General features: G+C 71.6%; 59 protein-coding genes (2 of these 59 cut by a window edge). 36 read left to right on the top strand and 23 right to left on the bottom strand.

From position 1 onward, the window contains the following. From FHU34_RS17890 to FHU34_RS17880, 3 genes are all read right to left on the bottom strand, one after another. Positions 1-1792: the 5' portion of a glycosyl hydrolase gene (locus FHU34_RS17890; RefSeq protein ID WP_145781970.1), read on the bottom strand. The gene continues 1055 nt to the left of window position 1, outside the view; the window shows 1792 of its 2847 coding nt (coding positions 1-1792); its start codon is at positions 1790-1792; the stop codon falls past the left edge of the window. Between the two features lie 155 nt (positions 1793-1947). Further along, a complete protein-coding gene (locus FHU34_RS17885; protein ID WP_145781969.1) occupies positions 1948-2322 on the bottom strand; it encodes an MmcQ/YjbR family DNA-binding protein in 375 nt (124 codons plus the stop codon). Between the two features lie 40 nt (positions 2323-2362). Beyond that, positions 2363-3058, bottom strand: coding sequence for a DUF1223 domain-containing protein (locus tag FHU34_RS17880; protein ID WP_145781968.1), 696 nt, complete (start codon positions 3056-3058; stop codon positions 2363-2365). 129 nt (positions 3059-3187) lie between these two features. Between FHU34_RS17880 and FHU34_RS17875 the strand changes: the two genes are divergently transcribed. Further along, positions 3188-3490: a GNAT family N-acetyltransferase gene (locus FHU34_RS17875; protein ID WP_145781966.1), complete on the top strand. Its 303-nt coding sequence runs from the start codon at positions 3188-3190 to the stop codon at positions 3488-3490. 48 nt (positions 3491-3538) lie between these two features. Further along, a complete protein-coding gene (locus tag FHU34_RS17870) occupies positions 3539-4255 on the top strand; it encodes an isocitrate lyase/PEP mutase family protein (RefSeq protein ID WP_145781964.1) in 717 nt (238 codons plus the stop codon). A gap of 67 nt (positions 4256-4322) precedes the next feature. Here the strand turns inward: FHU34_RS17870 and FHU34_RS17865 are convergent, their stop codons facing one another. Further along, entirely contained in the window at positions 4323-5249 is a 927-nt protein-coding gene (locus FHU34_RS17865) for a 5'-3' exonuclease (protein WP_145781962.1), read from the bottom strand. A 59-nt stretch (positions 5250-5308) separates the two neighbouring features. Further along, the gene (locus tag FHU34_RS17860; RefSeq protein WP_145781960.1) at positions 5309-5536 is read right to left on the bottom strand and encodes a hypothetical protein; all 228 of its coding nucleotides are present in this window, start codon (positions 5534-5536) and stop codon (positions 5309-5311) included. A gap of 120 nt (positions 5537-5656) precedes the next feature. On the opposite strand from FHU34_RS17860, the gene FHU34_RS17855 reads away from it, so the two are divergent. Beyond that, on the top strand, positions 5657-6724 hold the full coding sequence (locus FHU34_RS17855) for a DUF4037 domain-containing protein (RefSeq protein WP_145781958.1): 1068 nt from the start codon (positions 5657-5659) through the stop codon (positions 6722-6724). Between the two features lie 12 nt (positions 6725-6736). Here FHU34_RS17855 and FHU34_RS17850 read toward each other — a convergent pair whose 3' ends face one another. Next, on the bottom strand, positions 6737-8014 hold the full coding sequence (locus FHU34_RS17850) for an MFS transporter (protein ID WP_145781956.1): 1278 nt from the start codon (positions 8012-8014) through the stop codon (positions 6737-6739). 82 nt (positions 8015-8096) lie between these two features. On the opposite strand from FHU34_RS17850, the gene FHU34_RS17845 reads away from it, so the two are divergent. Then, on the top strand, positions 8097-8984 hold the full coding sequence (locus FHU34_RS17845; RefSeq protein WP_145781954.1) for a winged helix-turn-helix transcriptional regulator: 888 nt from the start codon (positions 8097-8099) through the stop codon (positions 8982-8984). 38 nt (positions 8985-9022) lie between these two features. Here the strand turns inward: FHU34_RS17845 and FHU34_RS17840 are convergent, their stop codons facing one another. Beyond that, a complete protein-coding gene (locus FHU34_RS17840) occupies positions 9023-10390 on the bottom strand; it encodes a glycosyl hydrolase family 18 protein (protein WP_145781952.1) in 1368 nt (455 codons plus the stop codon). Positions 10391-10594: 204 nt separating this feature from the next. Between FHU34_RS17840 and FHU34_RS17835 the strand changes: the two genes are divergently transcribed. The 3 genes from FHU34_RS17835 to FHU34_RS17825 all read left to right on the top strand — a co-directional run bounded on the left by FHU34_RS17835 (position 10595) and on the right by FHU34_RS17825 (position 13440). Further along, the gene (locus FHU34_RS17835) at positions 10595-11710 is read left to right on the top strand and encodes a M24 family metallopeptidase (protein ID WP_145781949.1); all 1116 of its coding nucleotides are present in this window, start codon (positions 10595-10597) and stop codon (positions 11708-11710) included. Continuing rightward, entirely contained in the window at positions 11707-12849 is a 1143-nt protein-coding gene (locus FHU34_RS17830; protein WP_145781947.1) for an acyl-CoA dehydrogenase family protein, read from the top strand. Before FHU34_RS17835 ends, FHU34_RS17830 begins: the two co-directional genes overlap by 4 nt. 84 nt (positions 12850-12933) lie before the next feature. Continuing rightward, entirely contained in the window at positions 12934-13440 is a 507-nt protein-coding gene (locus FHU34_RS17825; RefSeq protein ID WP_145781945.1) for an Lrp/AsnC family transcriptional regulator, read from the top strand. Here the strand turns inward: FHU34_RS17825 and FHU34_RS17820 are convergent. Next, complete coding sequence (locus FHU34_RS17820) at positions 13370-13981, bottom strand: histidine phosphatase family protein (RefSeq protein ID WP_145781943.1); 612 nt, start codon at positions 13979-13981, stop codon at positions 13370-13372. The genes FHU34_RS17825 and FHU34_RS17820 overlap by 71 nt on opposite strands. Positions 13982-14137: 156 nt before the next feature. Between FHU34_RS17820 and FHU34_RS17815 the strand changes: the two genes are divergently transcribed. The 5 genes from FHU34_RS17815 (at position 14138) to FHU34_RS17795 (ending at position 17454) form a co-directional block, all read left to right on the top strand. Beyond that, entirely contained in the window at positions 14138-14332 is a 195-nt protein-coding gene (locus FHU34_RS17815) for a CsbD family protein (protein ID WP_088989634.1), read from the top strand. 73 nt (positions 14333-14405) lie between these two features. Further along, entirely contained in the window at positions 14406-14747 is a 342-nt protein-coding gene (locus FHU34_RS17810; RefSeq protein WP_145781941.1) for a YnfA family protein, read from the top strand. Between the two features lie 76 nt (positions 14748-14823). Next, positions 14824-15762, top strand: coding sequence for a polysaccharide deacetylase family protein (locus FHU34_RS33745; protein WP_244311717.1), 939 nt, complete (start codon positions 14824-14826; stop codon positions 15760-15762). Positions 15763-15847: 85 nt separating this feature from the next. Further along, complete coding sequence (locus FHU34_RS17800; RefSeq protein ID WP_145781938.1) at positions 15848-16411, top strand: RNA polymerase sigma factor; 564 nt, start codon at positions 15848-15850, stop codon at positions 16409-16411. Then, positions 16411-17454 (top strand): hypothetical protein, encoded by a 1044-nt coding sequence (locus FHU34_RS17795; RefSeq protein WP_145781936.1) that lies wholly within the window; start codon positions 16411-16413, stop codon positions 17452-17454. The genes FHU34_RS17800 and FHU34_RS17795 overlap by 1 nt, the downstream gene beginning before the upstream one ends. Positions 17455-17502: 48 nt before the next feature. Here FHU34_RS17795 and FHU34_RS17790 read toward each other — a convergent pair whose 3' ends face one another. After that, positions 17503-18894 carry a KamA family radical SAM protein gene (locus tag FHU34_RS17790; RefSeq protein WP_145781934.1) on the bottom strand — a complete coding sequence of 464 codons (1392 nt, stop codon included), beginning with the start codon at positions 18892-18894 and terminating at the stop codon, positions 17503-17505. A gap of 140 nt (positions 18895-19034) precedes the next feature. Between FHU34_RS17790 and kdd the strand changes: the two genes are divergently transcribed. From kdd to FHU34_RS17745, 9 genes are all read left to right on the top strand, one after another. Continuing rightward, a complete protein-coding gene (kdd, locus tag FHU34_RS17785) occupies positions 19035-20096 on the top strand; it encodes an L-erythro-3,5-diaminohexanoate dehydrogenase (RefSeq protein ID WP_145781931.1) in 1062 nt (353 codons plus the stop codon). A 4-nt stretch (positions 20097-20100) separates the two neighbouring features. Beyond that, positions 20101-21666, top strand: coding sequence for an amidohydrolase (locus FHU34_RS17780; RefSeq protein WP_145781929.1), 1566 nt, complete (start codon positions 20101-20103; stop codon positions 21664-21666). Continuing rightward, a complete protein-coding gene (gene kamD / locus FHU34_RS17775; RefSeq protein ID WP_145781927.1) occupies positions 21663-23222 on the top strand; it encodes a lysine 5,6-aminomutase subunit alpha in 1560 nt (519 codons plus the stop codon). The genes FHU34_RS17780 and kamD overlap by 4 nt, the downstream gene beginning before the upstream one ends. Further along, a complete protein-coding gene (gene kamE / locus FHU34_RS17770; RefSeq protein ID WP_145781925.1) occupies positions 23219-23968 on the top strand; it encodes a lysine 5,6-aminomutase subunit beta in 750 nt (249 codons plus the stop codon). The genes kamD and kamE overlap by 4 nt, the downstream gene beginning before the upstream one ends. Positions 23969-23981: 13 nt before the next feature. Continuing rightward, positions 23982-24374 carry a 3-aminobutyryl-CoA ammonia lyase gene (gene kal, locus FHU34_RS17765; RefSeq protein WP_145781922.1) on the top strand — a complete coding sequence of 131 codons (393 nt, stop codon included), beginning with the start codon at positions 23982-23984 and terminating at the stop codon, positions 24372-24374. Further along, on the top strand, positions 24371-25708 hold the full coding sequence (locus FHU34_RS17760) for a glutamate mutase L (protein WP_145781920.1): 1338 nt from the start codon (positions 24371-24373) through the stop codon (positions 25706-25708). Before kal ends, FHU34_RS17760 begins: the two co-directional genes overlap by 4 nt. Positions 25709-26220: 512 nt before the next feature. Beyond that, positions 26221-27927, top strand: a complete 1707-nt coding sequence (gene lnt / locus FHU34_RS17755; protein ID WP_145781918.1) for an apolipoprotein N-acyltransferase — start codon at positions 26221-26223, stop codon at positions 27925-27927. Between the two features lie 34 nt (positions 27928-27961). After that, complete coding sequence (locus FHU34_RS17750; RefSeq protein WP_244311716.1) at positions 27962-28771, top strand: polyprenol monophosphomannose synthase; 810 nt, start codon at positions 27962-27964, stop codon at positions 28769-28771. A gap of 67 nt (positions 28772-28838) precedes the next feature. Then, positions 28839-29357, top strand: a complete 519-nt coding sequence (locus FHU34_RS17745) for an FxsA family protein (protein ID WP_145781916.1) — start codon at positions 28839-28841, stop codon at positions 29355-29357. A gap of 63 nt (positions 29358-29420) precedes the next feature. On the opposite strand, the gene FHU34_RS17740 is transcribed toward FHU34_RS17745, so the two are convergent. From FHU34_RS17740 to FHU34_RS17730, 3 genes are all read right to left on the bottom strand, one after another. Further along, complete coding sequence (locus tag FHU34_RS17740; RefSeq protein ID WP_091398247.1) at positions 29421-29762, bottom strand: RNA polymerase-binding protein RbpA; 342 nt, start codon at positions 29760-29762, stop codon at positions 29421-29423. Positions 29763-29992: 230 nt separating this feature from the next. After that, positions 29993-31150 carry a coiled-coil domain-containing protein gene (locus tag FHU34_RS17735; RefSeq protein WP_145781914.1) on the bottom strand — a complete coding sequence of 386 codons (1158 nt, stop codon included), beginning with the start codon at positions 31148-31150 and terminating at the stop codon, positions 29993-29995. A 26-nt stretch (positions 31151-31176) separates the two neighbouring features. Beyond that, positions 31177-32529, bottom strand: a complete 1353-nt coding sequence (locus tag FHU34_RS17730) for an MFS transporter (RefSeq protein ID WP_145781912.1) — start codon at positions 32527-32529, stop codon at positions 31177-31179. A 57-nt stretch (positions 32530-32586) separates the two neighbouring features. Between FHU34_RS17730 and FHU34_RS17725 the strand changes: the two genes are divergently transcribed. The 3 genes from FHU34_RS17725 to FHU34_RS17715 are packed head-to-tail and all read left to right on the top strand — an operon-like array spanning position 32587 to position 35435. After that, positions 32587-33234, top strand: a complete 648-nt coding sequence (locus FHU34_RS17725; protein ID WP_244311715.1) for a TetR/AcrR family transcriptional regulator — start codon at positions 32587-32589, stop codon at positions 33232-33234. Positions 33235-33291: 57 nt separating this feature from the next. Further along, positions 33292-34614: a flavin-containing monooxygenase gene (locus tag FHU34_RS17720; protein WP_145781909.1), complete on the top strand. Its 1323-nt coding sequence runs from the start codon at positions 33292-33294 to the stop codon at positions 34612-34614. Next, positions 34611-35435 carry an SDR family NAD(P)-dependent oxidoreductase gene (locus FHU34_RS17715; RefSeq protein ID WP_145781907.1) on the top strand — a complete coding sequence of 275 codons (825 nt, stop codon included), beginning with the start codon at positions 34611-34613 and terminating at the stop codon, positions 35433-35435. The genes FHU34_RS17720 and FHU34_RS17715 overlap by 4 nt, the downstream gene beginning before the upstream one ends. An 8-nt stretch (positions 35436-35443) precedes the next feature. On the opposite strand, the gene FHU34_RS17710 is transcribed toward FHU34_RS17715, so the two are convergent. Further along, positions 35444-36094: a LysE family translocator gene (locus FHU34_RS17710; protein ID WP_145781904.1), complete on the bottom strand. Its 651-nt coding sequence runs from the start codon at positions 36092-36094 to the stop codon at positions 35444-35446. Between the two features lie 207 nt (positions 36095-36301). Here FHU34_RS17710 and FHU34_RS17705 point away from each other — a divergent pair, with 207 nt between their 5' ends. Further along, positions 36302-36793 carry a DnaJ family domain-containing protein gene (locus FHU34_RS17705; protein ID WP_145781902.1) on the top strand — a complete coding sequence of 164 codons (492 nt, stop codon included), beginning with the start codon at positions 36302-36304 and terminating at the stop codon, positions 36791-36793. A 41-nt stretch (positions 36794-36834) separates the two neighbouring features. Next, the gene (locus FHU34_RS17700) at positions 36835-37392 is read left to right on the top strand and encodes a GNAT family N-acetyltransferase (RefSeq protein ID WP_145781899.1); all 558 of its coding nucleotides are present in this window, start codon (positions 36835-36837) and stop codon (positions 37390-37392) included. A 16-nt stretch (positions 37393-37408) separates the two neighbouring features. On the opposite strand, the gene FHU34_RS17695 is transcribed toward FHU34_RS17700, so the two are convergent. Next, positions 37409-37984, bottom strand: a complete 576-nt coding sequence (locus tag FHU34_RS17695; protein ID WP_208745026.1) for a maleylpyruvate isomerase N-terminal domain-containing protein — start codon at positions 37982-37984, stop codon at positions 37409-37411. A gap of 126 nt (positions 37985-38110) precedes the next feature. On the opposite strand from FHU34_RS17695, the gene FHU34_RS17690 reads away from it, so the two are divergent. From FHU34_RS17690 to FHU34_RS17680, 3 genes are read left to right on the top strand one after another with little or no spacing between them, the layout of a single operon-like run. Continuing rightward, positions 38111-39079, top strand: a complete 969-nt coding sequence (locus tag FHU34_RS17690; protein ID WP_145781897.1) for an ABC transporter ATP-binding protein — start codon at positions 38111-38113, stop codon at positions 39077-39079. Between the two features lie 14 nt (positions 39080-39093). Then, positions 39094-39852, top strand: a complete 759-nt coding sequence (locus FHU34_RS17685; RefSeq protein WP_208745025.1) for an ABC transporter permease — start codon at positions 39094-39096, stop codon at positions 39850-39852. 31 nt (positions 39853-39883) lie between these two features. Further along, on the top strand, positions 39884-40666 hold the full coding sequence (locus FHU34_RS17680; protein ID WP_145781895.1) for an ABC transporter permease: 783 nt from the start codon (positions 39884-39886) through the stop codon (positions 40664-40666). Between the two features lie 3 nt (positions 40667-40669). Here FHU34_RS17680 and FHU34_RS17675 read toward each other — a convergent pair whose 3' ends face one another. After that, positions 40670-41587, bottom strand: a complete 918-nt coding sequence (locus tag FHU34_RS17675; protein ID WP_145781893.1) for a LysR family transcriptional regulator — start codon at positions 41585-41587, stop codon at positions 40670-40672. 72 nt (positions 41588-41659) lie between these two features. On the opposite strand from FHU34_RS17675, the gene FHU34_RS17670 reads away from it, so the two are divergent. Further along, positions 41660-42595, top strand: coding sequence for a DMT family transporter (locus tag FHU34_RS17670; protein WP_145781890.1), 936 nt, complete (start codon positions 41660-41662; stop codon positions 42593-42595). Positions 42596-42618: 23 nt separating this feature from the next. Here FHU34_RS17670 and FHU34_RS17665 read toward each other — a convergent pair whose 3' ends face one another. Genes FHU34_RS17665 through FHU34_RS17655 form a run of 3 tightly spaced genes read right to left on the bottom strand, consistent with a single transcriptional unit; the run spans position 42619 to position 44680 of the window. After that, positions 42619-43125, bottom strand: coding sequence for a hypothetical protein (locus FHU34_RS17665; protein WP_145781888.1), 507 nt, complete (start codon positions 43123-43125; stop codon positions 42619-42621). Between the two features lie 53 nt (positions 43126-43178). After that, on the bottom strand, positions 43179-44111 hold the full coding sequence (locus FHU34_RS17660) for a CU044_5270 family protein (RefSeq protein WP_145781886.1): 933 nt from the start codon (positions 44109-44111) through the stop codon (positions 43179-43181). Next, a complete protein-coding gene (locus FHU34_RS17655; protein ID WP_145781883.1) occupies positions 44108-44680 on the bottom strand; it encodes an RNA polymerase sigma factor in 573 nt (190 codons plus the stop codon). The genes FHU34_RS17660 and FHU34_RS17655 overlap by 4 nt, the downstream gene beginning before the upstream one ends. A gap of 113 nt (positions 44681-44793) precedes the next feature. On the opposite strand from FHU34_RS17655, the gene FHU34_RS17650 reads away from it, so the two are divergent. Further along, positions 44794-46695, top strand: a complete 1902-nt coding sequence (locus FHU34_RS17650) for a S9 family peptidase (RefSeq protein WP_145781881.1) — start codon at positions 44794-44796, stop codon at positions 46693-46695. A 143-nt stretch (positions 46696-46838) separates the two neighbouring features. On the opposite strand, the gene FHU34_RS17645 is transcribed toward FHU34_RS17650, so the two are convergent. The 3 genes from FHU34_RS17645 to FHU34_RS17635 form a co-directional block, all read right to left on the bottom strand. Further along, positions 46839-47042 (bottom strand): hypothetical protein, encoded by a 204-nt coding sequence (locus FHU34_RS17645; RefSeq protein ID WP_145781878.1) that lies wholly within the window; start codon positions 47040-47042, stop codon positions 46839-46841. A gap of 73 nt (positions 47043-47115) precedes the next feature. Then, positions 47116-48090 (bottom strand): prolyl aminopeptidase, encoded by a 975-nt coding sequence (gene pip, locus FHU34_RS17640; protein ID WP_244311714.1) that lies wholly within the window; start codon positions 48088-48090, stop codon positions 47116-47118. Positions 48091-48226: 136 nt separating this feature from the next. Then, on the bottom strand, positions 48227-49066 hold the full coding sequence (locus FHU34_RS17635; protein WP_145781875.1) for a helix-turn-helix transcriptional regulator: 840 nt from the start codon (positions 49064-49066) through the stop codon (positions 48227-48229). A 199-nt stretch (positions 49067-49265) separates the two neighbouring features. Between FHU34_RS17635 and FHU34_RS17630 the strand changes: the two genes are divergently transcribed. Next, complete coding sequence (locus tag FHU34_RS17630; RefSeq protein WP_145781873.1) at positions 49266-50045, top strand: SDR family NAD(P)-dependent oxidoreductase; 780 nt, start codon at positions 49266-49268, stop codon at positions 50043-50045. Between the two features lie 364 nt (positions 50046-50409). Here FHU34_RS17630 and FHU34_RS17625 read toward each other — a convergent pair whose 3' ends face one another. After that, positions 50410-50877, bottom strand: a complete 468-nt coding sequence (locus FHU34_RS17625) for an HNH endonuclease (RefSeq protein ID WP_145781870.1) — start codon at positions 50875-50877, stop codon at positions 50410-50412. A gap of 308 nt (positions 50878-51185) precedes the next feature. Here FHU34_RS17625 and rox point away from each other — a divergent pair, with 308 nt between their 5' ends. Beyond that, positions 51186-52610, top strand: a complete 1425-nt coding sequence (gene rox / locus FHU34_RS17620; RefSeq protein ID WP_208745171.1) for a rifampin monooxygenase — start codon at positions 51186-51188, stop codon at positions 52608-52610. Between the two features lie 60 nt (positions 52611-52670). On the opposite strand, the gene hemC is transcribed toward rox, so the two are convergent. Beyond that, positions 52671-53612, bottom strand: coding sequence for a hydroxymethylbilane synthase (gene hemC, locus FHU34_RS17615; RefSeq protein WP_145781866.1), 942 nt, complete (start codon positions 53610-53612; stop codon positions 52671-52673). Between the two features lie 89 nt (positions 53613-53701). Between hemC and FHU34_RS17610 the strand changes: the two genes are divergently transcribed. The 3 genes from FHU34_RS17610 to FHU34_RS17600 form a co-directional block, all read left to right on the top strand. Next, on the top strand, positions 53702-54157 hold the full coding sequence (locus FHU34_RS17610; RefSeq protein WP_145781864.1) for a GNAT family N-acetyltransferase: 456 nt from the start codon (positions 53702-53704) through the stop codon (positions 54155-54157). Between the two features lie 39 nt (positions 54158-54196). Then, positions 54197-54670: an SUKH-4 family immunity protein gene (locus tag FHU34_RS17605; protein WP_145781862.1), complete on the top strand. Its 474-nt coding sequence runs from the start codon at positions 54197-54199 to the stop codon at positions 54668-54670. 205 nt (positions 54671-54875) lie between these two features. Beyond that, positions 54876-55573, top strand: partial view of a hypothetical protein gene (locus tag FHU34_RS17600; RefSeq protein WP_145781859.1) — the 5' end (the start) only. 1222 nt of this gene lie beyond the right edge of the window; 698 of the gene's 1920 nt are visible here — the first part of the coding sequence; the start codon lies at positions 54876-54878; its stop codon lies beyond the right edge, outside the window.

Here is a 55573-nt window from a genome sequence, read left to right as displayed (position 1 = left end):
GGAAGTTCTGGTCGCTGACGTCGAACCAGTACTCCTGGATCGCCGCGGCCTGGGTGGTGTAGAGGAAGACGCCGGCGTCGCGGACGGCGGTGTCACCAGTCGTCTGCCCCCACTGGATCAGGGCGCTGGCGAAGTTCATCCCCTCCGACGAGGACTCCTGATTGTTGCCGGAGCCGAAGGAGCCGTGCCCGGACGCCCAGTCGTGGCCGGCGTAGATGTCGAAGTCCCGCAGGTACGGGAAGCGGGTGTCGTCGCGGCGGTAGTTGTTGGCGTCGCGGATCAGCAGGTCGACCATGCCGCCGTAGCGGCTGGTGGCCGCCCAGGTCGGGTCGAACTTGGCCAGGGTCGCCGCGGCGGCGATGTAGTAGCCGTAGTGGAAGTGGTGGTCGTTGAGCTCCTGGTCGGACCCGTACGACGCGGGGTAGCCGATCAGGGTGCCCCAGTTGTTGTCGTAGTAGAAGACCCGGCTGGTCTTGCCGCTGGACGCGGTGAACCAGTCGGTGAGGGTGCTGCGGATCGCGTTCAACGCGCTGTCGCGCGTCGCGGTGTCGTTGACCTGGTCGGCGATCTCGGCGATCCGGGCGGCCCGACCGAGCCCCTTGCCGGTCCAGTAGGTGTCGTTGCCGCGTTGGTCCATCGGGTTGCCGCGAACGGCCGCCAGTTGGCTGGTGAGCGTCGCCAGGTCACTCCCGCTGCCGTCGCCGACGGCCGGCAACTCCGGCAGGATGCCCTGGAACTTCATCGCGGTGCGGAACTGGTTGACGCCGGTCAGCACCTTCATCCGGCCGCGCGCCGACGGGTAGGTCGGGGTGATCGCGGTGGATCCGCTGAGCGACTTCCACTGGTGCGGGTAGAGGCTGACCACGGTCTGCGTGGCGGTGCCCTCCCGGGCGGTGGTGGTGAACGCGTACGTGGTGGTGAGACCACTCGTCGCCGGGTTGTACGAGTACGAGACCTGGGTGCCGGTCACGTGGGCGTGCGCGTACTGGCCGTAGGTCGCGGCCAGGCTGGCGCGTTCCGATGCGCTCGACGTCGGCGGCAGGAGGGCGATGGAGAAGTAACCCCGACCGGCCAACGTGGACGAGATCCGGCCGGATGCGACCGTCCAGCTCGCGCCGCTCGGGGCGTACCCGACGTAGTCGTGGCCGTTGACCCGGAAGCCGATGGTGGCGCCGCTGTTGGACCAGACGTCCGGGGTGCCGGCGGTGCTGATCGACGCGTCGCCGCCGGTGGCCTGGAAGTACGCGAAGGGCAGACCGTGGCCGATGGTGGCGCGCAGGGTGCGGGTGCCGTCGCTCCAGTGCGGGCTGACCGTCCAGTCCGTCCAGCCGTCCACCTTGACCTGCGGTGCGGCGAGTCCGGCGACGCCGACCCGGATGTCCTGCACGTACGGGTAGTGGAACTCCCCGACGCCGGTCGCGGTGCCGCTGATGGCGGGTGTGGAGTTCGCGGAGAAGCCCAACCCGTCGGTGAAGGTGTCGTACGAGATCGGGTGGGCGTGCAGGGGCTCGCTGAAGGAGCAGTCGGTGCGCTTCCACAGCAGCGAGGACCACCAGTCGTTGGTGGGTATCGGGCCGGTGGGCGCGTTGGCGGTGGCGAACTGACGGGGGTTGCTGGACATCGCGCCGCACCCGCTCGGGAGCGGGCCGACCGGTGTGGTGGTGTAGCTGCCGGCGCCGACGGGTGCGGCCTCGGCCGCGCGGGTGACGGGGATCGCGAGGCCGCCGACGACCAGGGCCAGCGCGGTAACGGCGGCCAGGGCCCATCGGCGGTGGGGGACGGGAGGTTTCATGGTGCCTCCATCGCGCGCCGGGTGTGGCCGTTTCCGGGTCCGACGCGGTGCGTCTGAATTGGGGGGAAGGTCGGGTGAGAGAGCGCTCTCACGGCCACGGTAGTGGAGCACCGAGATTCCCGTCAATGTGTCCGTCCGGTTGCGTGCGGATGTCGTCAGGCGTCGGCGCCCTGGACGCCGCCCCGCAACGCCTCGGGTACGCGCATCCGCCACGCGTCCGTCACCAGCTCGCCCAGGCGCTCCAGGTCGATCTGCGCCAGGCGCAGCAGCACCAGGGGCAGCCCGTCGTACCCGGGGGTGGTGAAGAAGACGTCCGGCTCGCCGAGCAGGAGAGCCTGCTTCTCCGCTTCGTCCCCGACGTACAGCACCGCGATGTCGAGTCGGATCACCCGCGGCTTGCCCGGTACACGCTCCGGATAGGACCAGACGAAGCCCTTGTCGGCCACCCGGAAGTCGAACCCGTCGCTGGGGATCTCCACCGTGTGCGGCAGGGCCAACGCCACCCGGCGTACGTCCTCCGCGTCAACCACCGTGCCCCCTCGTGCCGCGCGCCAACCGCATGCGCCGAGACTACGCGTCGGACAGCTCGACGTGGGTCGCGCCGACGATGGCCCGGTTGCCGTTCTCCTGCACGTAGCCGACGACGGCGGCACTGCGCGGATCGAGGTCGGGCGGTGTCACGAGATCCAGCCGTCCCCGCTCGGCGCCCAGGCTCGCCGACGCGAAGGCGCGCACGACGTTGTCCTGTCGCAGCGTTCGCCCGGCGTTCTCACCCCGGGCGATCTCGCTGTCCAGACCCCGCTGCACGATCGCCACGTTCACCACCGTGTTGGCCGGCGGCCGCTCGGCCTGGTAGTCCAGCACCACCCGCTGCCCGTGCCACTCGGCCACGGACACCGTGAGGGAGGTGGAGGTCGGTGACGCCAGGGCGGACGCGATTGCGCCGGACGCCTGTCGACGATCGGACCCGACGAACTCGACGGTGCCGTTGACGACCATCTGCGGGGTGTACAGACCCCGGGTGCCCAGGGCGCGCGCGTACGCCTCCTGCCGCGCGGTGTACGCCGCGTCGGCGAACTGGTCGGGCCACCCCAGATCGTCCCAGTAGTCGACGTGGAAGCCGAGGCCGAAGACGGCCTGACCGCGCTCCCGGGCGTTGCGCTCGATCTCGGTCAGCAACTCCTCCGCCGGGGGGCAACTGTTGCAACCCTGCGAGGTGAACATCTCCACGACGGCGAAGCCGCCGCCCGTCGATGGGTTCGTCATGGTGGCGGGTCTCCTCCCACGTGCGGCCGGGGGCGTTGGGTTCCCCGTTCCGGCCGTGACAATGCGCGCGGGGTCACCTTCCCGTCGGCCCCGGGCGGACACCGGCCACCCGGGTGGTTGGATGGTCAGGTGCAGTTCACCGTGACAGACGCGCCGGAGCGGGAGCGTTTCGAGGCGCGCGACGAGACGGGTGCGGTCGCCGGGTTCGTCACCTATCAGCTGACCGGTTCGATCATCGCCTACACCCACACCGAGGTCGATCCGGCGTTCGAGGGCAGGGGAGTCGGGTCGACGCTGGCCCGCGCCGTGATGGACGACGCGCGCGCCAAGCGCCGGACCGTCGTCCCGATCTGTCCGTTCCTCGCCGACTGGCTGGTCAAGCACCCGGAGTACGAGAGCATCGTGGTTCGGTCGACCCGCAAGGTCAAGTAAGCGTACAACGCTGATCTTCGCCCTCCATCCGATCGGGAGACGTGAACGATGACTGCTCGAACCTTCCGGGCGATGCACCTCGGCCGCGCGGTCGGCGACCCGCTCGTCCTGCCGGGTCCCTGGGACGCGGCCAGCGCGCGGGCCTTCGCCGAGGCCGGCTATCCCGCCCTCGCCATCCCGAGCGCCGGGGTCGCCGCATCGCTCGGCTACGAGGACGGCGCGACCCCGCCCGACGAGATGTTCGCCGCGGTGGCGCGGATCGTCCGGGCCGTCTCCGTCCCGGTGTCCGCCGACGTGGAGGGCGGGTACGGCCTCACCCCCGGCGAGCTGGTCGGGCGGCTGCTGGAGGCGGGTGCCGTCGGCTGCAACCTGGAGGACTCCGAGGCCGGCACCACGCTGAAGGATCCGCAGCGGCACGCGGACTGGTTGGCCGAGGTACGCGCCGAAGCCGGCGACGCGCTCGTCATCAACGCGCGCGTCGACACGTTCCTGGCCGGCGCGGGTGACCCGGCCGACGCGGTGGCACGCGCCCGCCTCTACACGGCTGCCGGCGCCGACTGCGTGTACCCGATCCTGGCCCCGCCGGAGCTGCTGCCGGAGTTGCGCGACGGCATCACGGGTCCGATCAACATGGTCGCCGGCGCGGACAGCGCGTCGGTGGCCGAGTTGGCGCGGTGGGGCGCGACGCGCATCACCTTCGGCCCGGCCATGCAGCGGTACGCGATCGGGGCGATCACCGACCTGGCGGCACGGCTGCGCGCCTGAGCACATCCACCGCCCTGCCGGGCCGGTCCAGTCGCCACCCGCCGGTCGCCCGGTGGTCGGTAGTCGGTCAGGCGTCGCTGCGGGCGGCGAGGGCGTCGACCAGGCGACGGGTGGAGCCGGCCAGGTTCCACCGTCCGGCGAGGTCGATCAGCCGGTCCGGGTCGACCGGGGCGGACGGCAGCGTGGTGGGCAGCTCCGGCAGGGGCACGTCCAGGGCCACCCGGACCACCGTCGGCGCGACGGCCAGGTAGTCGCGGGCCGCGGCCAGCTTGGTACGCAGGCCCGGTGCGAAGGACGAGTCGGAGTCGTCCAGCGCGGCCAGGATGCCGGCGATGCTGCCGTACCGCTCGATGAGCCGGGCGGCGGTCTTCTCACCGACGCCGGCGACCCCTGGCAGCCCGTCGCTGGGGTCGCCGCGCAGCGCGGCGAAGTCTGCGTACCGGTCGGCGGGCACGCCGTAGCGTGTCCGCACCGCGGCGTCGTCGCAGTCGTCCAGCTTGGCGACGCCGCGCCCCACGTAGAGCAGCCGGACCGCCCGGGTGTCGTCGACGAGCTGGAACAGGTCCCGGTCACCGGAGACCACCTCGACCGGGCCGGGCTGGGTCACCGAGAGCGTGCCGAGCACGTCGTCGGCCTCGTAGCCGGTCGCGCCGACCGCGGTGATGCCCACGGCGGTCAGCACCTCCAGGATCATCGGCACCTGTGGGGAGAGCGTGTCCGGAACGATCTCGCCGCCCTGCGGGGCCACCCGGTGCGCCTTGTACGACGGCAGCAGGTCGACCCGCCACGCCGGGCGCCAGTCGTAGTCGAGGGCGCAGACCATCCGGTCGGCGCCCCGCACGCGAATCAGGGTGGCGAGCATGTCGAGGAAACCGCGCACCGCGTTGACCGGGGTGCCGTCCTCGGCCTTGGCGGCGGACTCCGGAATGCCGAAGTAGGCCCGGAAGTAGAGGCTCGCTGCGTCGATCAGCAGGATCGGAGGTCGGTGTGCCACGCCGGACAGCCTGGCACAGCCCTCCGACGATCCGAGGCACCCCCGCCCGTCCGGCGCTGTCAGCGCTTGTCGTCGTGCCGGTAGACGGTCTCCCGCCGGGCCAGGTGCTGCACGACATAACTCGCCACCAGCAACAGGATCGCCACGAGCACCTCGACCCAGGCCGCGACGCCGTCGGCCACGGTGAGTCCGACGATCAGCAGAACGAGGCCGACGAGCGCGAGGACTCCCGCCCACAGTTGCCGGCGACGGCGTGTCGCCGCCCGGTTCGCCTCGTTCCCTGCCACGTCGGTCCTCCCGGTCGGGGCCGCCGCGTGGGACCCCGACCCCAGGCTAGGGCCGCGGGGGACGCGCCGGGCCGGAAAACGACTGTGCGGCCTGGTCGCCGCGCGGCGCAGACTGCCGGTATGGCGTTTCTTCCCGGTCTGACGTTGGCCCGTCGCTACCACGACGAGGTGGTCGCGCCGATCCTGCGCCGCCGGTGTCCCCACCTGCCGTACGCGGCCGGACTGCTCGACGGTGGCTCGGAGTTGCTCGGCCTGGACACCGTGCGGTCCACCGACCACGACTGGGGGCCGCGCGTGCAGCTGTTCGTCCCGGCAGCCGAGGTGGCCCGGGTCCCCGCGCTGCGCGCCGCGCTCGACGCCGACCTGCCGGTGGAGTTCCTCGGCTGGCCGACCCGCTTCGTTGGCGAGGACGGGCGGCTGGGCGTCTCCGACCCGGCGGGCAGCCGGCACGGGGTCGCCGTCGCCGAACTGACCGGCTGGTGGCACGACCGGCTCGGCTTCGACCCGGCCGCCGGGGTCACCACGGCGGACTGGCTCGCCACCCCGACCCAGCGGCTGGCGGAGGTGACGGGCGGCGCGGTCTTCCACGACGGTCTCGGTGGGGCGCTGACGGCCCGGCGTGCGGCGGTGGCCTGGTATCCGACGGACGTGTGGCGCCACGTACTCGCCGCCGTCTGGACCCGGATCGCCCAGGCGGAGCACCTGCCCGGGCGGTGTGCCGAGGTCGGTGACGAGCTGGGCAGTCGTGTGGTGACCGCCGGGCTGGCCCGGGATCTCATGCGGCTCGGTCTGCTGCTGCACCGGCGTTGGCCGCCGTACGACAAGTGGCTCGGCAGTGTCTTCGGCCGGCTGGACGACGCCGAGCCGGTGATCGTGGCGCTGACCGACGCGCTCGGCCCGGGCGACTGGGCGCGGCGTCAGGCGGGGCTCGTCGAGGCCCTGGAGACGGTGGCCCGATGGACCGACGACACCCGTCTCGCGGTGCCGGTGCACGCCCGGGCGCGGCCGTTCCACAGCCGCCCGTTCCTGGTGCTGCGCGCCGAGAGGATCGCCGCCGCGCTCAGTGCCGGAGTGACCGACCCGGCGCTGCGTGCCCGGCCGCTGGTGGGCGCGGTCGACCAGTACGTGCACAGCGTCGATGTCCTCACCGACGCGGCACGGGTGCGCCGGATCGCCGGCAGCGTCTGATCAGCCGTCCGGTCACCGACCCCCGGCACCGACCGTCGACGAAGCGGGTCGGTTCGGCTCGTCGCCCTGGTCGTGGTCGGTGAGGTCGCGTAGGTGCCGGACGGGGGAGAGCAGCAGTACCATCGGCGCGCAGACCAGTGTCGCCGCGAAGACGAACAGGGTGGCGCGGGCACCCAGCGGCCCGGCCAGCGCGCCGGCGACCAGTCCGCCGACCGGGATCGCGCCCCAGGACACGAAGCGCACGGTCGCCATCACCCGGGAGAGCAGGTCGGGTGGGCTGGCGATCTGCCGGTAGGTCCGAGTGGTCACGCTCAGCACCACCGTTCCGAGGGAGAAGACGACGCTGCCGGCGGCGAAGGCGGCGTACGCCAGCCACCCGGTGCCCCACGGGATCAGGAACGCACCGGCGACAGTGGTGAATCCGGAGGCGACCAGCGCGCGGGCGGTGCCGATTCGCGTGGTGATCCGGGTGGTGAGCGCCGCGCCGACAAGCGCGCCGACGCCCTCGACGGCGATCAGGATTCCGACCAGACCGGCCGGGGCGTGCAACTCGCGGACCAGGTAGAGCGGGAAGAGCGCGAACTGCGCGCCGCAGACGAAGTTCATCGCCGTCGCGGCCCACATGCTCGCCCCCATCACCGGGTGGTGCGCGACGAAGCGCCAGCCTTCGCGGATCAGGTCACCGACGGGAGGCCAGCGGTCCGGTGCGTCGACACGCCGGGCGGGCAGCGTCCGCAGCAGCGCCGCGGAGAGGAGGTAACTGGCCGAGTCGAGGAGCAGGGTGGGCACCGCGCCAAGGGCCTGCACGGCGAGCCCACCGAGGGAGGGGCCGCTGAGCAGGGTCGCGGCGTGGGTGGCCGAGGTGAGGCTGTTGCGGGCCTGCAACTGCTCCCGTTCGACGATGCTGGGTAAGAAGGTCGAGTTGGCCACGTCGAAGAGGACGTTGGCGAAGCTGACCACGAGCGCGGTGATCACGAGGTGGGCGACGGTGAGGTGCCCCCACCACCAGGCCAGGGGGATGGACGCGACGGCGGCCGCGCGAGTCAGGTCAGCGCCCACCTGGGCGCCGCGCAGCGGTAGGCGCTGCACGATGACGCCGGCCGGAAGGCCGATCACGATCCAGGCGACGTAGCTGGCGGCGGTGATCAGACCCATCTGGAACGCGGAGGCGTCGAGGACGGTGAGCGCGGTCAGCGGTAGGGCGACCGAGCCGACCGCCGACCCGACCATGCTGGTCGTGCCGGCGGTCCACCAGCGCCAGAACACCCCGGCCCGTTCGTCGACGTGCATGTCGCCGGCCCCCGTTCGCCAAAGCCAGTGCGTTCCAAACTGGAACGGACTATAGTCGGAGCGGGAGCAACGGAGGTAGTGGGTGCGGCGAGAGGATCTTGCCGACGCGGACTGCGGCATCGCGCAGGCGCTCGGCGTACTGGGGGACTGGTGGACGTTCCTCATCGTGCGCGACGTCGCCGGTGGAACGACCCGCTTCGACGCCCTGCAACGCGAGCTGGGCGTCAGCCGGCGGGCGCTGACCGAGCGCCTCGGCGCCCTGGTCGAGCACGGGGTGTTGGAGCGCCGGCCGTACTCACGACACCCACCACGCTACGACTACCTGCTCACCGGGAAGGGCGAAGGGCTCCTACCGGTGCTGATCGCCCTGCAGGAATGGGGGACGAAACATCTGATGGGTGACGGAGAGCTGACCGCGACGGCCGACGCCGGGTCTGCCGAGGCGCGCCGGGCGCACGACCTGATCGGGCGGCGGTTGCCCGAGGCCGTGCTGCCTGGTGTAGACGGTCACCCGGTGCCGGTGGCCGCGACGGGCGCGTGGAGCGTCCTCTACCTTTTCCCCGGGGCGTACGCGCCGGGGACGCAGGGCTATCCGCCGGCCTGGTCGGAGATCCCCGGTGCCCGGGGCTGCACCCTCGAATCGACCACGTACGCGAAGCGGCACCCCGACTTCCAGGCCGCCGGGGTACGGGTGTACGGGATCAGCACGCAGCGGCCGGACCAGCTCGCCGACTTCTCCGCGTACGCCGGGCTGCCGTTTCCGCTGCTGTCCGACCAGGACGGCCGGCTGGCCGCCGGGCTGCTGCTGCCCGTTTTCCGCGCCGGTGGGATGACCCGGTTCAAGCGACTGACGCTGCTGGTCGACCCGCAGGCGGTGGTGCGAGCCGTGCAGTTCCCGGTCACCGACCCGGCCGGCTCGGTGGAGGAGATGCTCACCCTGGCCCGCGAACACGCAACGATCCCCGGCTGACGCGGGGGCGTCGTCCGGGGATCGTTGCGACCGAACCGTCAGGCCGGGAGCGTCCAGCGCTGGTTGGCGCCGGCGAAGCAGTCCCAGATCTGCAGCCGGGTGCCGTCGGCGGAGCTGTTGTCGCTGGCGTCCAGGCACTTGTTCGACTGCGGGTTGCGCAGCGTCCCGTTGGACTGCGCCTGCCAGACCTGCGCGCCGCTGCCGTTGCAGTCCCAGAGCTGCACCTTCGCGCCGTTGGCGGTGGAGCCGCTGGTGATGTCGGCGCACTTGCCGAGGGCGCGTAGCGTGCTGTCGCTGGCCACGGTCCAGGTCTGCGCGTTGGTGCCGTTGCAGGTATAGAGCTGGATGGCGGCGCCGTTGGCGGTGCTCGCCGCGGCCACGTCGACGCACTTGCCGCCGATGCCGGTGATCCGGCCGGTACGACCGGTCGGCGGCGGCGTGGTGCCACCCATGATGGTGTCGTACATCGCGCTGAGCAGCGAGGTCGAGCCGCTGGTGTCCTGGCTCAGCTCCCAGTTCATCACGCCGCCGGCGTTGGCCAACGCCCACTGCGTCTTGCGCTTGACGGTCGGGATGCCGTTCCAGCACTGCTGCGAGCCGTTGATGGTGGCGCAGTCCCGGTTGGCGTTCGCCGGGTCCAGACCGACCAGGTACGAGTAGTTGTAGTAGACCGGGCGGCTGTAGAACGGGATGCCGAGCACGGCCTTGCTGGCCGGCAGACCCCGGGCCTTCCACCCGTTGATGGCGTTGATGGACCAGTCGTAGTTGGCGTGCGGGCTGCCGCCGTCGTACGCCATGATGTTGAGCCAGTCGACCTGGTTGAAGACTGCCGTCTGCACGCCCTGCACACTGCCGCCCTCGGAAACCACGGCGGCGGTGAGCAGCTTGCCGCGGCTGCGCAGCGCGCCACCGAGCTGCGTCATGAGGGCCGTGTAGTTGTTGGCCGAGGCGCCCGCGTCGGGGTATTCCCAGTCCATGTCGACGCCGTCGAGGTTGTACTGGTTGACGAAGTTGACCAGGTTGTTGACGAAGTTGGTGCGGCTGCCGGAGTTGGCGGCGAGGGCCTCGAAGGCGGAGTCGTTGCCGTCGTTCCAGCCGCCGACCGCGATCGACACCTTGACGTTGTTGGCGTGGCCCTGCGAGACCAGCGAGGAGAGCCGGGCCCCGTCGACCCCCTGCAGGCTGCCGTCGCTGTTGGGCAGGATGAAGGCGTAGTTGATGTGGGTCAGCTTGTTGTACTGGATGGTGTTGATGTTGCCGGCCCAGGAGGGCATGTAGCCGACGCTCTTGAAGTTGTTCGGCAGCACCACGGCCTGCGCGGCGGTGGACGTGACGGTGAGTGTGGCGGCGGCGGTCGCCAACGCGAGCAGGCCGGCGGCGAGGGCGCGGCGCAGTGGTGAGGACATCGGGGGCCTTCCCGTGGGCGGGGGACGACACCGCCCGCGCAGGGTTGTCGCGGGCGGGAGGTGCGGGGACGCAGGAACGGGTGGGCCTCGAGGCAGCCAAATCTTAAAGAGTGTTAACTGTCCGAGTCAATCAATGACGGTAGATTTCCTTCGTGCCGGTTGTCCGGATTCCACCCTGGCCCAAACGACCGTTAAGCTGACGGTGTGGGAACCGACGAGCTGTATCCGCCCGATCGGCTGATCGCCGCGCAGCGCGCCACCGCCGCAGCCGGCCTTGACGCCCTGCTGCTCACACCCGGCAGCGACCTGCGCTACCTGACCGGATACGACGCCCACGCGGGGGAGCGGCTCACCTGCCTGGTGCTGCCCGCCGAGGGTGAGCCGACCCTGATCGTGCCGAGGCTGGAACGCCCCGCGGCGGAGGCGTCCCCCGCGCCGGCCACCGGTGTACGCATCGTCGACCACGTCGACGGCACCGACCCGTACCCCCTGGTCGCCGCCGCCCTCGACGGACCGGTCGCGGCGGTCGGGTTGGCCGACCGCATGTGGGCCGAGCAGGTTCTCGCGCTGCGCGCCGCGCTTCCCGACGCCGCGCAGCGGCTCGCCGGCGAGGTCCTGCGGGAGTTGCGCATCCGTAAGTCGGCGGCGGAGGTGGCGGCGCTCGCCGAGGCCGGCAGGGCCATCGACGAGGTGCACCTGCGGATGGGCGAGTGGCTACGCCCCGGCCGCACCGAGGCCGAGGTCGCCACCGACATCGCCGCGGCGATCCGGGCTACCGGGCACGTGACGGTCGACTTCGTCATCGTGGCGTCCGGACCGAACGGGGCCAGCCCGCACCACGGCACCTCGGACCGGCCGATCGGGGCCGGCGAGCCGGTGGTGGTCGACATCGGCGGCACGATGCCCTCCGGCTACCGCTCGGACTGCACCCGCACCTACCTGGCCGGCGGGTCCGCGCCGGGCGACTTCCTGGACTACTACCAGGTGCTCCGCGACGCCCAGCGCGCCGCCGTCGCGGCGGTGCGCCCCGGGATCACCGGCGCGCAGGCCGACGCCGCGGCCCGTGAGCCGATCGCCGCCGCCGGCTACGGCGAGGCGTTCCTGCACCGCACCGGCCACGGCATCGGCCTCGACGGTCACGAGGAGCCCTACCTGGTGGCCGGCAACGACCGGCCCCTGGAGGCCGGGATGGCGTTCTCCATCGAACCGGGCATCTACCTGGCGGGCCGGCACGGCGCCCGCATCGAGGACATCGTCGTCTGCACCACGGACGGCGTGCAACAGCTCAACACCACCCCCACGGAGCTCATCGCGCTATGACTGTCGACCGGATCCTGCCCACCGACGAGGCCCACGACCTGCTGGGTCTCGCCACCGAGCTCGCCGACCGCGAGCTCGCACCGAAGGCCGCCGCCTTCGAAGAGCGCGCCGAGTTCCCCCGCGAGGTGCTGCGTACCCTCGGCCGGGCCGGCCTGCTGGGCCTGCCCTACCCCGAGGAGTACGGCGGCGCCGCCCAGCCGTACGAGGTGTACCTGCAGGTGCTGGAGATCCTCGCCAGCCGTTGGCTCGCGGTCGCCGAGGCGGTCAGCGTGCACACCCTGTCCTGCTACCCGGTGGCGGCGTTCGGCAGCGACGAGCAGCGCAAGCTGCTGCCCGACATGATCGGCGGCGAACTGCTGGGCGCGTACTGCCTCTCCGAGCCGCAGGGCGGCTCCGACGCGGCGTCGCTGAGCACCCGGGCGGTCCGCGACGGCGACACGTACCTGGTCTCCGGCACCAAGGCGTGGATCACGCACGCCCGGACCGCCGACTTCTACAACGTCTTCTGCCGCACCGGCGGGCCCGGCCCCAAGGGGATCTCCTGCCTGGTCGCCGACGCCGGCACTCCCGGCATCACCCCGCAGGCGGCCGAGCGGACGATGGGTCTGCGCGCCTCCCCGGTGGCCCAGATCGCCTTCGACGACGCGCGGGTGCCGGCCGACCGGTTGATCGGCGGCGAGGGGGAGGGCTTCACCATCGCGATGTCCGCCCTCGACTCCGGCCGGTTGGGCATCGCGGCCTGCGCAGTCGGGCTGGCCCAGGCGGCCCTGGACTACGCGGTCGGCTACGCCCGCGAACGGCAGCAGTTCGGCCGGTCCATCATCGACTTCCAGGGGTTGGGCTTCCTGCTCGCGGACGCGGCCACCCAGATCTCCGCGGCCCGCGCGTTGACCCTCGCGGCGGCCCGGCTGCGCGACGCCGGCCGCCCGTACGCGATCGAGGCGGCCAAGGCGAAGCTCTTCGCCACCGACATGGCCATGCGGGTGACCACCGACGCGGTACAGGTGCTCGGCGGCGCGGGCTACGTTGCCGATCACCCGGTGGAGCGGTACATGCGCGAGGCCAAGGTGCTGCAGATCGTGGAGGGCACCAACCAGATCCAGCGGATGGTGATCTCCCGGGACCTGGCGCGGGGCTGAGGACGACGAGTGCTGGCGCGGCCCACGGTGGCCGCGCCGGGTACTGCGTCGCCGTCGGGCGGTTTTCCCGGTAGGTTGCACGCCGTGGAGGAGATCGACCGCGCTATCGTCGCCGCGCTGACCGCCGACGGCCGTCTGTCGTACACCGACCTGGCCGAGAAGGTGGGGCTGTCGGTGTCCGCGGTGCACCAGCGGGTGCGCCGGCTGGAGCAACGCGGGGTGATCAAGGGGTACGCCGCCCGGGTGTCGTTCGAGGCGCTGGACCTGCCGCTGACCGCGTTCGTGGCGATCCGCCCGTTCGACCCGTCGCAGCCGGACGACGCGCCGGAGCGGTTGTCGCACCTGCCCGAGATCGACTCCTGCTACTCGGTGGCGGGGGAGGACTTCTACATGCTGCTGGTGCGGGTGGCCAGTCCCGCCGACCTGGAGCGGGTGTTGCAGGAGATCCGCACCTCGGCGAACGTCACGACCCGGACCACTGTGGTGCTGTCGACCCCGTACGAGAACCGGCCGCCGAAGATCAGTGCCGCGGCGCCGGGTCGGTCGCGGTCCCGGGCGCCGGAGGAGCCGGCTGGTTCCACCGCAGGATGACCTGCCGGCCGTGCTCGTGACCGAGCGCGCTGACCGTGGCGGTCTCCAGGCGTAGCCGGCCACCCGCGGACGGGGGCAGGCCGATCCAGCGGGCGCCGAGCACTCGCAGGCTGTGGGCGTGACCGACAAGCGCGACCGTGCCCCGGTCGAGGAGCGGGGTGACCCGCTCGAGCACCCGGTCGACCCGTTCGCCGACCTGCGCGGGGGACTCCCCGCCGGGGCAGCCGTCGGTCCAGATGTTCCAGTGCGGCTGGTCGGAGTGGACGTCGACGGTGGTACGCCCCTCGTACTCGCCGTAGTTCCACTCGCTGAGGTCCTCGTCGACGGCGTCGACGGTGAGGCCGGCGAGCTGTGCGGTGCGCAGCGCCCGGGAGCGGGGGCTGGCCAACACTGTCACGAACCGCCGGCCGGCCAGGAACGCGGCCAGGGTGCGGGCCTGTCGCTCGCCGTCGGGGGTGAGCTCCAGGTCGGTGTACGAGGTGTGCCGCAGGCTGGCGCTCCAGGTGGTCTCGCCGTGCCGGATCAGCAGGAGCTCTCCCATGCGGCCAGTTAACCACCGCGGCGGGGGTCGGCAGGCGACCCTCCCTCAACCTATCTTCCTAGGATGCCTTAGCGGGTGTGCCGACCGGCACTGCCGGTTTCGGCACCCGGAGACCGGGCAAGCGAGCAGGGACAACGGCCAGACCGAGGAGGCGCGATGAGCTTCACCGAGAAGGCAAAGAACAAGGTCGAGCAGATGGCCGGCGCCGCACGGGAGCGCGTCGGCGACATGACCGACAACGAGCGGATGCGTGGCGAGGGCGCCAGCCAGCAGAGCGACGCGCGCGCCAAGCAGGCCGGTCAGAACGTCAAGGACGCCGGTCGCAACGTGAAGGACTCCTTCACGAAGTGACCTGAGCGGTTCGCGGGTCCCCGGGTGCACCGTCGCCCGGGGCCCCGCCGCGTGTGGCGGTTAGTGTCGCCGGGTGACGGTGCTTCGTTCCCTGCTGTTGTTCGCGCTGGCCGCGCTGGCGGAGATCGGCGGCGCGTGGTTGGTGTGGCAGGGCTGGCGGGAGCAGCGTGGCCTGTGGTGGATCGCGGCCGGTGTGGTCGCGCTGGGCTGCTACGGGTTCGTGGCGACGTTCCAGCCGGACGCGAACTTCGGCCGGATCCTGGCCGCGTACGGCGGGGTGTTCGTGGCCGGATCGTTGGGCTGGGCGATGGTGGTGGACGGTTTCCGCCCGGACCGCTGGGACGTGACGGGCGCGGCGATCTGCCTGTTCGGTGTCGCGGTCATCATGTACGCCCCACGAGGCGGTCCAGCCTGACCCCACCCTTGCCGATCCCTGTCACCCCCCCGTCGCGGGGCAGTGAGGGCGGTTCGGGTTTGGGATGATCGGCGGCGTGAACCGTGCTCGGATTCGTCCGTCTCTTGGCGTCCTGGTGGTGGCGGCCGTCCTCGGCAGTGCCGGGTGTGAAGCGTCCCGGGTGCCGCCGCCGGACCAGCCGGTCTTCGTCGGCTCGTCCGCGTCGTCGACCCCGTCCGTCGCGCCGTCGGTCGGTGCCTCTCCGACTGTCGTGCCGTCCAGCGCCGCTGCGCCCCCGCCGTCGACAGGTGTCCCGTCGCCGACGGCGGCTGGTGCCAGGGCGCCGGGCGCGACACCCATCGGGACCAGGGCGCCGGTCGTCAACCACGGGCCGCGGACCGGTAACAAGGTCGCGTTGACCTTCGACGCGGACATGACCGACGGAATGTTGGCCAGCCTGCGTGCCGGCCGGGTGAAGTCGTACGCCAACTTGCGCATCCTCGACCTGCTGGAACGGGAGCAGATCCCGGCGACGTTCTTCCTGACCGGTAAGTGGGTGCAGCGGTATCCGGACGTCACCCGTCGGATCGCCGGTAATCCGCGCTTCGAGTTGGCCAATCACACCTACGGGCACGCGGCGTTCACCGGGGACTGCTACGACCTGCCCTCGCAGCCGGTGGGCGAGTTACGCGGCGACGTGGCGAAGACGTTCGAGGTGATCAAACCGTACGGGGGTCGGCAGACCCGGTACTTCCGTTTCCCGGGGCTGTGTCACGACGCGGCGGCGCTGGACGCTCTGGCCCCGCTGGGCGTGACGGTCGTCGACGGGGACGTGGTCAGCGGTGATCCGTTCGCGAAGGCGTGGAAGCCGTTGGTGCGGGCGGTGTTGGACCACGTACGTCCGGGGTCGGTGGTGATCATGCACGTGACCGAGGCGAATGCGGCGATGACGGATGAGGCGTTGCCGCACATCCTGGCCGGGTTGCGCGAGCGGGGGTTGACGCCGGCGCCGTTGTCCGAGGTGTTGGCCGGCTGAGTCGCCGTCGCGCGGCTCGCCGGTCGGGCGGCGTCGGGGTTCGGTGACCTGTCACGGTTGAGGCCGCACCGGACATGGAGTGTTTGTGAGCTCCGAGACAGCGCGTGACGAGGACCGCTTTCGGCGTGCGTACGCCGAGGATTTCGAGTCGTTGCTGGCGTTCGCGTTGCGGCGCGTCGCGCATGCGGAGGACGCGGCCGACGTTGTCGCGGAGACGTTCCTGGTGGCGTGGCGTCGCCGGCAGGACATTCCGGTCGCTGGTGAGGCGCGGTTGTGGTTGTACGGGGTGGCTCGGCGCGTGTTGGCCAATCATCACCGTGGTGGTGTTCGCCGGCAGCGTCTCGGTGAGCGGTTACGTCAGCAGATCGTCGATTCGGTTCCCGATCCGGGCAGTGAGGTGCCGGAGCGGCTTGCCGTCCGGGCGGCGTTGGCGGGTCTGCCGGAGCTGGACCGGGAGGTTCTGATGCTCACCGTCTGGGAGGGACTGCAGCCGCATGAGGTGGCCGCCGTGCTGGGGGTGGGTCCTGCGGCGGTGCGGACCCGGTTGTCGCGGGCGCGGGCGAAGTTGCGAGGGCTGGTCGGTGACGACCCGGGGCCGCCCGGACATGTACTCGACGTGCTGACCGCATCCACCCGCAGGGAGGACTGATGACCATGGAGGAGCGTGTCGACCGGCTGCTTCGGGATGCCGATCCGGGTCGGCTCGGTGTCGTGGGGGAGGTCGGCGGGGTGAAGCAGGCCCTGCTGACGGAGATCATGTCCGAGCGTGGTGGCGGGATGTCGCGGCGGTTGCGGGTGGGGCGCTTCGCCGGCGTCGTGACGGCGGCTGCCGTACTCGTCAGCGTGGTGCCGGCGTCCATGATGCTGCGGGGGCAGTCAGAGGGTGGTGGGGTGTCGCCGATCGTCACCGCGGACGCGGGGAAGGTCTTTTCGCCGGGGGCGATGGCGGCGGCGGAGAGGAATCCGCGCCTGCTGATCGACCGGGCCGGTTGGAAGGTGACCAGGTTGTACGGGTTCGCCGAGGAGCAGGGTGGCGTGGTGTTCCGCCGGGGTGAGCGGGAGGTGGAGACGACCTGGTATCCGGGGTACGCGTACGCGGAGCGTTATCCCGATCGGCTCGTTGATGGTCCTGCGAAGTCGGTGCGGGTCGACGGTTGGCCCGCTGAGGTGTTCCAGAGCCTCAACGGTGATTTCACGGTGATGGTGCGTCCTCGTGATGACGTGTTCGTGGAGATGAAAACTTCCGGGAACTGGTCGCGTAAGGACCTGGACCGGGTTCTCGGGGACATCGTCCGGGTGGACGCGCGGACGTTCTTGGCCGTGCTTCCGGCGGAGATGGTCATGCCGGTGCGGGAGCGGGCGGCGAGGGTGCTCGCCGACGTGCCGCTGCCGCCGGGGTTCGATGTCGCCGAGCTGGAGGAGGTCGGGGTGAGTGACTCGTACCAGTTCGGCGTGGGTGTGACGTCCCGGGTCGGCTGCGGGTGGATCGCGGAGTGGCAGCGGGCGAGGGCGAGCGGAGACGAGGCCGGGGTGCGGCGGGCGGCCGATGCGCTGCGGAGCAGCCACGGGTGGCGGGTGCTGCGGGAGATGGATGAGGCTGGTGACTGGCCGGAGGTGTTCTGGGAGTACGCCGACGAGGTCGCGGCCGGGGCGGTGCGGGCCGGTTACGTCGAAAGCCTGGGTTGCCGGTGACGGCGACGCCCCCGGGGAGGTCTCCCCAGGGGCGTCGCCGTCGGTGGGTCAGTCGTCGCGGTGGTCGGCCCACCACTGCTGGCCGTCGGCGGGCAGGGTGTCGATCGGGTCGTAGTAGGCGTAGCGCTTGTTGAGCGCCTCCAGGTCGGCGGACTCGATGGAGGTGCGGTAGTTCTTGGTCCAGTAGGAGATGCCGCGTTCGCGGTCGTAGTCGGTGAGCATGTGCACCCAGCGTTTGCCGACGAAGGGGACGTCGCAGACGATGCGGGGGGTGGCGTAGCCGGGCAGGTAGCCCATGATGTCGTGCTGGAGTTGTTGGGCGTGCCAGACCGGGACGCGCCAGTGTTCGGCGTTGGGGATCATGTCGCACATGTAGAAGTAGTACGGCAGGATCCCGGCTTCGCCTTGGAGGGCGAAGCAGAGGTCGAGCAGTTCGGGGGTGGTGGCGTTGACGCCGCGCATGAGGACGCCCTGGTTGCGGACGTCGCGGACGCCGACGTCGAGGGCGGTCTGGGCGGCCTTGGCGACCAGTGGGGTGAGCGACTGGGCGTGGTTGACGTGGGTGTGGATGGCGAGGTTGACGCCGCGGCGGGCGGCGGTGCGGGCGACGCGTTCCAGGCCTTCGACGACGTCGGGTTGCAGCCAGTGCTGGGGGAGGCCCATGAGGGCTTTGGTGGCGAGCCGGATGTCGCGGACCGTCTCCAGTTCGAGCAGGCGCATGAGGTACGACTCGAGGTTGCGCCAGGGCACGTTGGCCACGTCGCCGCCGGAAACGACGACGTCGCGGACGCCGGGGTGGCCCTTGAGGTAGGCGATGTGGGCGTCGTAGCGGTCGACGGGCTTGAGGGTGAGCTTGAGTTTGTCGACGGCGGGGGTGGAGTTGCCGACGAGGTCCATCCGGGTGCAGTGCCCGCAGTACTGGGGGCAGGTGGAGAGCAGTTCGGCGAGGACCTTGGTGGGGTAGCGGTGGGTGAGGCCTTCGGCGACCCACATGTCGTGCTCGTGGAGGCTGTCGCGGCTGGCGTAGGGGTGTGAGGGCCAGTCGGTGCGTCGGTCGGAGGCGACGGGGATCATGTAGCGGCGGATGGGGTCGGCGAGCAGCGCCTCGGTGGTGAGGGGCGCGAACGGCACCATCGTGTTGATCATCTGTGGTGGCACCAGCATGGACATGGTGGCCATGGCCTTCTGGTCGGCCTCGAGGTCGGCGTAGAAGCTTTCGTCGATGAGGTCACCGAAGACGGCGCGGAGCTGCTTGATGTTCTTGACGCAGTTGACGCGTTGCCACTGGGCGGATTCCCACTGGTCCCGGGTGACGTGGTGCCAGCCGGGGAAGCGGGTCCAGTCGGGTTCGACCAGGGGGCGGCGGTGGTATTCGTAGGGCTGCCCGGCGGTCGGTGCGGCGACCGGGGCGTGACGGGGTTGCGGGATGGTCTGGGTCACGGCCCCTCCTCGGTGGTGCTGTTGATCGACGGGCCCGAAGGCTACTGGAAAATATTCGGTACAGAAACTAGTCTGCCGTAAGTTTTCCCGCTACGCGAGCCTTGACCGGGGCTTCGGGCGGCTGGGCAGGGGAGGTTGGCGTGTCGTCACCGGTGGGACTGCACCGCGTCGTGCAACCGGCGGGGGTGCTGCCGCAGGCGGCCTGGCGCCTGGACGCGTCGGCGGAGATCGCACCGAACGAGGTGCGGATCCGGGTGCAGCGGCTGAACCTGGACGCGGCGAGTTTCCGGCAGTTGTCGGAGAAGCACGGCGGTGACGGGGACGCGGTCCGCGCCGAGGTGCTGGAGATCATCTCGACGCGGGGCAAGATGCAGAACCCGGTGACCGGGTCCGGTGGGATGTTGATCGGCACGGTCGAGGAGGCCGGCCGGCGTTCCCCGCTGGGGCTGAAGGTCGGTGAGCGGGTGGCGACCCTGGTGTCGTTGACGCTGACCCCGTTGGTCGTGACCGACGGGCTGGCCCGCTGGGACGGGCGCAGTGAGCAGGTGCCCTGTGACGGGTGGGCGATCCTGTTCGCCCGTTCCATCGCGGCGGTGCTGCCCGACGACGAGGACCCGCAGTTGTCCCTGGCGGTGCTGGACGTGTGTGGGGCGCCCGCGTTGACCGCGCGGGTGGTGTCGCGCTACGTCGAGGACCGTCGTCGTGTGGGTGACCCGACGCCGGTGCGGGTCGCGGTGATCGGCGGGGCGGGCAAGAGCGGGTCGCTGTCGCTCGCGGCGGCGCGGCGGGTGGGCGCCGCGCGTACCGTCGGGGTGGTGCCGGTGGCGGCGGAGCGCGACGCGCTGACGGCCGCCGGGCTGGCGTCGACGGTGGCGTTGGCCGACGCCCGGGACCCGGTGGGGTTGTCCACGGCGGTGACCACCGCCCTGGGCGCGCCGGCGGACGTCACTGTGGTGTGCGTGGACGTGCCGGGGTGTGAGCACGGCGCGGTGTTGGCCACCGCGGACGGCGGCACGGTGATCTTCTTCTCGATGGCGACGAGCTTCTCGGCGGCCGCGTTGGGCGCGGAGGGGTTGGCGGCGGACGTGACGATGCTGGTGGGCAACGGGTACGTGCCGGGGCACGCGGAGTTGGCGTTGGGGCTGCTGCGCGCCGAGCCGGGGGTGCGTCAGATGTTCGCGGCGCGGATCGCGGCAGACTGAGGTCATGACGAACCCCTCGACGTTGTACCGCGGCGGCGTGCTGCACTGTCCCGCCGATCCGAGCGCGACCGCGCTGCTGGTGTCCGATGGGCGGATTGCCTGGTTGGGGACCGACGGTGACGCGCCGCCGGCCGATCGGGTGGTGGACCTGGACGGGGCGTTGGTGACGCCGGCGTTCGTCGACGCGCACGTGCACGCCACCGACACGGGGTTGGCGTTGTCCGGGCTGGAGTTGTCCGGGGTGCGCTCGGCGGCGCAGTTGTTGGACGCGGTGGCCGGGTTCGCGGCGGGTCTGCCGGCGGACGCGGTGGTGCTGGGGCACGGCTGGGACGAGTCGGGTTGGTCGGATCCGGCGTTGCCGGACGCGGCGGCGTTGGATCGGGCGGCCGGTGGGCGGCGGGTGTACCTGTCGCAGGCGTCGATCCATTCGGCGTTGGTGTCGTCGGCGCTGCTGGCGGCGTGTCCGCAGGTGGCGCAGGCGGCCGGGTTCGACGCGTCGGGGTGGTTGCGGCGCGACGCGCACCACGTGGTGCGGGCGGCGGCGCAGGGCTCGGTGAGCCGGGCGCAGCGGGTCGCCGCGCAGCGGGTGGCCCTGTCGCACGCGGCGTCGCTGGGGATCGCGGCGGTGCACGAGTGCGGTGGTCCGGACATCTCCGACGAGGAGGACTTCACCGGGTTGCTGGGCATCTCCGGTGCGGGGGTGCCGGAGGTGTACGGGTACTGGGGCGAGTTGGGTGGCGCGGCGCGGGCCCGGGAGCTGGGTGCCGTGGGCGCCGGTGGTGATCTGTTCGCCGACGGGGCGTTGGGGTCGCGTACGGCGCACGTGTCGCAGGCGTACGGCGACGGTGAGGGCTGCGGGCACGGGTATCTGACGGTCGAGCAGGTGCGTGATCACCTGTTGGACTGCGCGGCGCATGGCATGCAGGGCGGTTTCCACGCGATCGGGGACGCGGCGATCGGCACGGTCCTCGACGGTTTCGCGGCGGCTGCCGCGACGGTGGGTGTGGAGCGGTTGCGCGCGGCCCGGCACCGCATCGAGCACGCGGAGATCATGAACAGGCGGTTGATCGCCCGGTTCGTGGAGTACGGGGTCGTGGCGAGCATGCAGCCGGCGTTCGACCGGCTGTGGGGTGGCGCGGGTCGGATGTACGAGGCGCGGTTGGGGTTGGACCGGTCGTTGGAGTCGAACCCGATGGGTGCGATGCACTCGGTGGGTGTGGCGTTGGCATTCGGGTCGGATTCGCCGGTGACGCCGCTGGACCCGTGGGGGTCGGTGCGGGCGGCGGCGGCGCACCACAACCCGGCGCAGCGGATGAGTGTGCGGGCGGCGTTCGCCGCGCACACCCGTGGTGGGTGGCGGGCGGTGCACCTGGACGTCGAGGGGGTCCTCGCGTTGGGCGCGCCGGCGACGTTCGCGGTGTGGTCGACGCCGGCGGGGGTGGAGCGGGGTCTGCCGGTGTTGCAGGCCGAGGACCCGGAGGTGCGGGGTCCGGAGGACCCGACGCCGTTGCCGGTGTGCCGGCGCCTGGTGCTGCGCGGTGAGGTCATCTACGAGGAAGGGTCATCATGACCGGGAAGCTTGATCTTGATCCGGTGCTGGTGGCGCGGGCGCGGGAGTTGGCGCGCCGGGCCGGGCAACCGGTGGTGGACCTGGCGCGCAGCCACACGACGGTGTCGGTGGAACGGGCGGTGCTGCGGCTGGCCGGGGTGACCGGCGCCGACCCGGACGGCATCCCGTGGGTGAACCGTCTCGTCGACGCCGTCGCCGCGGACGTCGGTCTGGGGCACGGGGTGGCGGTGCCGGTCTTCGACGCTCTCGCCCGTGAGGGCCTCACCGACGTGACGTTGCTGGCGCAGAAGGCCGCGGCCGGGTCGGTGCGGTTCACCCAGCCCACCGGGCGGGCGGCGACGGCGGCCCGGAGCGCGGCGCGCAAGGCCGTCGGGGCGGGTATCCGGCGCATCGACCGTCGGCGCGCCGAGCGGGACCGCCTCGTCAAGCGTCACGGTGACCCGGCGCAGCGGCCGTGGATCTACCTGATCGTGGCCACGGGCGACATCTACGAGGACATCCCGCAGGCGCAGGCGGCGGCGCGGGCGGGCGCGGACGTGATCGCGGTGATCCGTTCCACCGGGCAGTCGCTGTTGGACTACGTGCCCGAGGGCGCGACCCGGGAGGGGTTCGCCGGCACGTACGCCACGCAGGAGAACTTCCGGTTGATGCGCGCGGCGTTGGACGAGTCGTCGAAAGAGGTGGGCCGCTACGTGCGGTTGACCAACTACGCGTCCGGGTTGTGCATGCCGGAGATGGCGACCCTCGCCGGCCTGGAACGGCTCGACATGATGCTCAACGACTCGATGTACGGGATCCTGTTCCGCGACATCAACCCGGTGCGCACGTTCGTCGACCAGCGGTTCTCCCGGCAGGTGCACGCGCGCGCCGGGATCATCATCAACACCGGTGAGGACAATTACCTGACCACCGCCGACGCGGTCGACGAGGCGCACACGGTGACGGTGTCGCAGCTGCTCAACGAGTTCTTCGCGCACGAGGCGGGGTTGGCGGACTGGCAGTTGGGGTTGGGGCACGCGTTCGAGATCAACCCGGAGGTGCCGGAGTCGTTCCGCCTGGAGTTGGCGCACGCCCTGTTGGCGCGGGAGTTGTTCCCCGACGCCCCGTTGAAGTGGATGCCGCCGACGAAGCACATGACCGGTGACGTGTTCCGGGGCAACCTGCTCGACGGGTTCTTCAACCTGGCGGGGGCGCTGACCGGTCAGGGCATCCTGCTGGTGGGGATGATGACCGAGGCGGTGGTGACGCCGTGGTTGTCCGACCGGGACATCGCCCTGCAGAACGTGCGGTACGTGCTGGGCGCGGCCGGTGGGTTGCACGAGGACTTCGTGCCGGTGCCGGGCGGGTTCATCCGCCGCCGCGCCAACCAGGTCCTCGGTGAGGCACTGGACCTGTTGGAACGCATCGGGGAGCAGACGTTGCTGACGGCGATCGCCGAGGGCACCTTCGGGATCATGAAGCGGCCGGCGGACCGGGGCAAGGGCCTCGCCGGGGTCGCCGCGCACGAGGCGGACTACTGCAACCCGGCCACGGACATCCTGGAGGCGGCGTCATGAGCGGCCAGATCGTGCGTCCGTACGGGGACACCACCGGTGACGGGATGGTGCAGGTGTCGTTCACCCTGCCGGTGTCGCACGACAAGCGGGCCGAGGGCGCGGCGGTGCAGTTGGCCAACAAGATGGGCATCGACCCGGCGATGGTGGTGCACGCCAAACCGATGGGCGACGGGTTCACGTTCTTCGTCGTGTACGGGCGGGTCAACCACCTGGTCGACCTGAACGCGGTGCAGGTGGTGGAACGGGACTTCGCCCTGCTGTCGGCGAAGGACGTCAACACGGTGATCAAGCAGCGGTTGCGACGCAAGTTGTCAGTGGTCGGCGCGTGCATCGGCACCGACGCGCACACCGTGGGCATCGACGCGATCCTCAACGTCAAGGGCATCGCGGGGGAGAAGGGCCTGGAGTACTACCGGGAGCTGAAGGTCACCAACATGGGTGCGCAGGTCAGCGTGCCGGAGTTGGTGGAGACGGCCCGGGTGGAGAAGGCCGACGCGGTGCTCGTGTCGCAGGTCGTCACGCAGCGCGACGCGCACCTGCACAACACCCGGGAGATGTCGGCGGCGTTCCGGGAGGCGATGCCGGCGGGCCGGCGCCCCTTGTTGATCGTCGGTGGTCCCCGGTTCGACGAGACGATGACCGACGAGTTGGGTGTGGACCGGATCTTCGGTCGGGGCACCACGCCCGGCGAGGTGGCCAGTTACCTCGTGCACGCCCTGATCACGAAGCGGAAGGCGATGGCATGAGGAAGGCGATGGCATGACCGACGCACGGCTCGGGTTGACGGTGACGCACCGGCGGTATGTGCCGTACTCGCACGCCCACTACGCGGGCAACCTGGTCGACGGGGCGTACGCCCTGGGGTTGTTCGGGGACGTGGCGACCGAGGTGTGTATTCGCACCGACGGCGACGAGGGCCTGTTCGCCGGGTACTCCGACGTGCGGTTCAGCGCCCCCATCCACGCCGGTGACGTGGTGGAGGTGACCGCGCAGGTGTCGCGGGTGGGCTCCCGCAGCCGCACCCTGGACCTGGCCTGCGTGGTGGTGTGCCGGGGTCGCCCGGACCGCTCCGAGTCCGCCGCGGAGGTCCTGGACCCACCGATCGTGGCGGTCACCGCGACCGGCACCGTGGTCGTTCCCGCAACGTCGTGACCCTGGCCGTCTGCGCGGACGTCGGGTCCACGTACACCAAGGCGGCGGTGGTGGACCTGGCCGCCGGCGTGCTGGTGGGTGCCGCGTCGGCGCCCACGACGGTCGGCACCGACGTGCTGCACGGCCTGGACGCCGCGGTCACGGCGGCCACCGTCGGGCTCGGTGTCCGCGACGTGCCGTGGTACGTGTGCTCGTCGGCCGGCGGTGGACTGCGGCTGGCCGTCATCGGCTACGAGCCGCTGGTCACCGCGCAGGCCGGCCGGCGCGTCGGGTTGTCCGCCGGCGCGCACGTGGTGCACGTGGCGGCCGGTCGGCTCGGCGCGGCGGACCTGACGGCGTTGCGCGCCTCCCGACCCGACGTGGTCCTGCTCGTCGGCGGCACCGACGGCGGTGACGCCGACACGGTCACCCACAACGCCACCCGGCTGGCCCGCGCCCGGTGGCGCAAACCAGTGGTGTACGCGGGCAACGCCGACGTCCGCGAGGACCTCACCGCCCTGCTGGCGGCCGCCGGGGTGCCGGTGACGGGAGCGGAGAACGTCCTGCCCCGCATCGGGGTCCTCGCCCCGGCGTCGGCGCGCGCGGCGATCCGCGAGGTGTTCCTGCGCCACGTCATCGGAGGTAAACGACTGTCGCGGGGCACCCGGTTCGCGCGGCTGGTCCGCGCGGCCACCCCCGACGCGGTCCTCACCGGTGTGGAGGTGCTCGCCGACACCATCGGCGGTGACCTGGCCGTGGTCGACGTGGGTGGCGCCACCACCGACGTGTACTCGGTGCTCACCCCCGACGAGCGGGCCACCGGGCCCGGTCGGGAGGTCGCCGGCAACCTCTGGCGGGCCCGTACCGTCGAGGGGGACCTGGGCATGCGGTGGAGCGCCCCCGGGGTGCTGCGCGCCGCCGTCGAGGAGCGGCTGCTCACCCCGGGCGACGCCGACGACCTGGCGGCCGACGCGGACCGTCGGGCCACCGACCCGGCGTTCCTGGCCGTCGACGACACGCAGCGGGCCGTGGACGCCCGAATCGCCACCCTCGCGGCGACGGTGGCCCTGCGGCGACACGCGCGCGGCGCCGCGACGGGCGAGCGGGCCGGACGGGACCTGCGTGACGTGCGGTTGCTGGTGGGTTCCGGTGGGGTGCTGCGGCACGCCCCGACGCCCGTGTCCGGGCAGGTGTTGGCGGCGGTCCTCGCCGACCACGCCGGCGGGTGGGCGTTGCCGCGCGCCGCCGCCTCGGTGGTCGACGCCGACTACGTGCTGGCCGCCGGAGGGCTCCTCGCGCAGGAGCATCGGGCGGCGGCGGGGACGCTGCTGCGTCACCATCTGCGGACACATTGAGACGCGCCGACCCGACACGCCGTGTCGCAACACACGACAGGCCGGGTGTGGGTTGACAACCAACGGGGGTCGGCACGTACCGTCTTTGAGTCCTACCACGGGAAGCGGCTGCTGTTCGCTTCGTCCCTTCGTCCGCTGGCCGAGCGACATGTTTGAGCATCATCGTCGCGGCGGCCAGGTCCAGCGGGCGGGGGTCGGCGGGGCGGCGCGAACCGGCCGCGGTTACCGGTGTACGGGCAGGGTGAGGTGCACGGCCAGTAGACAACGGCCCGGCGGGGGCAGCCAGTCCACGTCCGGTCGGTCCGAAGGTCGTCGTGCCCCATCCTCGCCACACCGGCCGGGAAGGGCCTGGGAGCATCGGGGCGCGGCGCGAGCCGCGCCCCGATTTCGTCCCCACCGCGCCCACTGTCGCCTCACCTGATCATCGCGCCCCACCGTTCACTGCCGGCTGCCCGATGCGGCTGCTCCCGCCCCCGGCCAGGTAGCCTTCGCCCCGTGATCGAGGTGAAGCGGTGACGACCCTGGACCGGGATGAGACCCACGCCCCGGCGGCGCCGACCCGACCGGTCGTGACGGGTCGGCCGCTGCCGTTGCGGGTCGCCGCGCCCCTGGCCGTGGCCGCCGGACTGGCCCTGCTGGTGGCGTTCCCCCCATACGGGGTGTGGCCGCTCGCCCCGGTCGGCGTGGCGTTGCTGGCCGCCGCCACCCACCGGCGGCGGTTGCGCGCCGGCGCCGGCCTGGGCTTCCTCACCGGCGTGGCGCTCTTCGCCCCGCTGCTGGCCTGGACGAACCTGCACACCGGCTACCTGCCGTGGGTGCTCCTGTCGCTGTTGCAGGCCGGCTACCTGGCGTTGCTCGGCGCGGCCACCGCCTGGGTGTCCCCGCTGGTCGACCGCGTCCGCTGGTCGTGGCCGGTGCTGACCGGGCTGCTGTGGGTCGGGCAGGAAACCCTGCGCGACCGCACCCCGTTCGGCGGTTTCCCGTGGGGGCGGCTGGCGTTCAGCCAGGACACCTCCCCGCTGCTGCGCCTGGCCTCGCTGGGCGGCGCGCCGCTGGTGACCTTCGCGGTGGCGCTCCTGGGCGGGCTGCTCGTCACCGCCGCCTGGCACACCTGGACCACCCTGCGCCCCACCACGCTCACCCACCCCTCCGGCACCGGCTCGACCACGGGGCCGGCCGACACCGCGCCGCCCGTCGACACCGCGACGGCCACCGGGTCGTCGGCGCGGCGGTGGGCACCGGTGGCCGTACCGGCCGCCCTGGCGGTCGCGCTGACCGCCGGGGCGCTGCTCGTGCCCGTCGCCGCCGCCGGGTCCGGCGCCACGGTCACCGTGGCGATCGTGCAGGGCAACGTGCCGCGCCTGGGCCTGGACTTCAACGCCCAACGGCAGGCGGTGCTCAACAACCACGTCGACGCCACCCTCGAACTGGCCGCCCGGGTCGCCGCCGGCCAACATGACCAACCCGACCTGGTGGTGTGGCCGGAGAACTCCAGCGACATCGACCCGCTGCGCAACCCCACCGCCGGTGCGCGGATCTCTCAGGCCGCCGACACCGTCCGCGCGCCGATCCTGGTCGGTGCGGTGCTGCTCGGGCCGGGTGCCGGGCAGGTCCGCAACGCGGGCATCCTGTGGCGGCCCGGCACCGGCGCGGACCTTGACCAGCTGTACACCAAACGCCACCCCGTGCCGTTCGCCGAGTACGTGCCGCTGCGCGACGTGGCCCGCATGGTCAGCAAGCAGGTCGACTTGATCCGCAACGACTTCGTGCCGGGGAGCACCCCGGGCGTGGTACGCGTCGGCCCGGCCGTGCTGGGTGACGTGATCTGCTTCGAGGTCGCCTACGACGAGGTGGTCCGCGACACTGTCACCGGCGGCGCGCAACTGCTGGTCGTGCAGACCAACAACGCGACCTTCGACGTGGCGGAGGCCCGTCAGCAGCTGGCCATGGTCCGGTTGCGGGCCGTCGAGCACGGCCGACCGGCGTTGATGGCCTCCACGGTCGGCGTGTCCGGGTTCGTGGCACCCGACGGGCGGGTAAGCGATGCCACCGGGTTCAACACCCGGGAGGTCGTGGTGCGGCAGCTGCGCCTCGACGACGGACGTACCCTCGCCACCCGGCTCGGTTGGTGGCCGGAGGTAGCGCTCGCCGCGCTGGCCGCGGCGGCCCTGGTCGGCGCCGCGGTGGTGCGCCGGCGGCAACGGATCATGCCCGGTTAGCAACAGCCGGTACGCCGGCGGGAGCGGAGGAACCGTGATCCAGGCGACCGATACGATCCGACGCCCGGACGAGGTGCCCGGAGTGGGCCGGGTGCTGGTGGTGATCCCCACCTACAACGAGGCCGACAACATCGCCGCGATCGTGGGCCGGGTCCGGCGCGCAGCCCCGGCGGTGCGGATCCTCATCGCCGACGACAACAGCCCCGACGGCACCGGCGCGATCGCCGACGCCCTCGCCGACGGCGACACCCACGTGCAGGTGTTGCACCGTCACGGCAAGGAAGGCCTCGGCGCGGCGTACCTGGCCGGGTTCGGGTGGGCCCGGGAGCGCGGCTACCAGGCGGTCGTGGAGATGGACGCCGACGGCTCCCACGCCCCGGAGGACCTGCCGGCGCTGCTGGACGCCGCCCGTGACGCCGACGTGGTGATCGGCTCGCGGTGGACCAGCGGCGCCCGTGTGCTCAACTGGCCGTTGCGGCGGCTGCTGCTGTCGCGCGGCGGCAACCTGTACGCGCGCCTGGCGCTGGGCATGCCGGTCTCGGACGCCACCGGCGGTTACCGGGTGTACCGGATCAGCGCGTTGGACGCCATCGACCTGGAGTCGGTGACCTCGCAGGGGTACTCGTTCCAGGTGGAGCTGTCCCGCCTGGCGCACCAGGCCGGGGTGCGGATCGTGGAGGTGCCGATCACGTTCGCCGAGCGGGAACGCGGGGACAGCAAGATGAGCCCGAAGATCGTGGCCGAGGCGCTGTGGCGGATCACCGCCTGGGGCGTACAGGACCGCCGCCAGGCGGTACGCCGTGGCCTGCACGGCACGGCCACCGGTCAGGCGCGGTGGCCGTGAGCGCGGTCGTGTCATGCTGGATGGGCGGGACACGCCCATGGTGTCGCGGGAATGGCGATGAGGTGAGATGCGCCGAGGACTGAAGTTCGTGCCGTTGGCCCTGTTGCTGGCGGTGGTGGTGGAACTGGCGGTGTTCGTCGGTGTGGGGCGGGCGCTGGGGTTCGGGGTGGCCGTGCTGCTGGTCTTCGCGGCGTCCCTGCTGGGGTTGGTGCTGCTGCGCCGTGAGGGCATGCGCGCCTGGCGTGGGTTCCGGTCCGCCGCGGCGGCCGGGCAACCACCGGGCGGGCAGGTGACCGACGGGCTCGTCGGGTTGGCCGGGGCGTTGCTGCTCGCGGTGCCCGGTCTGGTCAGCGGGCTGGCCGGGTTGCTGCTGCTGGTGCCTCCGGTGCGGCGACTGGCCCGCGCCGGGGTGCGACGCGCCACCGAGCGGCGGGTGTCGTCGATGGTCGCCGGTGACCTGTTCGGCCCCCGTACGGTGCGGGTGCGCCAAGGTGCGCCGCAACCGACCCCGCCACCGGAGCAACCGGTGGTGGTCGACGGCGGCCGGGCGATCGAGGGCGAGATCGTGGAGCCTGGTCGACACTGAGCACGCACAACGACGCCGCCCCCGGGGTTACCCCGGGGGCGGCGTCGTTGTGCGTCGTGCGGCTCAGGCGCGGCCGCGACGGGTCCGGACCTCCTGCAGGCGCTCCTCGAGGATGTCCTCGAGCTCGGCGATCGAGCGCCGCTCCAGCAGCATGTCCCAGTGGGTACGCGGCGGCTTGGCCTTCTTCTGCTCCGGCTCGTTGCCGTCGACGAGTCGGGCGACGCTGCCGTCGAACTTGCACTCCCAGGTCGTCGGGACCTCGGCGTCGACGGCGAACGGCACCTCAAACTGGTGGCCCTTGGCGCAGAGGTACTCGCGGGTCTGACGCGGCGCGAGCTCCGTGTTGCGGTCGGATTCGTAGCTCACCGCGCCAAGGCGGCTTCCGCGCAGCATACGCTCGCCCATGATCGACTTCCCCTCGTTCGTGGTGCTGGTCTTCTGGGTGTAACCGTGTGTCCCCGTCGAGCCATTCCCGCCCGAGGGCGCGAGGCGTCCACGGGCGGACCGGGACCAAGGGTAACCGGCCGGGACGGTCACCCGGCCAGGTGATCCCCGGGCGGGTCGCAAACGGCGGTGTGTCCGCTGCCACCGGGGATGTTAACCGCCCGGACGCGGCGAAGGTTGCGCCGGCCCGCTCAGGCGTTCGCCTCGCCCGTCGGCGTCGGACCCAGCCGGGCCAGCGCCAACGCCAGGTCGCTGACCTGGTCACCGAGCTGCGCCACCCGCCGCTGGGCCGTGTCCCGGTCGGTCTCGGCGGCGTCGAGGCGTACCGTCAGGGCGGTGACCTGGCCCTCGGCGGCGGCCGTGGCCTGCCGGGCCGCGGCAAGCTCGGCGGTGAGGGTGTCCCGGTGGGCGGCGGTCGCGGCCAGTTCGGCGCGTAGGCGCGCCGCGAGTTCGGCGGCCTCCTGCCGGGCGTCGTCGGCCTGCTGGGCCGCGACCTGCGCGCGGTCGCGGGCCCGGTCGGCCTGCTCCCGGGCGCGGGCGGCGTCGGCGGCCTCGGCGCGGGTCCGCGCGGCGTCGGCGCGGGCCTGTTCGATCTGCCGCCGTACGTCCTGCACCTCGGCCTGCCACCGCCCGGCCCGCTCGGTCGCCTCGGCGGCGGCCCGGGTGGCCCGTTCGGCGTCGGCGCGCGCCGCGTCGCGTTCCACGGTCAGGTCGGTCACCCGTTGCCGCTCGGTGTCCCGTTCGGCCCGCAGGTCGCGCACCTCGGCGCGGGCCTGGTCGCGGTCGCGTTCCGCCTGGGCGCGCAACGCCTCGGCGGCGCTGACGTCGTGGCGTGCCTGGTCGCGGGCGGCCTCGGCGTGCTGGGCGCGTTCGTCGGCCGCGGTGGCCCGCCGCACGGCCTGCTCGGCGCGTTGGCGGGCGTCGTCGGCCTCGGCCACGGCGCTACGCGCCTGCTCGCGTGCTCGTGCGGCGTCGGCCGCTGCGGCTTCGGCGTCGTCGCGGGCCTCGTCGCGTTCGGTCTGCGCCGCCGCGACCTCGGTGGCGGCCTCCGCGCGGGCCTGCGCGATTTGCCGCTGCACACCCACCGGCGACAACTCGGCGTGCAGCGACTCGGTCAACGTCTCGACGATCTGGTCGAGGCGGTCCACCGCCTCCCAGGTGCGGGCCACCTGCCCGGGCAGGCCGGGGGCGTTACGGTGGCGCATCCGGCTGTTGCGGGAGGCGCGTTGGCAGGCGCCGTCGTTGTCCCGGCAGTAGCGAAACGGGCGGCCCGCGCCGACACGCTGCGCCACCGGCGCTCCACAGTGGGCGCACGGACGGGTTTCGGTGGTGCTGGGCTGGGCGTCCATCGAGGGCGAAGTCTAGTGCCGGCCGTTCAGCTCGTCGTCCGGGCGGTGGCGTCCAGGGTGTAGCGGCGTTGCAGCAGCACGGCCGCGAGCATCGCCACCGCCGGCAGCACCCCGAAGCCGTAGCGGACCGCGGTGAGCGCCGCGTCCGGCTGCACCGGCGACTCACCGGCCGTCGAGGCCACGAAACCACCGACGGTCAGGCACAGGGCGTACGCGTACGGACCGAGGGCCGCGCCGGTGGCCTCGGTGGCCGTCCACACCCCGGTGTAGGTGCCGGCGCCGGTGGTGGCGGGGGCCGCGCGGATCACGTCGGGCAGCATCGAGAACGGCAGCAGTTGCATGCCGGCGAAGGCCACGCCGAGCACCGCCACCGCGCCGATCAGCACCGGCAGGCCGGCCGGGCGGCCCACCGCCAGCACCAGCGACCCGAGGGCGAACGCGCCCTGCGCGCCGAGCAACGCCCGTTGCTTGCCGACGCGGCGGGCCACCATCAGCCAGGCCGGGGTGACCAGCAGCGCCGGTGCGACGAACGCGGCCACCAGCACGGTGGTCAGGCCGGTGGCCCGCAGTTCGTACTCGGCGTAGTAGGGCACCCCGGCGAGCACCAGGTGGGTGGTGGTGGACATCGCCAGGTAGGCGGCGACGAGCCAGCGGAACTGCCGGTCGCGCAGCGCGGTGCGCAGGGCGCGCCACCCGCCGTGCCCCGCCGGTGTGGGATCCGCCGCCGACCCGCGCAGGCGGCTGATGCCGGCGACGCCGACCAGCATGGCCACCAGCATCCCGACGGCGAGGACCAGGCCCATCCGCTGGTAGCCGGAGCGGGTCGCCGTGTCACCGCCGGTGAGCAGCGGCGCCAGCAGGCCGGACACCAGGATGCCCAGGGTCAGCACGACCATCCGGAACGCCATCAGCCGGGTGCGTTCGTCGTAGCCGATGCGCAGGTCGGCCGGGGTGGCCAGGTAGGGGACCTGGTAGGCGGCGAAGAGCAGGTTGCCGACGACGAAGAACACCGCCACCCACGCGGCCGCCGACGCGCCGGTCAGGCCGCCGGGCACCGCGAACAGCGCGGCGAACGCGAGCGGCAGGGCGCAGCCGACCAGCAGCAGGCGACGCCGGTCGCCGCGGCGGGTCTGCTCGACGTCGGCGCGGTGACCCACCCAGGGGTGCAGCACCACGTCGGCGACCTTCGGCAGCAGCAGCGCGATGCCGGCCAGCCACGGGTCGACGGCCAGCACGTCGGTAAGGAAGTAGAGCAGCAGCAGGCCGGGCACCGTCACCCAGACACCCATGCCGAGCGAGCCGGCCGCGAAGCCCGCCAGGGGGCCACGGGGGAGCGTCGCGTCGGTGGCGGCCGCGGGCCGCCTGTCGAGCCCGGTCATCGCCGCGTCCTCTCCGCAATCCAACGGTTGCTGGATTCTAGGGGCAGAATGGCGGCCATGACCATGCCCCGACGCCGTCCGGGTCGCCCGCGACGCGACGAGACCCGGCCGACCCGCGAGGTGGTGCTCACCGCCGCGACCGCGCTGTTCGCCGAGCGTGGCTTCGACGCCGTCGGGCTGCGGGAGGTCGCCGCCGCCGCCGGGGTCGACGTCGCCACCGTCGCGCACCACACGGGTACGAAGGCAGCGCTCTACGACGCCTGCTTCGCCCGCGTCTTCGCCGCCGAGCGGGAGGTCCTGACCGAAGCCGCCGAGCAGGCCCGCGCTGCTCTCGACGCGGGGCCGGACGCGGCGCGGCGAGCCCTGCACGAACTTGTCGACGTGTTCGTCGACTTCCTGGAGGACCGCCCGGAGACCACCGCGCTGTGGCTGCGTCGCTGGTTGGAGCCGCAGCGGCACGCCGAGTTGGACCAGCGCTACGCCGACCCGTTGTACCGGCTGGTGGCCGAGCTCCTCGGCGCCGCGGCGGCGGCCGGCGCGCTGGCGGAGCCGACCCCGCACATCACCGTACGCAGCCTGGTGTGGGCGACCCACGGTCACGTGGTGGCGTTGGCGGCGGGCGCGCCGGGCGCACGGGAGCGGCGCGAGTTCCGGGCGTTCGTGCATCGGCTGCTCGACGGGTTGTACGGACCGTCGACCCCTTGACGGTTCACCGCCCGACGACGATTATCCATCAGACGTTGGATTTAGATGGGGGCGGCGATGGGCGTACCACCTCAGGTGGCGGTGATCGGCGCCGGCGCGGCCGGGCTCGCCGCGGTCAAGGCGCTGCGCGACGTCGGCGCGGCGGTGGTCTGCTTCGAGGCCACCGACCAGGTCGGCGGCCTCTGGGTGTACGGGGCACCCGACTCACCGGCGTACCGGACGTTGCACCTGAACACCAGCCGGGGGCGCACCCAGTTCGCCGACCATCCGATGCCCACCGACTGGCCCGACTACCCCGACCACACCCGGGTCGCCGGTTACCTGGCCGACTACGTGGACCGGTTCGGGTTGGGCGAGCACATCCGGCTGCGCCACACCGTCGAGCGGGTCACCCGCAACCAGGACGGCACCTGGACGGTGGCCGCGAGCGGGCCGGACGGAGCAGCCGAAGTCACCGTCGACGCCGTGGTCGTCGCCAACGGACACAACCGGGTGCCCAAGCTGCCCGAGCCGTCGTACGCCGGCACCTGCACCGCCGAGCAGATGCACAGCCACGACTACCGGGGTCCGGAGCAGTTGGCCGGCAGGCGGGTCCTCGTCGTCGGGGGCGGCAACTCCGCGATGGACATCGCTGTGGACGCCTCGTACGCCGCGACCCGCACGTTGCTGTCGCTGCGCCGCGGTGTCTGGGTGGTGCCGAAGTACCTGCTGGGTCGCCCCTCGGACACCCTCAACGGGGCGTTGGCCCGTCGGCTGCCGTGGCGGCTGCGGCAACGCATCAGCCAGACGATGCTGAGCACCACCGTCGGCAATCCCAGCCGCTACGGGTTGCCCGCGCCGCGCCACGGCTTCCTGCAGGACCACCCGACCCTCTCCGACGGGTTGCTGTCCCGGCTGACCCACGGCGACGTCGAGGCCCGACCCGGCATCGCCTCCGTCGACGGTGACCGGGTCGAGTTCACCGACGGTCGCACCGACAGCGTCGACCTGATCATCTGGTGCACCGGGTACCGGGTGGCGGTCCCGTTCCTCGACCCGGCGCTGCTCGGCGACGGTGCCGACAGCCTGCCGTTGTACCGGCACGTGTTCCACCCGGACGCTCCCGGCCTGACCTTCGTCGGGCTGGTGCAGTCCACCGGGTCGGCGTTCCCCCTGGTCGAGGCGCAGGCCAAACTGGTCGCCGCGCACCTCGCCGGCCGGTACGCGTTGCCCGACCCGGAACGACAGCGGGCCGCCTGCCGGGCCGACCTGCGGGCCGCGACGGCCCGCTGGGGTCAGCGCCGTCCGGCGATGCGCGTGGACTTCGACGTCTACCTGGCCGAGCTGACCCGGGAGTTGGCGGCCGGGGCCCGGCGGGTCGCAGCCGGGGCCCGGCGGTGACGAGCCGGTCGCTGGCCGGCCGGCGGGTGCTGGTGACCGGGGCGAGCGGCACCTTCGGTCGACATCTCGGTACGGCGTTGACCGCCGCCGGCGCGCGGGTGGTGGGGCTCGACCTGCACCCTCAGCCCGACGGCGGGGTGCCGGTGCTCGGCTGCGACCTGACCGACCCGGACGCCGTGGCACCGGCGGTGCGGGCCGCCGTCGACCACCTCGGCGGGCTCGACCTGCTGATCAACAACGCCGGGGTGGGTGGCCCCGCCCCGGCCGAACTGCCACCCGACGAGGTGGTCCGCCGGCAACTGGAGGTCAACCTGCTGGCCGCGTGGCGGACCACCGCCGCCGCGCTGCCGCCGCTGGTCACCGCCCACGGACGGGTCATCTTCGTGGCCAGTCGGATGGCGGTGCTACCGCTGCCTCTCGCCGCCGCGTACGGGGTGAGCAAGCGGGCCCTGGTGGCGTACGCCGACGCGCTGCGGCACGAGGTGGGCACCCACGTCGGTGTCAGCGTCGTCTACCCGAGCATGGTCGCCTCACCCATCCACGACAGCACCGCCGAGGCGGGACTGTCGTTGCAGGGGGTGTCCCGCCCCGAGCCGGTGCAGGGGGTGGTCGCGGCGATCCTGCGTACCGCCACCGCCCGTCGGGCACCCCGGGACGTGGCCACCACCGCCCGTGGCCGCCTGGAGATGGCCGTCGGCCGGCACGCTCCCGCGCTGGCCGACCGGCTGGTGCGCCGTACCCTCGCCGCCCGGCTCGCCGCCGGTGACCTGGACGCCGCGCCGCTGGCCGCCGGGATGGTCCGCCGCCACCGCGGCCGGTGACCGTCGGGTCAGGGCGCGGCGACCGCCGCGCGGGACCGGTCGGTGGCGATCCGCACGGCCAGCGCGGCCAGCGCCGTACCGGTCACCCACCGCTGCACCCGTAGCCACACGGGTCGGCGGGCGAAGAAACCGGCGAGGGAGCCGGCGGTGAGCACGATCAGCGCGTTCACGCTCAGCGCGACAGCGATCTGGGTGAGGCCGAGCAGCAGGCTCTGCGTGGCCAGGTGCCCGCGCGTCGGGTCGACGAACTGGGGCAGCAGCGACACGTAGAGGATGGCGATCTTCGGGTTCAGCAGGTTGGTGACCAGACCCATGGTGAACAGCCGCCGGGGTGGGTCCGGTGGCAGCGGCGCGGGCGTGAACGGTGAGTGCCCGCCGGGGCGCAGCGTCCGCCAGGCCAACCAGAGCAGGTAGCCGGCGCCGGCCAGTTTCACCACCGCGTACAGCGTCGGCACCAGCACGAACACGGCGGCCAGGCCGGCGACCGCCGTGGCCAGGTAGACCCCGAAACCGGCGGCCACCCCGAGCAGCGAGACCAGCCCCGCCCGGCGGCCCTGCGCGACCGAGCGGGACACCAGGTAGACCATGTTCGGGCCCGGTGTCAGCACCAGCCCCAACGCGACAAGCGCGATGCCCAGCAGCGCACCCGAACTCACCATCGGTGTTCCCCCGTTCGATAGTCCCCACACTGACCGTAATCGGGACGAACATGCCGGCCGAGGGCCACCTTGCGGCCCGTGGCCTGCGCTTCCGCCCGGTCGCACCACCGGCCGGGAATGGTCACCGGGGCGGGTGCGCTGATCTCTTACGACGACCGTTGCCGTCCGGAGGCGACGGGCTACCGTGGCCGGGGGAGGTGCCGCAGGGTGACCGAAGCGTGGGAAGCGGCCGTGGAGGCGCAGATCCGGGGAGCCGCGCAGCGCGGCGAGTTCGACAACCTGCCCGGCATGGGCAAGCCGATCCCCGGCCGGGGTACGCCGTACGACGAGTCATGGTGGATCAAGAGTTTCCTGGAGCGTGAGGCGCTGCCCAGCGACCTGCTCCTGCCCACCCCGCTGCAACTGCGCCGACGCATCGAGCAGATCCCCGACGAGGTCCGCGACCTGCCCACCGAACAGTCCGTACGCGACGTCGTGGGGCAGTTGAACGCGCAGATCGTGGCCTGGCTCCGCAACCCCGACGGCCCCCGGGTGGTGGTGCGTCCGGTGAACGCCGACGAGGTGGTCCGCCGCTGGCGCGCCGAACACGCCCCGCCGAGCGTGTCGACGTCACCGGCCGAGCAGGTCGCCGTCGTCGCTCCGCCGCCCCGGTCCCGCCGTACCTGGTGGCCGCTGCCATGGCGGCGCCGGTCGCGCTGACCCGCCTGGTCGGCCTTGCACGCCATCGGCAGACTGGGCGGATGGTGATCGAGTTGCGGGCGTCGGAGCTTGCCCTGCGGCCCTGGGTGGACGACGACCTGGACGCGCTGCTGGCGGCGTACCGGGATCCGGTGCTGCGCCGATGGACGCGGCTTCCGGTGACCAGCATCGACGAGGGCCGGCACTGGCTGGAGCGGACGCGGCAGGACTGGGCCGACGGCCGGCGGTACAGCTTCGCCGTCCTCGAGGACCACGCGGATGGTCCACGGCTGGTGGCGAACGTGGTGCTCAAGGGCGTGACGCCGCAGCGTCCCGCACCGGAGGTGGGCTACTGGACGGCGTCGTGGGCGCGCGGCCGTGGCGTCGCCCCGCGCGCGGTCACCGCGCTCAGCGGCTGGGCGTTCGACAGGTTCCCCGGGTTGACGCATCTGGACCTGCTGCACCAGGTGGACAACCTCGCGTCCTGCCGGGTGGCACAGAAGTGCGGCTTCCTCTACGAGGAGACGCTGCCCGCCCGGCCGCCGACCTTTCCGCTGGACGGGCACCGGCACGTGTTGCCGGTCCCCGTCCGTCAGCTCCATCCGGGGCGGACGCGGTAGCGCGCGGTCCAGCCCGTCAGTCCACGGCAGCGTGCCAATTCCAGGAGGTACGCCGCGCCCGGCCGGGCAACTCACCACGGCCGGTCATCCAGAGCAGCACCTCGGGGGCGGGGTCGGCCGGGGCCTCCGGGAAGAGTCGCCCCAGCACCAGTGCGCTCAGCCGTTGCGGTGGCTGCCACGGCACGCCGAGGCCGAGGGTGATGTCGTGGGTGTGCAGCAGGGTCTCGGCCACGCCCATCGCCGCGAAGCCGGCCGGATCGCAGGGGCCGTAGTGCCAGGCCCGCGCGTCAGGCGGGGTCGCGTCGACGACGGCGGCGAGCATCCCGGCGCAGGCCCGCACCACGGTGAGGGTCTGCGCCGGGCTCGCGTCGGGGGAGACCCGCAGGTCGTACGGCAGGTAGCCGTCCTCCGGGCGGCCGGTGACCTGGCCGGCGTACGCGAGGAGGTCGTGTGCGACGTGGGCCGCCGTGGTCCAGCAGCTCCACGTCAACGTGCCGGCGGGCACCCACCAGTCGCGCTCGCGGTGCGGGTGCAGTACGCGCGTCATCTCGTCGGCCGCCTGGAGCAGGTCGGCGCCGGTCACCTGTGACATCCGTCGACCCTCGCAGGTCCGGTCGGGCGTGGCAATCGAGATCGGCGACCAACCCCAGGGGATAGTCTAGAAATTACAATGCTCTGTTTAAATATTGCAGTCTGTTGTTGGATTTTCTAGGCTGCCATGGTGAGCGAGCAACCCCTGGTCCAGGCGAGGAATCTGACCAAGACCTATCCACCACGCGGGTCCACAGCGGAGTTCCGCGCTGTCGACGGCATCGACTTCGCGCTTGAGCGGGGCGAGTCGTTCGGGCTCCTCGGCCCCAACGGCGCCGGCAAGTCCACCACCATGCGGATGATCGCCGCGACGTCGCCGATCAGCGGCGGCACCCTGCGCGTGCTCGGCATGGACCCGATGACACAGGGGCCGCAGATCCGCGCCCGGCTGGGCGTCGTGACCCAGGACGACCACCTCGACAACGAACTGACCGTCCGGGAGAACCTGCACATCTACGGGCGATACTTCGGCCTGCCACGCGCCGTCATCCGGGAACGGGCCACCCGACTGCTGGACTTCGCGCAGCTTCAGGAGAAGGCCGGCGACCAGGTCGAGACGCTCTCCGGCGGCATGCGTCGACGACTCACCATCGCCCGCTCGCTGATCAACGAACCCGACATCCTGCTGCTCGACGAGCCGACCACCGGCCTCGACCCGCAGGCGCGACACATTCTGTGGGACCGGCTCTTCCAGCTCAAACAGGAGGGCGTCACGCTCATCCTCACCACGCACTACATGGACGAGGCCGAGCAGCTCTGCGACCGGCTCGTCGTCGTCGACCACGGCCGGATCGTCGCGCAGGGCTCTCCCCGGGACCTGATCGACAGGTACGCCACGCGGGAGGTCCTCGAACTGCGCTTCCGCCTCGACGAACGGGACACCGCGGCGGAGAAGCTACGCACGTCGGCGCTGGCCACCGGCAGCGACGGTCGCGTCGAACCGCTTCCCGACCGGGTGCTCGTCTACACCGCCGACGGAGAGGCCGCCCTCGCCGCGGTGCACGCCATGTCGCTCACGCCGCTCACCGCGCTGGTCCGCCGCGCGACGTTGGAGGACGTGTTCCTCAACCTCACCGGCCGATCGCTCATCGAGTAGCAGGGGGACCACTGGTGCTTCGCGCATTCCGATACTGGGTCACGCGCTACCGGCGTACCTGGCGCGGCTCGATCGTGATCAACGTGCTGAACCCGTTGCTGTTCCTGATCGGCATCGGTGCCGGCCTGGGCTCTCTCGTCGACGACAACGCGCCGGCCCAGATCGCCGGCGTCTCCTACGCGGCGTTCTTCGCACCGGGCATGCTGGCCGCCGCCGCGATGCAGAACGCGTTCCTGGAGGGGGCCGGGGGCGTGGCCCGGGCCGCGGGCTTCGGGGCCTACCGCAGCGCCACGCCGACACCACTCGACCCGGAGCAGCTCGCCGCCGGGCACCTGCTCTTCATCGCCTTCCGGGTGCTCGTCGCCAGCGCCGCCTTCATCGCGGTGATGGCCGCGTTCGGGTTGATCGGGGGATGGTGGGCCCTCGGCGCGCTGCTCGGCGCGACGCTCACCGGGGTCGCGTTCGCGGCACCGGCCGCGGCGTGGGCGGTCGGTGTGCGCAAGCTGCGCCACATCGACACGGTCTTCCGCTTCGTGATCATGCCGCTCTACATGTTCTCCGGCACGTTCTTCGCCGTCTCGCAGCTACCTGAGTGGATCCGGCCGGTGTCCTACCTGCTGCCGCTGTGGCACGGGGTGGAGCTGTGCCGCACGCTCAGCCTCGGCACGGCGACTGTCGGCGGCAGCTCCGTACACATCGCCTACCTGCTGACCCTCGCGATCGGCGGCTTCCTCGTCGCCCGCGTCACCTACCGCCGACGGTTGCACCCGTGACGATCCCCGCCCAGAGCCTCGTGGAGACAGCATGACCACCGTCGTCGTACCCGAGTGGACGAGACGCCGAGCCCTCGCGCTCATCGAACGCAACTTCATGATCTACCGCCGGTCGGTCACCCCGCTGCTCAACGCGCTCGTCGAACCGATCCTCTACCTGCTGTCGATCGGCATCGGCGTCGGGCTGCTCGTCGGTACGGTCCCCGGGGTCGAGGTCCCCTACGTTGTTTACGTCGCGCCGGCGATCCTGGCCACGACCGCCATGAACACGGCGTTCAACCAGACCAGCTTCGGCGTCTTCATCCGGATGAGGGTCGAGAAGACCTACGAGGCGATCCTGCCGACACCGCTGTCGGTCACCGACATCGCCGTCGGCGAGGTCACCAGCGCCATGATCAACGCGTTGCTCACGTCGATCGGCTTCCTCACCCTCATGGCGGTGGGCGGGTTGGTCACCTCGCCCTGGGTGCTGCTGGCCCTACCCGCGTCGGCGCTGATCGCGTACGCGTTCGCCGCGGCGGGGCTGGCCGTCACCACGTACCTGCGCGACTTCGCCGACTTCCAGTACATCCAGCTGGTCATGCTGCCGATGTACCTGTTCGCCACGACGTTCTACCCCCTGTCGGTCTACCCGGAGGTGGTGCAACCCGTTATCCGGGCGCTGCCGCTCTACCACAGCATCGAGCTGGTACGCGAACCAGCGTTGGGTCGCCTCAGCTGGGACCTGCTGATCCCGGTGGCGTACCTCGTCGCGTTCGGCTCGGTCGCGATGTACGTCGCCACCCGCCGGATGACCCGGGCGATGCTGCGCTGACTTCTACATGCCGAGTTCGCGGACCTGGTCCGTCACCGCCGCCAGGAGGGCGATGAGCGCGGGAGCGGGTGGCGTGTCTCGGGTGGCGGCGACCAGGCGGCGTCTGAGGGTGGTCTCGGCGATGTCCCGGATCGCGAGCGCCGGGTCGTCGCGGGGCAGAGTCAGGGCTGGCATGAGGGCGACAGCTGTCGCGGCGCGGACCAGTTCGAGTTGGACGTCCGCGTCGTTGGAGCGGTGCCGCAGGTCGGGTTCGTACCCGCCAAGGGCACGGCAGGTTCCGACCACCATGGCGTGGTGGCCGGTGCCCTCGGCCGAGGCGGCCCAGATGTCGGAGCGCAGATCGGCCATCGCGACGGGTCCACCGGAGCGGGCGAGAGGATGGGCGGCGGGGAGCACGATCCTCAGGGGCTCTTCCAGCAGGAGCGTGAAGCGCAGACCGGCCGGCCGTGGGCGGGGATGGCTGTCGTACTCGTCGCCGATGACGAGGTCGACAGTGCCGAGGCGCAGGCCGGGCAGGGACTGTTCGAGTTCGAGCTCGAAGATCTCCACGCGGACCTGCGGGTGCTCGGCCTTCAGGCGCGCGACGGCGGGGATGAGCAGGCGGCGGGCCGCTGACTGCAGGCCGCCGGCGCGGACGGTGCCGCGGATGTCGCCGCCGAGAGCGGCGAGGTCGGCCTGCGCCGCCTCGGCGGCGGAGAGCAGGACTCGCGCGTGCTGGGCGAGGAGGTGACCGGCATCGGTGAGCCGCACCCCCCGGCCGGCCTTGTCGAGCAGACGGGCGCCGACCTCCTTCTCCAACAGGGCGAGTTGTTGGGAGATCGTGGACGGGCTGTAACCCAGAGCCGCCGCCACCGCCGCCAGGGTGCCGCGCTCCTCGAACTCACGCAGAAAGCGCAACCGCCGCAGGTCCAGCTCGATCATGCGGGGATTCTAACGATTGACCTCCGGGAATCATCGCTGGACCTGAACGGTCGGGTCTTCGATCCTTGCTGCATGGGTGCAGCACTGTGTCTCCTGTCCGCAGCGTGCTTCGGCGCCATGGCGATCTTCGGCAAACTCGCCTACGACGCCGGCGTCCCAACCGGGGAGTTGCTGCTGGTGCGGTTCACCCTGGCAGCCGTCCTGCTCGGCGTCGCCCTGCTGGTGCGCCCGGGCCTGCGCCGCGCTTCGCCTGCTCCCGGCCGGCCTCCGATGACCGGCCGCCGGGTGCTGGCCGTCGCCATCGGGCTGGGTGCCGTCGGGTACGCCGCCCAGGCGGGTCTGTTCTTCTCCGCGCTGGAACTGATGGACGCCTCGCTGCTGGCTCTGATCCTCTACACGTACCCGGTCCTGGTGACAGTGGGGGCGGTGCTGCTCGGCCGGGACCGGCTCTCCCCGAGGCGCGGCGCCGCGCTGGTGGCCGCGTCGGGCGGAACGCTGCTGGTCCTGCTCGGCGCCGGTGGCGTGGGTTTCCATCCGCTCGGGGCGCTGCTGGCCTTCGCCGCCGCGCTGACGTACACGATCTACATCCTGGTCGCCGACACCGTCGTGCACCGGCTGGCACCCGTGGTGCTGTCCGCGCTGGTGCTGACCGGCGCGGCCGGGACCCTCGCCGTCCGCGCCCTGCTGACCGGCGGCGTCGACCTGGACTTCGGGTGGCGGGGGTGGTTCTGGTTGGCCTGCATCGCCGTGGTGTCCACAGTCGTGGCGATGCTGACCTTCTTCGCCGGGCTGCGGCGCACCGGTCCGTCCACCGCCGCCATCCTGTCCACAGTCGAACCGGTGGTCACCGCCGCACTCGCCACACTGGTCCTCGGCGAGAACCTGACAGTGGTGCAGCTCGTCGGCGGTGCCCTGGTGCTGTCCTCCGTCGTCGTCCTCCAGCGCCAGCCGGTCCGCGCCCAGCCGCCACGGGATCCGGCAGCCGAACCAGCGGCGGTAGCGCCGTAGGCACCGCGACCCGCCGGGCGTTGTCAGCCGGCTGCGGCGGGGTGCGAGTCGAGGCGCTGGGTCGAGCCCGCCGCGAGAGCCTGGTCGACGTGCTGGATACCCGCGCGGATCAGATCGCCGTACTGGTCGGTCGGCAGGTACTCGGCGAGGCTCCGAGCGGTGCTCAGGTGTGCCCGGGCCCGGGCGGTGTCGCACAGTCGTCGGTGCACGTCGGCGAGGTTCAGGTGCAGCGACGGCAGGAAACCCCGCACCTGGAGCGCGTGGTGGTGCTGCTGGGCACGTTCGTCGGTGAGGTCGGTGGCGGCGGCGAGGGCGCGTTCGTCCCACACCAACTCGACCTCGGGAGTCTCCTGCAGGTCGGCGAGGTAGTGGGCCAGGGTGCAGCGGTGCAGGGCGTCGCCGCCGGCGCCGATCTCGTCCCACAGCGCGGTGAGGCGGTGCCGGGCTTCCGTCGGATCACCGGCCTGGCCGAGCTGCACCGCTTCGATGATGCGCGTCATGGTCGGGTCGGGTGTGGGCTGTTCGTCCATGCCGCCGATGCTCGGGCCTCGACCCGGTCGAGGGTCAAATCGCGCCGCACCGGCTACCGCTCCGGGCGCTCCCCGAGGGCGGACACGACCGCCCGTTGCAGCACCGCCGTCGTTCCCAACACCGTGCCGGCGGGTCCGTCGGGGGTGTCCGCCACGAGATAGCTGCGCTCGCCGAGGTACTCGAACGTCCGCTCGTCGAAGATCCACTCGTCGCGTCTGTCGAGCTCGGTGTGCCCGACGGCGATTCCCCGCCGGCCGGCCGCGTCGGTGACCCCACGGACCACCTCGACCCCGGGGATCTTCGCCGCCGCCCGGTAGAGCGCCGCGCTGGTCTGGGGCGGCACCAGCGACTCGCGCAGGACGTCGCCGATCGCGGTGAACGCCGCGCCGTCGCGGCTGTTACCCCGACCCCGTTGCTCCCGCTCCCGGTAGAGCTTCGCCAGCAGAGCATCCGGGTCGGTGGGCAGGTCGACGAGCGCCGCGTTCGGCGTCACGTCGTCGAGTCGCGACTGCCGGGGGATCACCTCCGCGAGGGGTACGTCGAAGCGCGGCTCCCGCAGCAGGCCATTGCCCGGTTCGTAGCGCGGGATCCAGAGCTCCCGTTCGCGTACCGGTTGCAGTCGGGCCGGCCCGTCGCCCACCTCGGCGAAGGCACCCTGGCTCCGGATGTAGACGTACTCGCCCTCGCCGGACGTCGGGACCGGCTTGTCGACGGCGGCTTCGGCCATCCGGTTCAGCAGCATCGTGGCGCCGGCGCGTTCTCCCGGCGCGACCGCCACGACCAGTGGCGCGCTGTCCGGCGCCCACGGCTGGGTGACCACGCCGGCCGCGACCACGGCGGTCAGCACGCCTGCCGCCGGCGCGAGCACCAGCATCCGTCGCGGCCGCCGGGCCGGCCGTCCGATCTCGTTCATCAGGTGGTGTCGCAGTGCCTGCCGGCGCATGGCCGGCAGGGTCGGCACGTGGGGGGCGGTGGGCTCGCTCATCGGTACTCTCCCTGCTCGATGGGGATCTTTCGGGTACGTGCCATCTCCTGCTCGGCCAACGCCCGCAGCCGGGTCCGGGCCCGTGACAGCCGTGACCGCACCGTCCCGACGGGTACGCCCAGCGCCTCGGCGGCCGCCGCGTAGTCCAGTTGCGACCACACGCACAGCAGGAACACCTCCCGGTCCGCCCGACGCAGTGCCCGCAGCGCCGCCATAGCGGCGGCCACCTGGTCGGCGTCGTGCATCCGACCGACCACCTCGTCGGCGAAGTCGGGAACCGTGTCGCGTGCCGGCAGCCGCCGGAGCGCCTCCCGGTGCCGCCGCGCCGCCCGCCGCCGGTTGCGCAGCACGTTGGTGGCGATGCCGAGCAGCCACGGCCGGAGAGTGTCCCCGTCCGGCCGCAGCGACTCGCGGATCCGCCACGCCTCGAGGAAGGTCAGCGACACCACGTCGTCGGCGAGCGCCGGGTCGCTCCCGCTCCACACCGCATGTCGACGGACCGCGTCGGCGTGCTCGTCGAAGAGGTCCCCGAACGCCTCGGTGTCTCCCGCGCGGATTCGGCTCCGCATCTCAGCTGTCACACCGGTACCTGTCCGCAGCCGCCCCTGAGTTCCCGTATTCGTCAGCCGACCTGTCCTGCCCGGTCGCGTGTTGCCCCGCCGATGTTGGCAGACTGGTCCGCATGACAGGTCTGACCGCCGAGGTCATAGTCGACGGTCGTGAGCTGCGGACCCCCGTACTTGCTCGGAACGGGCGTCTGCTCGGCTACGTCGTCGCTCCCCTCAGCCGGGTCGGTGACCACCTCGACACCCAGGTTTGGTTCGTCGACATCGATGACGGGGGCGCATCGCGCCGGGCGACCGCCGACACCGCGACGGAGTCTCGGCCACGCTGGTCGGCCGACTCGAGGGTGTTGTTCTTCCTGTCCGACCGCACTGACCGCGCCACTCCACAGCTGTACAGATTTGCCGTCGCCGACGCCACGGTGACCGCGTTGACCACCTGGCGCGCCGGCATCATCGACCATCTGCCCCTCGCCGACCCCGGCCTCGTCGCCCTGCTCGCCGAGGACGAACCCACCGAGGAGGACGACCGCCGCGCCCGGGACCGCGACGACGCCATCGTCGCCGGCGAGCGGGAACCACATGCCCGGCTGCGGCTGCTCGACCTCCACACGGGCAGCGTCACCACCCCGGACGTGTTCGGCGACCGACACGTCGTGGACCTGCGGCAACGGCCCGACGGCGGCCCGCTCGCCGTGCTCACCCAGGCCAGCGCCGACAGCGACCACGGCCCCCGCAGCGGTCGGCTGCACCTGTTCGACCACGTCACAGCGACCGTGGAGGACCTTGGACCGGTCGCGGCCGATGCGCGCTCGCTGGCCTGGTGGCCAGCTGAGGACGGCTGGCACCTCGGTTACCTCGCCCTCACCCCACCGGCACTACACGCCGGTACCGCCGTGTTCGACCTCGCCCTGGGCAGCCGCGTCCTGCGCACCCGCACCGCTGATCTCTCGATGTGCCCCACCGAGCTGTGCCAGACCGATGCCGCCGCACTGGTGGTGTTCGCCGACGGCCTGAACACGACAGTGGCCCGGCTTGGCCCCACCGACCTCACCATCCTGTCGAAGCATCCGGGACGCCTCAGCGACCTCACCACCACTGGCACCGGCGGGACGATCGCCGCGTTGACCGGTAGCCGGTATCGACCCGTCGACGTCCATGTCGGGCCCCCGGCCGGGCCACTACGAAAGATCACCGACACTCGCCCAGAACTGAGCGGGCTCACTCTCGGTACGCAGGAACCGCTGGCCTACCGGGCCACCGACGGCCTCGCCCTCGACGGCCTACTCGTACTCCCGGTCGGACGAACTGGCTCCGAAGGCCCGTTCCCGCTGATCACGATCGTGCACGGCGGCCCCTACGACCGCTACGCCGACCGTTGCCAGTTGTTCTGGTTCCCCAGCGCACAATGGTTGGCTGCCGCCGGCTATGCGGTGTTCCTGCCCAACCCGCGCGGCGGCCAGGGCCACGGCCACCAGTTCGCCGCCAGCGTCGCCGGCCGGGTCGGTCAGGAGGAGTGGACCGACATCCAGACCGGCATCGACCTCCTCATCTCCCAGGACATCGCCGACCCCCACCGGTTGGGTATCGCCGGGTGGAGCCACGGCGGCTTCATGTCCGCCTGGGCCGTCGGCCACACCGACCGGTTCCGCGCCGCACTGGTCGGCGCCGGCGTCGTCGACTGGGGCATGCTCGCCGCGACCGGGGAGAACGGCCAGTTCGAAGCGGCGCTCGGTGGGAGCACCGGCTGGTCCGGCGTCGGCCCACATCGACACGACGCGGTCAGCCCCGTCTCCTTCGCCAGCCACATCCGCACTCCGGTGCTCATCCTGCACGGCGCCGAGGACACCAACGTCCCCCTCGGACAGGCCGTGTACCTGCACCGGGCGCTGCGCCACTTCGACGTCGAACACGAGTTCGTGATCTACCCGAGAGAGGGCCACTCGATCCGGGAACGCAACCACCAACTCGACGTCCTGCGTCGGACCCGGGCCTGGTTCGACCGCTGGCTCCGGCCCTGACCGGGCGTCACAGAACCGCCCGCTACCTACGCAGTGTCATGCCGTGGAGTACGGCATCAACCGCCGCAAGCTCGCCATGCGGTACGAAGCCACCGTGCAGGTCGCCGCGATCAGCGAATGGCGGTGCCTGCCCTCCCTCCTGGTCAGGAGCGCTTCTTCCTGGTCCAGATGACGTAGACGGCGCAGAGGATCAGCATGAGGACGGCGACGGCGGTCCAAGCCCAGCGGGCGAAGGGTGCGTCGACCACGAGTGCCCGGAAACCGGCCAGGAGGGCGAGCGCCAGCGGGCCCAAGCCGAACCATTCAGAGTGCTCGGAGAAGGTCAGGTCTTTCAGCGCCTGCCGCATGCGGCCAGTCTAGGAGCAGGCTCCTTGAGCACCACTCACGTGGGGCTGACCTCAGGTCGAATCACCGGTGTTTTTACACCCGAGGGGCGTCGTTGACGGCGAACCGGTCGAGGGTACGAAGAACGTGCTCCCGCGTCTCGGTGGTGCCGAGGTGTCCTGCGCTCTCGATTATGGTCAGGGTGGAGTCGGGCCAGGCGCGGTGCAGGTCCCACGCTGTTTGCAGCGGTCCACCCAGGTCGAGTCGTCCATGGATGAGGGCACCCGGGATGCCGGCCAACTGGTCGGCATCGCGCAGTAGTGCGCCTTCCTCCAGCCACGCACCGTGGGAGAAGTAGTGCGCGCAGATTCGTACGAAGGCCAGCCGTGCCGCGGGAGGGCGGTCGCCGTATGGGTTGGACACGCCGCCGGTCTCTCCGGACAGGACTGCGTCTTCCCAGGCGCACCAATCGATAGTGGCCCTTTCCCGCACGGCGTGGTCAGGATGTTCCATGAGGCGGGCGTAGGCGGCGACGACGTCCCCGTCGCGGGGTGTGCCCGGGGCGCCTTCGAGAAATCGTTCCCACTGTTCGGGGAAGAACCGGCCGACGCCCCGGTAGAGCCAGTCGATGTCGACGCGCCGGGTCATGGTGACGGCGGCGATGACGATCTCGGACACCTGTCGGGGGTGTTGCTGCGCGTAGGCCAGGATGAGTGTGGAGCCCCAGGAACCGCCGTGCAGCAGCCACCGGTCGATGCCGAGGCGTTCACGGAGCCGCTCCATGTCGGCGATCACATGCCACGTGGTGTTGTGCCGCATATCGGTCGCCGGGTCGCTCGTGTGCGGTGTGCTGCGGCCGCAACCACGCTGGTCGAACAGGACGATCCGGTACCGGTCGGGGTCGAAGTACCGGCGCCAGCCGGCCCCACACCCGGAACCGGGACCGCCGTGGACGACCAGCGCCGGCTTACCGGCCGGGTTGCCGCACACCTCCCAGTAGACGCGGTTGCCGTCGCCGACGTCGAGCATGCCCGTGTCGTACGGCTCGATCGGCGGGTACAACTCGGTCAAGATCCGGACCTCGAATGAAGGGGGAGGGAAGCGATCGTATTGTGAAAACCGTCCAGCGGAGATCAACTACCACCGCCCGTCGACCGAGGCCACCGCCTCACAGGCCGACCCACCGGCGTGCGTGAAGGCGAACGCCCTAGTTGACGAGTGTCTGAATGCCGAGGGTGGTGATCAGGGCCAGACGCTCGGCGTCCTCGGTGCCGGGTTCGGCGGTGTAGACCATGATGCGCAGGTCGCTGCCGGCCACGGTGAGGATGTCGCAGTCGAGGGTGACAGCGCCGACGTGCGGGTGGTCGATCGTCTTGCGGGCGGCTTCGTGGTGGCCGGCGATGCCGGTGTTCCAGAGTTCAGCGAACCGGTCACTCTGTATGAGCAGTTCAGCGACCAGCCGGCCGAGCCGCTGGTCGGCAGGGTAACGGGCGGTGGCGGTGCGCAGGTCGGCGATCAGGGCGCTCTGCAGGGCGTGCCGTGACCGTGGGGTGTGTCGTACGCGGTCGCTGGGGGTGAGGAAGTTGCGCCACACCGCGTTGCGCTGGTGGCCGTGCCATCCGGACGGGTCGCCCATGAGGGCGGCGTAGGACGGGTTGGTCAGCAGGAGCGTCCACGCGGCGTCGAAGACGGCGACAGGGGTGTGGGTCAGCCGGTCCAGTACGCGCTGCACGCTGGGTGTGAGGTGGGCGGGCACGCTGTCCGGTCCGGGCGGCTGCAGCCCGCCCAGCTGGTAGAGGTGCGCGCGCTCCGGCCCGGACAGTCGTAGGGCTCTGGCGAGGGCTTCGACGACCTGTGGCGACGGGCTGGTGGCGCGACCCTGTTCGAGTCGGGTGATGTAGTCGACGGAGATCCCGGCCAGTTGGGACACCTCTTCGCGTCGAAGCCCTGGGGTACGCCGCTGACCGCCGACGGGGAGTCCAGCGGTTTCCGGCGAGACCCGCTCGCGCCAGCGGCGCACCGCCTGCCCGAATTCCGTCGTTGCCACGACTGCCAGTGTGCCCGCGCCGACTCCGGCCAGCCTGGTACCGGCGTTCCCAGGAAGGCCAGACGTCTGGCTGCTCGCCCTGCCGTTTCGCAGGCTTGGTGCATGAGACCGCACGACAATCACATCGTGCTGGCGCGAATCGGGCGCAAGGGCACCGAGCGATGACCGCGGCGGCCGACCACAGAAAGAAGGAAGAACAGTGAGCAAGCTCGCGCTCGTCACCGGCGCCACCTCCGGCATCGGCAGGGCCTTCGCCGAACGCCTGGCCGCCGACGGCTTCAACCTGGTGATCGTGGGCCGGCGCAAGGACCGCCTTGAGGAGTTCGCCGCCGCCCACCCCGAGGTCACGGTCAGGACTGTGGCCGCCGACCTGTCCACCACCGAGGGCATCGACGCGGTCGCTGAGATCTGCGCCACCGAGCCGCTGACCATGCTCGTCAACAACGCAGGTGTCGCCCACTACATGCCCCTCGCCGACCTCCCCGCCGCGAAGGCCGCCGAGTTGGTCAACGTCAAGGTCCTCGCGCCCACCATGCTCACTCGCGCCGTGGTCGCGGGTATGCAGGAACGCGGCGAAGGCACCATCATCAACGTCGCCGGCATGATCGCTTTCAGCGGTCCCGCCCCGCACTCCCAGATGCCCCGCCGCGCCGTCTACGGCGGAAGCCTGGCCTACCTCGTCGCCATCTCCCAGACCCTAAGCGCGGAGCTGGAGGGCACCGGGGTCACCGTGCAGGTCGTGTGCCCGGGTGTGGTGGCCACCGAGTTCCACGAGCGTCAGGGCCTGGACATGAGTCGGATGCCCCGGATGACGGCCGACGACGTCGTCACCGCCAGCCTGCGTGGCCTGGAACTGGGGGAGACGGTCTGCGCTCCGGGCGTCGAGGACACCGGCCTCCTTGACGCGGTCTTCAAGGCCGACCTCGCGGCGTTCGGCGCGCAGAGCCCCGAGCTGGCCACCCGCTACCGAGCAGCCTGAACCGACGCTGCCGTCGGCCCGGCGCCTGTGTACCGGGCCGACGGCAGCGTCGAACGAGCGCGACCTGATCGACGCGCCGGACCTCGTCGCGATGCGCGGCGGTGATCAAGCGTCCGGCCGCCAGTCAGCGGGTCGCCGCCCGGTGAAGGGTCATGGCGGAAGACCTCAACGTCGCCGGGAGCCACCCCGTCAGCATTATTGGATTACCAGTAACAAAAATCCAGTAATTACCTGCCACAAAAGGTGCGTACCGGACGTGCATCATAATGACAGTTCTTGTGCGTAATGATTCAGGATGGTGTCGTGAGTTGACTTGAGTACTCCACCTGACGCCAGGCCGGGATCGAGACGGTGGTGCGGACCCTCAGCCCGCCTGCCGCCCGTACGCGGCACGGGCGGCGGCGACCTCTGCGGCCTGACGCGAGCGCCACCTCTTCTGCGCCTCGTTGTTGCACACTCGGCAGACCTTGCGGTACCGACCGCTCGCGGGGTCGATCTCCCGCTCGTGCCCGTTGCGGCAGTGCGGGTGCTGCGTGCGGTTGCGGCAGGTGTCGGCGTGGTTCACCTGTCGCAGATGCGTGGGCTCGATGCAGTCTGGGACGCCGCAGTGGTGGTGCACATCAAGGTCCGGATCGAAGTTGCCGACGAAGACGACGTAGGCCGCGATGTGCGCCCAAGCCCGACCGGCGACCTTCTGATAAACGCCCCGCTGGCTGCCGTAACCGCGCACGATCAGGCAGCCGTCGTCTCGGCGGACCGAACGATCGAGGAGGTACGCGCGAAGGGTCTCCTCGGTGAAATGCCGGGTCAAGCCCTTCACCTGCGACAGCATCTCGTCAGGCTAGGCCAGCGCTCCGACAAGCCCGATGGGCTGGGGCAGTTCAGGACGACGGCATGCGCCGAGAATGCGGTGGACGCGACGACGCCGGGGCTTGTAGTTTGCTGGGGAACGTGACCCTGCCCGAGGAGGTGAGACCCATGAACGTTGCAGCGATGTGGGTGCTCCCCCTCTCCGTCACGGTCGGGCGATTGACGTAGGTGTCGCCGGGAGCGCCTCGCCACTCCCGAAAGGCAACACCCATGCACTCTGGGCAACACACCACTGCGGCGTCGCCGGTCACCGGCCCCGAACGCCGACCCCTGTTCGACGTGATAATCAGCGGCTGCGGCCCGACCGGCGCGATGCTGGCCGCCGAGCTGCGGCTGCACGATGTCCGGGTTCTCGTTCTGGAGAAGGACACCGAGCCCACGTCGTTCGCCCGCATCGTCGGCCTGCACGTACGCACCCTCGAGGTGATGGCGATGCGCGGTCTCCTGGAGCGCGTCCGCGAGCGGGGCCGGCAGCGCCCGGCCGGCGGCTTCTTCGCTGCCATCGACAAACCGGCGCCCGAGGACCTGGACACCGCGCACGCCTATCTGCTGGGCATCCCGCAACCGGTCATCGTCGGTCTGCTCGAAGAGCACGCGATCGCTCTGGGGGCACAGGTCCGGCGCGGTGCCGTGGTGGCCGGTCTCACCCAGGACGAGGACGGGGTGACGGTCGAGCTGGCCGACGGGGAGCAGCTGAGAACGCGGTACCTCGTCGGCTGCGACGGCGGGCGCAGCACGGTACGCAAACTGCTCGGCGTCGGTTTCCCGGGCGAGCCCTCGCGGACCGAGACGCTGATGGGCGAGGTGATGCTGACAGCGCCGGCGGAGGAGGTCTCGGCCCGAGTGGCCACCGTCGGCCAGACCCACCGCCCGTTCTGGTTGCGGCCCTTCGGCGGGCAGGTGTACAGCGTCGTGGTCCCCGCCGGGGACGTCAGCGATCGCGCCCAACCGCCCACCCTCGAGGATTTCCGCACACAGTTGCGGGTCGTTGCCGGAACTGACTTCGGCGTGCACTCCCCGCGCTGGTTGTCGCGGTTCGGCGATGCCACCCGCCTGGCCGAGCGGTACCGGGTGGGGCGGGTGCTGCTCGCCGGCGACGCGGCGCACATCCACCCACCCATCGGCGGACAGGGCCTCAACTTGGGCGTTCAGGACGCGTTCAACCTCGGCTGGAAGGTGGCCGCGCAGGTCCGGGGCTGGGCGCCGGAGACTCTGCTCGACAGTTACCAGGAGGAACGTCGGCCGGTCGCCGCGGAGGTGCTGGACAACACCCGCGCCCAGACGGAGTTGCTGTCGCCCGAACCCGGCCCGCAGGCGGTGCGCCGGCTGCTCACCGAGCTGATGGACCTCGACGTGGTGAACCGCCGCCTGATCGAGAAGATCACCGGCATCGACATCCGGTACGACTTCGGCCTGGGCCCGGATCTGCTCGGCCGCCGCCTGCGCGACATCGCCGTCACAAACGGAACCCTCTACGAGGTGATGCACAGCGGCCGTGGGTTGCTGCTGGACCGGACCGGGCGGTTGACCGTCGGCGATTGGTCGGACCGGGTCGATCACCTCGCCGACCCCACCGCCGCCGTGGACGCTCCGGGTGTCCTGTTACGCCCGGACGGTCACATCGCCTGGATCGGCGACGGGCAACGGGACCTGGACGAACAGCTCGCCCGTTGGTTCGGCAGTCCCACCGGCTGACCGGCGGCGTCCGCTGGCCTGAGCACCTGCGGCCGGGCCAGCGGACGGGTCCGGCGCGGGTCAGGCCGATCCGTGGGTGGGCAGGTCGAGGAGTTCACGGGCGCCCTGGCGCAACAGCGCCGCGGCGACGGACGTCCCGAGGGTGATCGGGTCCGCGGCCCACTCGTGCACGTCGAGCACGGTCTTGCCGTCGAGACTGATGACTCTCGCGCGCAGGCCGAGACGACCGTCGGGTTCGGTGCGCGCGAGCGCGGCGATCGGCGAGTGACAGTTGCCCTGCAGGATGTGCAGCATGGTCCGCTCGGCCATGGTCTCCCGCCAGGTACGCGGGTCGTTGAGGCTCGCAGCCAGGTCGCGGGTGCGGGTGTCGTCGTCGCGGCACTGAAGCACCAGAGTGCCGGAGCCGACCGCCGGGATCATCGAGTCGACGTCGATCGGGTGGGTGATCCGGTCGGCCTGGCCGATGCGTTGCAGACCGGAGACCGCGAGCAGGAGCGCGTCGTACGCCTCACCGGCGTCGAGTTTGGCCAGCCGGCTGTTCGCGTTGCCACGGATGGGCACCGGGACCAGGTCCGGCCAGTGCAGGGCCAGTTGCGCGACCCGCCGTACGGCGGAGGTGCCGACCCGGGCGCCGGCGGGCAGCTGCTCGATGCGCAGGCCGCCCGGGTGTACGAGGCAGTCCCGGACGTCATCGCGGGCGAGGTAGGCGGCCAGCACCGTTCCCGCCGGCGCCGGTCGGTCCCCGGGTACATCCTTGACGCAGTGCACGGCCAGGTCGACGTCCCCGTTGAGCAGGGCGGCGTCCACCTCCTTGGTGAACGCCCCCTTGCCGCCCAGCACGGCCAGGTCTCCGAGCCACCGGTCCCCGCTGGTCGACATCGACCTCACCTCCACGGTGACGTCGGGGTGCCGGTCGGCGAGCATCGCGCGGACCCGTTCGGCCTGTGCCAGCGCCATCGGGGAGTTGCGGGTGCCGATGCGCAGCAGGCGGGAGTCGGACATACCGGCCAGAGTAGACCGTTGCGCGCGGGTGTCAGCGGCCAGGTGCGAGAGCCGACCGGGCGTGGTCGACCAGACCATAGGATCGGCTGGTGTCCGCCCCGACCTACCCGATCCGCACCGCGCGGCTCACGCTGCGTCCGGTCCGGTCGGATGACCTCGACGATGTGTACGCGTACCAGCGCAGGTCCGACGTCACGCGGTGGATGCGTGGTGCCGGGCCGCGTACCCGGGAGCAGTCGCGGGCGTCGGTGCTCGCCATGACCGCTGAGGACGCGCTCCGCGTGGAGGGCGACTGCCTCACGGTGGCCGTTGTGGAGCAGACCGGGGTGATCGGGCACGTGGAGTTGGTGTGGCGCAGCGAGGCCGACCGGACGGCTGAGTTCGGGTTCGTCGTCCACCCGGACCACGGCGGTCGAGGGTTGGCCACCGAGGCCGCCGCGGCATTGGTGGACTGGGGTTTCACCGAGTTCGGGCTGCATCGTGTCTACGGTCGGTGCCACGCGCGCAATGACGCTTCCGCGCGTCTGATGACGCGGCCGGGTTGATCCCCGCGCCGGCCTTCGGTGGTCGATAGATTGACCACCATGTCATCTGTGCACACGCTCGACGGGTGGGAGTCGCTGTCGCCGGAGGTGCGGGAGCGACTGGCGGCGGCGGACCTGCCGGACGCCCTGCGCCTCGACGAGTACGACCTGTTCCTGCTCGGCCCGGATCTGGTTGAGCGCAACGGGATGCTCCGATTCGGGTACGGCACGGACGCGTGGGGCGGCGAATTCTGTCTCGATCCGGCCACGGGCGCGGTGTACGTCCTCGACCACAACGGGTCGATGACGTTCGTGAACTCGTCGATCGAGTTGTATGCGCGCTCGCTTCGCCTGGTCGCCGGGCTCGCGCCCGCGATCGTCGGTGGCAACCCGGAGAAGTGGGAAGACGCGAAGGACGAGATGCAGCGTGTCATCGCGGAGTGGGACGCGCAGGCGATGACCTCGGACAACTACTGGGACGCCCTCTCGTGGGACATCGCCACCGGTAACTACGCCGACCAATCGGACCTTTAGCCCTTCTCCGAAATGTCGGTCGGGGTCACGTCCTTAACATTGACCGCCTAGCATCCCTCGGGTCCGTTCGACATTGACGTACGGACATGTCCGGACTCGCCTGTGACAAGCGGGTCAACACACCATCACCCGTGCCGCCGCTCGATCTTCGTCGCGCGTTGGGGGGCCATTCGTGGCACGGGTGCGAAGGGGGACACCGAATCTGATGGGCAATGTCATCAAGGAGCGTTCGCGGATCGCGGTGCTGACGCGACTCGCGGCGGTCCTGGTCCTGATCTGGTCGGTGATCGGCATCGCGCCGGCCGCCGCACACGCCGGACCGCAGGCCGCCGCGCCGTGGCCGATCATCGATGCCCGGTGTGCGCCGATCACGCCGCAGGGCCTGGTCGGGTACGGGTGCCACAAGCTGGGCGTGTACCTACAGGAGGCGCGCTTGGACCTCCGGTACAACCGGCCGGCGAAGACCACCGACAAGTTGTACACGAACGTCCGGGGCAACTACGCGATCGCTCAACTGCAGGACGGCAAGTACATCATCGGCTACAGCGATGGTACGAAGCACGCCGAGATCCGCCTGATCGAGCAGATGCAGGGCAAGGCCCCGCGCATCGAGTTCGACCCGAACACCGGCAAGGTGTCGTACCAGCCGGCCAAGGCATCACCGATCAAGGAGGGTTACTCCGAGATCGAACCCTGCAAGAAGACCTGTGACCCGGCGCTGAAGAACGCCAACGTCCGGGACAAGTTCACCTACAGCTACCGCTGGAACGGCAACCCGGGTGAGGACGAAAAGGCTCTGCGGGACCGGACCAACAACCGCAACACGGGTGCGAAGCAGGTAGCGGTCCAGACGCTGCTCAACGAGACGAAGAAGTCGGGTCCGATCCTGCCCAAGACCCCGGA

Origin of the sequence: Micromonospora taraxaci (assembly GCF_007830095.1) — a bacterium.
GTDB lineage: Bacteria > Actinomycetota > Actinomycetes > Mycobacteriales > Micromonosporaceae > Micromonospora > Micromonospora taraxaci.
The sequence above is the reverse complement of the archived record's forward strand: the minus strand, read 5'-3'. Positions and strand labels throughout refer to the sequence as shown.

Excerpts from the sequence above, each read along its gene's own strand:
- FHU34_RS17880 (WP_145781968.1), bottom strand. The coding sequence starts at position 3,058 with ATGACGAACCCATCGACGGGCGGCGGCTTCGCCGTCGTGGAGATGTTC.
- FHU34_RS17870 (WP_145781964.1), top strand. The coding sequence starts at position 3,539 with ATGACTGCTCGAACCTTCCGGGCGATGCACCTCGGCCGCGCGGTCGGC.
- FHU34_RS17855 (WP_145781958.1), top strand. The coding sequence starts at position 5,657 with ATGGCGTTTCTTCCCGGTCTGACGTTGGCCCGTCGCTACCACGACGAG.
- FHU34_RS17850 (WP_145781956.1), bottom strand. The coding sequence starts at position 8,014 with ATGCACGTCGACGAACGGGCCGGGGTGTTCTGGCGCTGGTGGACCGCC.
- FHU34_RS17840 (WP_145781952.1), bottom strand. The coding sequence starts at position 10,390 with ATGTCCTCACCACTGCGCCGCGCCCTCGCCGCCGGCCTGCTCGCGTTG.
- FHU34_RS17830 (WP_145781947.1), top strand. The coding sequence starts at position 11,707 with ATGACTGTCGACCGGATCCTGCCCACCGACGAGGCCCACGACCTGCTG.
- FHU34_RS17820 (WP_145781943.1), bottom strand. The coding sequence starts at position 13,981 with ATGGGAGAGCTCCTGCTGATCCGGCACGGCGAGACCACCTGGAGCGCC.
- FHU34_RS17815 (WP_088989634.1), top strand. The coding sequence starts at position 14,138 with ATGAGCTTCACCGAGAAGGCAAAGAACAAGGTCGAGCAGATGGCCGGC.
- FHU34_RS17795 (WP_145781936.1), top strand. The coding sequence starts at position 16,411 with ATGACCATGGAGGAGCGTGTCGACCGGCTGCTTCGGGATGCCGATCCG.
- FHU34_RS17780 (WP_145781929.1), top strand. The coding sequence starts at position 20,101 with ATGACGAACCCCTCGACGTTGTACCGCGGCGGCGTGCTGCACTGTCCC.
- kamD (WP_145781927.1), top strand. The coding sequence starts at position 21,663 with ATGACCGGGAAGCTTGATCTTGATCCGGTGCTGGTGGCGCGGGCGCGG.
- kamE (WP_145781925.1), top strand. The coding sequence starts at position 23,219 with ATGAGCGGCCAGATCGTGCGTCCGTACGGGGACACCACCGGTGACGGG.
- kal (WP_145781922.1), top strand. The coding sequence starts at position 23,982 with ATGACCGACGCACGGCTCGGGTTGACGGTGACGCACCGGCGGTATGTG.
- FHU34_RS17745 (WP_145781916.1), top strand. The coding sequence starts at position 28,839 with ATGCGCCGAGGACTGAAGTTCGTGCCGTTGGCCCTGTTGCTGGCGGTG.
- FHU34_RS17740 (WP_091398247.1), bottom strand. The coding sequence starts at position 29,762 with ATGGGCGAGCGTATGCTGCGCGGAAGCCGCCTTGGCGCGGTGAGCTAC.
- FHU34_RS17735 (WP_145781914.1), bottom strand. The coding sequence starts at position 31,150 with ATGGACGCCCAGCCCAGCACCACCGAAACCCGTCCGTGCGCCCACTGT.
- FHU34_RS17730 (WP_145781912.1), bottom strand. The coding sequence starts at position 32,529 with ATGACCGGGCTCGACAGGCGGCCCGCGGCCGCCACCGACGCGACGCTC.
- FHU34_RS17725 (WP_244311715.1), top strand. The coding sequence starts at position 32,587 with ATGACCATGCCCCGACGCCGTCCGGGTCGCCCGCGACGCGACGAGACC.
- FHU34_RS17720 (WP_145781909.1), top strand. The coding sequence starts at position 33,292 with ATGGGCGTACCACCTCAGGTGGCGGTGATCGGCGCCGGCGCGGCCGGG.
- FHU34_RS17710 (WP_145781904.1), bottom strand. The coding sequence starts at position 36,094 with ATGGTGAGTTCGGGTGCGCTGCTGGGCATCGCGCTTGTCGCGTTGGGG.
- FHU34_RS17700 (WP_145781899.1), top strand. The coding sequence starts at position 36,835 with ATGGTGATCGAGTTGCGGGCGTCGGAGCTTGCCCTGCGGCCCTGGGTG.
- FHU34_RS17695 (WP_208745026.1), bottom strand. The coding sequence starts at position 37,984 with ATGTCACAGGTGACCGGCGCCGACCTGCTCCAGGCGGCCGACGAGATG.
- FHU34_RS17690 (WP_145781897.1), top strand. The coding sequence starts at position 38,111 with ATGGTGAGCGAGCAACCCCTGGTCCAGGCGAGGAATCTGACCAAGACC.
- FHU34_RS17680 (WP_145781895.1), top strand. The coding sequence starts at position 39,884 with ATGACCACCGTCGTCGTACCCGAGTGGACGAGACGCCGAGCCCTCGCG.
- FHU34_RS17675 (WP_145781893.1), bottom strand. The coding sequence starts at position 41,587 with ATGATCGAGCTGGACCTGCGGCGGTTGCGCTTTCTGCGTGAGTTCGAG.
- FHU34_RS17670 (WP_145781890.1), top strand. The coding sequence starts at position 41,660 with ATGGGTGCAGCACTGTGTCTCCTGTCCGCAGCGTGCTTCGGCGCCATG.
- FHU34_RS17665 (WP_145781888.1), bottom strand. The coding sequence starts at position 43,125 with ATGGACGAACAGCCCACACCCGACCCGACCATGACGCGCATCATCGAA.
- FHU34_RS17660 (WP_145781886.1), bottom strand. The coding sequence starts at position 44,111 with ATGAGCGAGCCCACCGCCCCCCACGTGCCGACCCTGCCGGCCATGCGC.
- FHU34_RS17655 (WP_145781883.1), bottom strand. The coding sequence starts at position 44,680 with ATGCGGAGCCGAATCCGCGCGGGAGACACCGAGGCGTTCGGGGACCTC.
- FHU34_RS17650 (WP_145781881.1), top strand. The coding sequence starts at position 44,794 with ATGACAGGTCTGACCGCCGAGGTCATAGTCGACGGTCGTGAGCTGCGG.
- FHU34_RS17645 (WP_145781878.1), bottom strand. The coding sequence starts at position 47,042 with ATGCGGCAGGCGCTGAAAGACCTGACCTTCTCCGAGCACTCTGAATGG.
- FHU34_RS17625 (WP_145781870.1), bottom strand. The coding sequence starts at position 50,877 with ATGCTGTCGCAGGTGAAGGGCTTGACCCGGCATTTCACCGAGGAGACC.
- hemC (WP_145781866.1), bottom strand. The coding sequence starts at position 53,612 with ATGTCCGACTCCCGCCTGCTGCGCATCGGCACCCGCAACTCCCCGATG.
- FHU34_RS17605 (WP_145781862.1), top strand. The coding sequence starts at position 54,197 with ATGTCATCTGTGCACACGCTCGACGGGTGGGAGTCGCTGTCGCCGGAG.